Source organism: Bacteroides propionicifaciens DSM 19291 = JCM 14649 (assembly GCF_000375405.1).
In the GTDB taxonomy this organism is placed as follows: domain Bacteria; phylum Bacteroidota; class Bacteroidia; order Bacteroidales; family Bacteroidaceae; genus Bacteroides_E; species Bacteroides_E propionicifaciens.
The window spans coordinates 57,672-115,342 of sequence record NZ_AQWS01000001.1 but is presented as its reverse complement, the minus strand read 5'-3'; the positions used below and the strand labels follow the sequence as shown (position 1 = coordinate 115,342).

At 41.3% G+C, this 57,671-nt stretch carries 31 protein-coding genes (2 of these 31 cut by a window edge); 18 read left to right on the top strand and 13 right to left on the bottom strand.

The genetic code is table 11. From position 1 onward, the window contains the following. Positions 1 to 377 carry the 5' portion of a GNAT family N-acetyltransferase gene (locus B091_RS0100325; protein ID WP_018108005.1) on the bottom strand. 289 nt of this gene lie to the left of the window's left edge, so 377 of the gene's 666 nt are visible here — the first part of the coding sequence; its start codon is at positions 375 to 377; its stop codon lies beyond the left edge, outside the window. Between the two features lie 598 nt (positions 378 to 975). Between B091_RS0100325 and istA the strand changes: the two genes are divergently transcribed. The 16 genes from istA (at position 976) to B091_RS0100240 (ending at position 28,021) form a co-directional block, all read left to right on the top strand. Then, positions 976 to 2,556, top strand: a complete 1,581-nt coding sequence (gene istA, locus B091_RS0100315) for an IS21 family transposase (RefSeq protein WP_018108003.1) — start codon at positions 976 to 978, stop codon at positions 2,554 to 2,556. Positions 2,557 to 2,572: 16 nt separating this feature from the next. Then, positions 2,573 to 3,343 carry an IS21-like element helper ATPase IstB gene (gene istB / locus B091_RS0100310; RefSeq protein ID WP_018108002.1) on the top strand — a complete coding sequence of 257 codons (771 nt, stop codon included), beginning with the start codon at positions 2,573 to 2,575 and terminating at the stop codon, positions 3,341 to 3,343. A gap of 258 nt (positions 3,344 to 3,601) precedes the next feature. Beyond that, the gene (locus B091_RS0100305; RefSeq protein WP_025069311.1) at positions 3,602 to 5,551 is read left to right on the top strand and encodes a glycoside hydrolase family 97 protein; all 1,950 of its coding nucleotides are present in this window, start codon (positions 3,602 to 3,604) and stop codon (positions 5,549 to 5,551) included. Positions 5,552 to 5,557: 6 nt separating this feature from the next. Next, on the top strand, positions 5,558 to 7,942 hold the full coding sequence (locus B091_RS0100300; protein ID WP_025069310.1) for a glycoside hydrolase family 127 protein: 2,385 nt from the start codon (positions 5,558 to 5,560) through the stop codon (positions 7,940 to 7,942). Between the two features lie 43 nt (positions 7,943 to 7,985). Further along, complete coding sequence (locus tag B091_RS0100295) at positions 7,986 to 10,589, top strand: alpha-L-arabinofuranosidase C-terminal domain-containing protein (protein ID WP_018107999.1); 2,604 nt, start codon at positions 7,986 to 7,988, stop codon at positions 10,587 to 10,589. Between the two features lie 15 nt (positions 10,590 to 10,604). Beyond that, positions 10,605 to 12,143 carry an alpha-N-arabinofuranosidase gene (locus tag B091_RS0100290; protein ID WP_018107998.1) on the top strand — a complete coding sequence of 513 codons (1,539 nt, stop codon included), beginning with the start codon at positions 10,605 to 10,607 and terminating at the stop codon, positions 12,141 to 12,143. A gap of 96 nt (positions 12,144 to 12,239) precedes the next feature. Further along, positions 12,240 to 14,153 (top strand): alpha-L-arabinofuranosidase C-terminal domain-containing protein, encoded by a 1,914-nt coding sequence (locus B091_RS0100285; protein ID WP_018107997.1) that lies wholly within the window; start codon positions 12,240 to 12,242, stop codon positions 14,151 to 14,153. Positions 14,154 to 14,368: 215 nt separating this feature from the next. Next, complete coding sequence (locus B091_RS0100280) at positions 14,369 to 15,061, top strand: NUDIX hydrolase (RefSeq protein ID WP_018107996.1); 693 nt, start codon at positions 14,369 to 14,371, stop codon at positions 15,059 to 15,061. Positions 15,062 to 15,249: 188 nt separating this feature from the next. After that, complete coding sequence (locus B091_RS0100275; protein ID WP_018107995.1) at positions 15,250 to 16,383, top strand: aldose epimerase family protein; 1,134 nt, start codon at positions 15,250 to 15,252, stop codon at positions 16,381 to 16,383. Between the two features lie 27 nt (positions 16,384 to 16,410). Further along, positions 16,411 to 17,100, top strand: coding sequence for an L-ribulose-5-phosphate 4-epimerase (locus B091_RS0100270; protein ID WP_018107994.1), 690 nt, complete (start codon positions 16,411 to 16,413; stop codon positions 17,098 to 17,100). Positions 17,101 to 17,143: 43 nt separating this feature from the next. Continuing rightward, positions 17,144 to 18,646 carry an L-arabinose isomerase gene (araA, locus tag B091_RS0100265; protein WP_081605800.1) on the top strand — a complete coding sequence of 501 codons (1,503 nt, stop codon included), beginning with the start codon at positions 17,144 to 17,146 and terminating at the stop codon, positions 18,644 to 18,646. A 28-nt stretch (positions 18,647 to 18,674) separates the two neighbouring features. After that, positions 18,675 to 20,342, top strand: coding sequence for a ribulokinase (locus B091_RS0100260; RefSeq protein ID WP_018107992.1), 1,668 nt, complete (start codon positions 18,675 to 18,677; stop codon positions 20,340 to 20,342). A 21-nt stretch (positions 20,343 to 20,363) separates the two neighbouring features. Then, positions 20,364 to 22,109 (top strand): sodium:solute symporter, encoded by a 1,746-nt coding sequence (locus tag B091_RS0100255; protein WP_018107991.1) that lies wholly within the window; start codon positions 20,364 to 20,366, stop codon positions 22,107 to 22,109. Positions 22,110 to 22,386: 277 nt separating this feature from the next. Beyond that, a complete protein-coding gene (locus B091_RS0100250; protein WP_026166268.1) occupies positions 22,387 to 25,494 on the top strand; it encodes a SusC/RagA family TonB-linked outer membrane protein in 3,108 nt (1,035 codons plus the stop codon). Between the two features lie 11 nt (positions 25,495 to 25,505). Beyond that, positions 25,506 to 27,338, top strand: a complete 1,833-nt coding sequence (locus tag B091_RS0100245; protein WP_018107989.1) for a RagB/SusD family nutrient uptake outer membrane protein — start codon at positions 25,506 to 25,508, stop codon at positions 27,336 to 27,338. Positions 27,339 to 27,343: 5 nt separating this feature from the next. Continuing rightward, the gene (locus B091_RS0100240) at positions 27,344 to 28,021 is read left to right on the top strand and encodes a DUF3823 domain-containing protein (protein WP_018107988.1); all 678 of its coding nucleotides are present in this window, start codon (positions 27,344 to 27,346) and stop codon (positions 28,019 to 28,021) included. Positions 28,022 to 28,112: 91 nt separating this feature from the next. Here B091_RS0100240 and B091_RS0100235 read toward each other — a convergent pair whose 3' ends face one another. The 4 genes from B091_RS0100235 to B091_RS0100220 are packed head-to-tail and all read right to left on the bottom strand — an operon-like array spanning position 28,113 to position 35,020. Continuing rightward, entirely contained in the window at positions 28,113 to 29,411 is a 1,299-nt protein-coding gene (locus tag B091_RS0100235) for an alpha-l-rhamnosidase (RefSeq protein ID WP_025069307.1), read from the bottom strand. Positions 29,412 to 29,433: 22 nt separating this feature from the next. Beyond that, positions 29,434 to 32,544 carry a glycoside hydrolase family 2 TIM barrel-domain containing protein gene (locus B091_RS0100230; protein WP_018107986.1) on the bottom strand — a complete coding sequence of 1,037 codons (3,111 nt, stop codon included), beginning with the start codon at positions 32,542 to 32,544 and terminating at the stop codon, positions 29,434 to 29,436. A 51-nt stretch (positions 32,545 to 32,595) separates the two neighbouring features. Then, a complete protein-coding gene (locus B091_RS0100225) occupies positions 32,596 to 33,846 on the bottom strand; it encodes a DUF2264 domain-containing protein (protein ID WP_018107985.1) in 1,251 nt (416 codons plus the stop codon). A gap of 19 nt (positions 33,847 to 33,865) precedes the next feature. Continuing rightward, a complete protein-coding gene (locus B091_RS0100220; protein WP_018107984.1) occupies positions 33,866 to 35,020 on the bottom strand; it encodes a glycoside hydrolase family 88/105 protein in 1,155 nt (384 codons plus the stop codon). 275 nt (positions 35,021 to 35,295) lie between these two features. On the opposite strand from B091_RS0100220, the gene B091_RS0100215 reads away from it, so the two are divergent. Then, a complete protein-coding gene (locus B091_RS0100215) occupies positions 35,296 to 39,354 on the top strand; it encodes a hybrid sensor histidine kinase/response regulator transcription factor (RefSeq protein ID WP_162137962.1) in 4,059 nt (1,352 codons plus the stop codon). A gap of 98 nt (positions 39,355 to 39,452) precedes the next feature. Here the strand turns inward: B091_RS0100215 and B091_RS0100210 are convergent, their stop codons facing one another. The 8 genes from B091_RS0100210 to B091_RS0100175 all read right to left on the bottom strand — a co-directional run bounded on the left by B091_RS0100210 (position 39,453) and on the right by B091_RS0100175 (position 55,911). Further along, a complete protein-coding gene (locus tag B091_RS0100210; RefSeq protein ID WP_018107982.1) occupies positions 39,453 to 40,502 on the bottom strand; it encodes a glycoside hydrolase family 43 protein in 1,050 nt (349 codons plus the stop codon). 9 nt (positions 40,503 to 40,511) lie between these two features. Next, positions 40,512 to 43,010, bottom strand: coding sequence for a glycoside hydrolase family 2 TIM barrel-domain containing protein (locus B091_RS0100205; protein WP_018107981.1), 2,499 nt, complete (start codon positions 43,008 to 43,010; stop codon positions 40,512 to 40,514). Between the two features lie 70 nt (positions 43,011 to 43,080). Beyond that, positions 43,081 to 45,072 carry a family 43 glycosylhydrolase gene (locus tag B091_RS0100200; RefSeq protein ID WP_025069305.1) on the bottom strand — a complete coding sequence of 664 codons (1,992 nt, stop codon included), beginning with the start codon at positions 45,070 to 45,072 and terminating at the stop codon, positions 43,081 to 43,083. An 82-nt stretch (positions 45,073 to 45,154) separates the two neighbouring features. After that, a complete protein-coding gene (locus B091_RS0100195; RefSeq protein WP_018107979.1) occupies positions 45,155 to 46,036 on the bottom strand; it encodes a discoidin domain-containing protein in 882 nt (293 codons plus the stop codon). A 27-nt stretch (positions 46,037 to 46,063) separates the two neighbouring features. Further along, a complete protein-coding gene (locus B091_RS0100190; protein WP_026166266.1) occupies positions 46,064 to 47,758 on the bottom strand; it encodes a RagB/SusD family nutrient uptake outer membrane protein in 1,695 nt (564 codons plus the stop codon). A gap of 86 nt (positions 47,759 to 47,844) precedes the next feature. Further along, positions 47,845 to 50,841 (bottom strand): SusC/RagA family TonB-linked outer membrane protein, encoded by a 2,997-nt coding sequence (locus B091_RS0100185; RefSeq protein WP_025069304.1) that lies wholly within the window; start codon positions 50,839 to 50,841, stop codon positions 47,845 to 47,847. Positions 50,842 to 50,879: 38 nt separating this feature from the next. After that, a complete protein-coding gene (locus B091_RS0100180; protein ID WP_018107976.1) occupies positions 50,880 to 52,775 on the bottom strand; it encodes a RagB/SusD family nutrient uptake outer membrane protein in 1,896 nt (631 codons plus the stop codon). 16 nt (positions 52,776 to 52,791) lie between these two features. Further along, positions 52,792 to 55,911 carry a SusC/RagA family TonB-linked outer membrane protein gene (locus tag B091_RS0100175; RefSeq protein WP_018107975.1) on the bottom strand — a complete coding sequence of 1,040 codons (3,120 nt, stop codon included), beginning with the start codon at positions 55,909 to 55,911 and terminating at the stop codon, positions 52,792 to 52,794. 561 nt (positions 55,912 to 56,472) lie between these two features. Here B091_RS0100175 and B091_RS0100170 point away from each other — a divergent pair. Beyond that, positions 56,473 to 57,671 carry the 5' portion of a glycoside hydrolase family 43 protein gene (locus B091_RS0100170; protein WP_018107974.1) on the top strand. It continues 703 nt past the right edge of the window, so 1,199 of the gene's 1,902 nt are visible here — the first part of the coding sequence; it begins with the start codon at positions 56,473 to 56,475; the stop codon falls past the right edge of the window.

Here is a 57,671-nt window from a genome sequence, read left to right as displayed (position 1 = left end):
CTATTTTTCATGAGTTTTTTGTATATTTTATTCATTTCGAAAAAACTCTTTAATCCAGAGCGCCCCTCTTTTGTAAGTAATAATTGTAATATAGCTAAAAATAATCGTATCACATATTTAAGGTGAGCTTTCTGCTTTTGTTTATTATTACCGGCAATGATACCCACCGTTTGTTTATTTACGACTACAACTCGATTAAATGTCTGATATATTAGATTATAGCTGAGGTAGGCTTTTGAAAGCAACATCGCCGTTTTATCTCCAAAAGACTCTGTTAAATGCCATGTTTTGCAGATGTCTTTTTCCAGCAATACATAATCATGTCTTTGTATTTTTCTTAAAATGATTAGACCTGTAGTCTTCTGCTGTTTCATCATATCTACTTAAAATTTGAGATAAGACAAAGTTAAAACTATGGGGGGACTGGAATAAGGTTAGAATTTGTTATTATTAGGTACTTTTAGAAACTAAAACTTGAAAATACCGCTTTTTATAAGCACATTTGTGGTAAAAATAGGAATATGCTAAAGATTGATTCAAGTATTATAACTCAGAATAAACCCTATGCAATTGGAGTGTCCGATATGAAAAATCATACCGGAAGACTACTAAATGTTTGTGGAAATACTATTCTTATATGTCAATCAGGACAAGCTATTATCTCTTTATATTGGAAGAGACATATTTTTAAAAAGGGAGATGTTATTGATCTCTATCCTGACATGGTTCCGAAAATATTGAATGTGTCAAATGATTTTTCATGTTTCTATTATATATTGTCTTGCGAATATAGTAATGAAGTGTAAATAATAATCCAAAAGTACTCCACTAATCTACTCGAAAAGTATACCACCTAAGGAGGTAAGATTGACTTGTTTTTCTTTTCACTGTAAGTTAAAACCAGTCATTCTTATTAACAATTACTAACATTATAAACTCCTTTGTGTCTTTGATTATAAACACACAAAGGATAAAATGATTACAATGGTGGATCGACAACAAATAATACACATGTATCGCACTCTGGGCTATAGTAAACGAGCTATAGGCAGAACTTTAGAAATTAATCGTAAGACTGTAGCTAAGGTTATTAGTGAGTATGAAGCATCTCTTTCTTCGGCTGATCCCGAAGCTTCTCTGGAGACACTCTTGACTCGTAAACCTACTTATGATAGCTCCTCGCGTAAGCGTAAAGTGATTACAGGAGCCCTGCAAGAGCTGATTGACAGTTGCCTTAAAGATAATGCTCGTAAACGAGCCAATGGTCTCAGGAAGCAATGTATGGTAGGTATCGATATTTATGAACTTGCTCTTTCCAAGGGTTTTAAGGTAAGTTACTCTGGAGTTTGTAAATATATCAAAGAGGTCAAAAATAAAACTCTTCCATCCTCCAAAGAAGCTTTTATTCGTGGCTATCATCCTCCTGGTGAGAGCTGTGAGTTCGATTGGGGCGAGGTCAAGCTTTACATTAGAGGCAAACAGCAGAGGTTTTATATGGCTGTTTTTACCTTCAGTCATAGCAATGGTCGTTATGCATGGCTTTTTCGTCATCAAAATACGCTAGCTTTTATGGAGTCTCATCGCAACTTTTTTAAAGAGGTTGGTGGTGCTCCTAGCGTGATGGTTTATGACAATATGCGTGTGGCTATCAAGGAGTTTGTAGGTGCAGAAAAGAAGCCTACCGAAGCTCTACTTCGCTTAAGTAACTTCTATCAATGTCATTATCGCTTCTGTAATGCTCGTGCAGGTTGGGAAAAAGGGCATATAGAACGTAGCGTAGAGTATATTCGTCGCAAAGCTTTTAGTGTTCTTCTACGTTTTGACAGTCTAGAAGAAGCTCGAAACCAACTGTCTACAACTTGTAAACGTATTAACACAGAAGAAGGTAGCTCCTCTACTGTGGGCAAGAAATCTAAATTAGAGGCTGAGTTGGCTGCTCTCAGAGCATATCATAATGAGATGGGGTGCTTTGAGCTAGAGACTTACAAGGTAGATAAGTGGTCAACTATTTGCATGAAAGCCTCTCACTACTCCGTTCCTGACACCTTGGTGGGTAAGCTTGTGGATGTGAAAATCTACTCCGAAAAACTCGTTATGCTCTATCAAAATCAAAAGATAGCTGTTCACGAGCGCATCTATTATCCAGCTGGTTGGAGCATAAAGTTAGAACACTATCTAAATACTTTATTGCGCAAGCCTGGAGCTGTACATAGTTCCTTGGCTCTTCAGAAGATGCCTGAAGGTATACAAAAGTTGTTTGACAAACAGTTTAAGGACAAACCAAAGGATTTTGTATTGCTCCTACAATATGCTTTGGATCAGAACTTTACAGGCTTAGATATTATAGCAGCTTATCAGGACTTGGAATTTAGAGGTATAAGCCAAGTATCAGCAGATCAAATAAAAACCATGATGCATGCCCTAAAAGAGCCCAAAGACGAGGTCTTGAACCTGTTACATCCAAAAGCAAACAAAGAGCAATCGATTGATATAGAGGATGGTTCGCCTCAAATATTATCCTCTATATCTCGTATGATGGACAATTACAAACATTAATTTAAAGACTAGAAACATGGAAGAATTATCAGAAAAAGAACGCATAAAAGACTATGCCAAAGAGTTAAAAATCAGTGTGATAAAAGATGAACTCGACGATTTTATTACACTTGGAACAGAGCAGAACTGGACGTACAGAACGCTTCTGTGCCAGCTTCTAAGCAAAGAAGTTGCCCTTAGGACTGAAAATAAGCGCAAGCAACGCATCCGAAGAGCTGGTTTTCCTGAGCTCAAATATCTTCAAGAGTTAGTCAGAGAAGAACTTCCTAAAGAGGGACAACTTGTTCTACCAGAGCTAGAAACCTTAGATTTTATCAAGGAAGGACGCAACATCGTCTTTTGTGGAAATCCTGGAACTGGAAAAACACATTTATCCATCGGGTTAGGAATAAAAGCTTGTTTGGAGGGTTGCACAGTGTTTTTCACCTCTGTTCCACACCTGCTAACTCAAATTAGAGAATGTCGCTCGCAGAAGAGTTTGAGGCAGTTGGAGCTACGTTTTCAACGCTACGATTTAGTAATTTGTGATGAATTTGGGTATGTAAGTTGCGATAAAGAAGGTGGAGAATTACTATTTAACCATCTGTCGCTCAGAGCTGGAAAGAAAGCAACAATCATCACAACAAATCTGGCTTTTGATAGGTGGGGAGAAATCGTAAAAGACAAAGTATTAGTGGCTGCAATGGTAGATAGGTTGACCCACAAAGCACATCTTATTAGTATGAATGGACAATCATATCGTGTTAAAGAAACTGAAAAAATGTTATCAAAAGAGTTAACTAAATAACGCTTTTACGTTCTTTGAAAATCCTTCCTAAATGGTATACTTTTCAAGTAGAAAGTGGACCCTTTTTCAATTATCATATACACCCCCACTCTTTAAGATAGGAGATAACAGCCTCATAACAAACGAGATAAAAACAAATATGTTTTACAACACATTTATAAGTGTACAATATTACACTTAATTAAATATCTTGCAAGTGTAATTGAAACACTTATACTGAGAACACGAAATAATAATCTAATTTAATATAATCTTGAAATGAGAAAAGCACTATCCCTTTTTGCACTATCCCTTTTCTGTTTGCTACACTTGCAAGCAAAAAACACGTTGATAGCAAGTCCAGACAAAAATCTGAAAGTAAATATCAGTTTAAATACCGCTGGCGAAATCAAGTACAATGTCTTTTACAAAGAGAAAGCTATACTAGAAGACTCGCCTCTGGGCATGGTGACTAGTGTGAGCGATTTTAGTAAAAACCTAAAACTAATAGACACCAAAGAATCGGTAATAGATAAACACTATTCTCAAAATCGTATAAAACAAACTGAGGTTCACTATCTAGCAAATGAGGTGATTCTGAATTACGAAACACCAAAAAAAGAAAAGATGAGCCTTGTAATGCGTGTCAGCAACAACGACATTGCATTGAAATATACCTTGGCACAAAATGGAGAAACGGCTCGTTGCATTATCCAAAAAGAGATGACAGGGTTTAAGTTTCCCGATTTCACCACCACTTTCCTCACACCGCAAGCCACACCAATGATAGGCTGGAAACAAACCAAGCCTAGCTACGAGGAAGAGTATATTCCTGATGAGGCACTTGGCACACCATCAAAATATGGCGTGGGCTACACCTTCCCAGGACTATTCCATGTGGGAGACAATGGCTGGGCACTCGTTTCAGAAACGGGCGTAAGCAGCTTATACTGTGCATCTAAACTAAGCGAAGGCACAAAAGACGGATTATACACCGTGGCTTTCCCCGAGGCGGGAGAAAACAATGGCATGGGCATGGCAAACCCTGCAATAGCACTACCTGGCGAAACACCATGGAGAACAATTACGGTAGCAGACAACTTGAAACCAATAGTAGAAACCACTATTCCTTTTGATGTAGTAGAGCCTTTGTACAAACCTTCGACTGATTACAAGTTTGGACGTTCTACATGGAGCTGGATAATGTGGCAAGACCATAGTTTGAACTATGACGACCAAGTGGCATATATCAATCTCGCAGCAGACTTAGGTTATGAATATGTATTGATTGATGGGTTGTGGGATAAGCAAATTGGACGTGAGCGTATGCCCTCGTTATTCAAATATGCACAATCGAAAGGAGTAGATGTGTTTCTATGGTACAACTCTAATGGTTACTGGAATGATGCTCCACAAGGTGCAAAACAATGTATGCACACATCGGTGGCTCGCAAGGCTGAAATGAAATGGCTGAAAGAACATGGCATCAAAGGAATAAAAGTAGACTTCTTTGGAGGAGACAAACAAGAAACCATGAAACTCTACGAAGACATATTGTCCGATGCCAACGACTATGGCATTATGGTTATTTTTCATGGTTGCACCCTACCTCGTGGATGGGAGCGTATGTATCCCAACTTTGTGGGCAGCGAGGCTGTGTTGGCATCTGAGAATCTCATTTTTTCGCAAGATGCAAACGATGCTGAGGCATATAATGCTACGCTGCATCCCTTCATTCGCAACAGCGTTGCCTCTATGGAATTTGGTCCTGTGCTACTCAACAAGCGTCATAACAGAACAAATGATGGAGGGCAAATAAGAAAAACAACAGACATCTTTCAACTAGCTACTGCTGTTCTCTTCCAAAGCCCTGTGCAAATGTTTGCAATAGCACCCAACAACCTCACGGACTGCGACAACTTGGTAATCGACTTTATGAAAAACGTGCCTACAACATGGAACGAGACAGTTTTGATTGATGGCTATCCTGGCAAATATGTAGTGCTGGCTCGTCGTCATCAAGACAAGTGGTATGTGGCAGCCATAAATGCAGAAAAAAATGCTAAAAAAATCACCATCAATTTGCCCATGTTCAACAACACAAGCAAACTGCAAATGTATTCGGACAAAAAAGATCGTTCGCCACAATTGGAAACTAAGAGCCTCAATAAAAAAGGAGAATTGACAATAGAAATACAATCGGAGGGAGCAGTAATTATTACAAATTAATTGGCTATGAATTTAGTTTCACACTTCAAAAATATATTTTCCATTGCAGCAGCATATCTGCTTGTTTCTACGGGAATGTATGCTCAAACAACTAAGCAGATAGAGACCTTTCATCTGAAAGATGTTACCCTACTTGCCAGTCCGTTCAAGCATGCTCAACAACTGAACAAGCAATATTTGCTAGCCCTAGATGCAGACCGCCTTCTTGCCCCATTTGTGCGAGAGGCGGGGCTGGCTCCCAAAGCAAAATCGTATACCAATTGGGAAAATACGGGATTGGATGGACACATTGGTGGGCATTATCTATCGGCATTGTCGTTGATGTACGCATCCACAGCCGATACGCAGATAAAAGAACGATTAGACTATATGCTCCACGAAATGAAGCGTATACAAGACACCAACGGCAACGGATATATTGGTGGTGTGCCCGATAGCAAAACCATGTGGAGCCAGATAGCTCAAGGCAATATCAAGGCTAGTGGCTTTGCGCTCAATGGCAAATGGGTTCCGCTCTATAATATTCACAAAACCTATGCAGGGCTCAGAGATGCTTATTTATATGCAGATAGCGAATTAGCAAAAACGATGCTCCTCGAACTTACAGATTGGATGATTGACCTCACCCAAAATCTAAGCGACGAGCAAATGCAAGATATGCTACGAAGCGAATATGGAGGGCTAAACGAAACCTTTGCAGATGTGGCAGCCATTAGTGGCGACGAAAAATATATCCAACTTGCCAAACGTTTTTCGCATCTCGTAATACTCAATCCATTGTTAGAAGGTGAAGATAAATTGACAGGAATGCACGCAAATACTCAAATACCTAAGGTATTGGGTTATAAACGTATTGCTGATATTTCGGGAGATAATAATTGGGCTAATGCGGCTCAGTTCTTTTGGGAAACGGTGGTAGAACATCGTTCGGTGTGTATTGGGGGCAATAGTGCCAACGAGCATTTTCACCCATCTCACAACTTTGAGCGTATGATAAAAAGTACCGAAGGACCCGAAACTTGCAACACTTACAATATGCTCCGACTGACTAAAATGTTGTACCAAACCTCGCTCAACGAAAAGTACATAGACTACTATGAACGAGGATTATACAATCACATTCTGTCGTCGCAACATCCCGAAACTGGGGGGCTTGTCTATTTTACACAAATGCGACCAGGGCACTACCGTGTCTATTCGCAACCAGAGACAAGTATGTGGTGCTGTGTAGGTTCGGGCATCGAAAATCACTCTAAATATGGCGAAATGATTTATGCACATACAGAAAACGAATTGTATGTCAACCTCTTCATTCCCTCCACCTTGCAATGGAAAGAAAAGGAGGTGAAAGTTATTCAACAAAATAATTTTCCGAATGAGGCTAAAACAGAATTGACCATTGAGCCACAAAAGAATACAGACTTCACCTTAAAACTACGCTATCCATCGTGGGTAGAAAAAGGTGCGTTAAAAATTAGTATCAATGGAAAGCCTCTTGCAGTTTCACAGAATCCAGCAAGTTATGTAAGCATCAATCGCAAGTGGAAAAAAGGCGATAAAGTGACTATGGAAATGCCAATGCGCATCACCACAGAACAATTGCCCGACAATTCTAACTACTTCTCGTTTCGTTATGGACCCATTGTTCTAGCAGCCAAAACAGGTACTGAAGACCTGAAAGGGCTCTTTGCTGACGATAGCCGAGGTGGACATATTGCACATGGCAAACAACTGTCGTTGAACGAAATGCCCATCATTGTATCCGAAGTCAATGAACTTACAAATCAGTTGAAACCTGTTGCTAACAAGCCACTTACTTTTAGTTTAACAAATCTCTTTCCGCAAAAATATGAGGGAGGGCTAGAGCTCATTCCGTTCTATACCTTGCACGATGCTCGTTATATCATTTATTGGGCGCAAGCCACTACGCAAAGTGTAAAGGAAATTCAGACGAAAATAGAACAAGAGGAGAAAGAGCGCGAGGCTCTGAATAATAGAACAATAGACCGCCTAACTTGTGGAGAGCAACAACCCGAATCGGATCATTTTATTCAATTCGACGACTCGTGGACGGGTTCTGTGGATGGCATCAGTTGGAGAGAATGCAAAGGATATTTTAGCTACCAACTGAAAAATGAGAACAAAGATGCGAAACAACTCTACGTCGCTTATTTTGACAAAGACCACCATCGAAATCTACGAATCACCATCAACGACATCGAAGTTTTCAATCAAAATATGAAGGGAGATAAAGGCGATGATTTGCAAACCATGTACATCAATATCCCACAAAGCGAAAAAGGCAAACAGCGTTTAATCATCAAATTTACACCTACCAAACAAGGTGATATGACGAACAAAATAACAGAGGTGCGCCTGCTAAATCAATAGACTAAGTAAAAATATAAATCATTATAGAACAAAACTTTAAATCATGAAAAAGCATAAATTAATCATCCTATTTGCATTACTATGCATCGGAGTAAAATCGTGGAGTACACCACCCCCTCCCACCCCTAATCAGGCATATCTATTTGCCTACAACACAGACAATAAGGAAGGGCACGGAGGCATTCAATTTGCATGGAGTAGCGACCAAAAGGTGTGGCATCCCGTGGGCGATGGATTCATTTTTCTACGAAGCGACTATGGGCGATGGGGCTCTCAAAAAAGAATGTTTCACCCCTTCATTCACCAATCGCAAGACGGCACTTGGCATGCAGTATGGACACTCAACAAACAAGACGGAGCCATTGCCTATGCCTCCTCTAAAAACTTGGTAGATTGGCAACCCCAAGCCTACCCCATTCTATCGGATGGCAAAAATTGTCTATTGACCGAGATTGTTCCACAAAGCAATGGCTACACCATTTCGTGGGCTAGTGCAACGGGCAGCGACACTACTTTTTATGCTAGTACGACCAAAGATTTCAAGACCTTTGGCACAAGTAAAAACCTTGCTAAAAGTGAACGCAAAAATCTGCGCCAAAACATTAAAATTGGTAATACAATACAACAAGGTACTATCCATCAAGTGGCATGGGAAGTGCTAGAAGGCTTGGAGAAAAAAGTAAACCTAACCAACTATCGCAACCAACTATTTGCAGAAACCACAAAGGAGGATGCAAGTCGTTTTGCAGGGCTCAAACCCTTGAATGCAAAGCTGACAATAGACCCGCATCAGACAAAAGAAATTAGCGATATGCTGATGGGTATTTTCTTCGAAGATATCAACTATGCTGCCGATGGAGGAATCTATGCCGAACTGGTGCAAAATAGAGGTTTTGAATATCAACTATCGGATAGAGAAGGCGACCAAAATTGGAATAGCTACAAGGCTTGGGCACTAAAAGGTAACGACGCTACCTTCAACATAGAGACGGCAACCCCTATTCATGCAAACAATCCGCACTATGCACTACTCACCATCAACAAGGTGGGGGCAGCCTTGCAAAACGAAGGCTTTGATGGCATTGCCCTCAAGGCAAACGAAAAATATGATTTCTCACTATTTGCAAAAGTGGTGGACGGAAAATCATCGGCGCTGAAAGTGAGATTGATAGATGAAAATGGAAATGTATGTGGAGAGACTCAAATCAAATCTATTGGGGGCGACTGGAAAAAATATCAAGCAGTCATCACATCTAAGCAAACTGTTGCAAAAGCTCGTCTCGAAGTTGTGCCACAATCGGAAGGCAAACTAGCTTTGGACATGATTTCTCTTTTTCCACAAAAAACATTCAAAGGACATAAAAATGGCTTGCGTGAAGATTTGGCACAAGTGCTTGCCGACATGAAACCTCGTTTCGTACGTTTCCCTGGTGGCTGTGTAGCACATGGCGATGGCATAAACAACATCTATAATTGGAAAAACACGGTGGGAGAATTGGAGGCTCGCAAACCTCAACGCAACTTGTGGGGCTACCATCAATCGGCTGGTTTGGGCTATTACGAATATTTCCAATTCTGTGAAGATATTCAAGCCGAACCTGTGCCTATTGTAGCCGCTGGCGTACCTTGCCAAAACTCGGCGCACCATGGTTGTGCAATTGGAGGACAGCAAGGTGGAATACCAATGGAAGAAATGGGAGCTTATATTCAAGATGTGCTAGACCTCATAGAATGGGCAAATGGGAATCCTAAAACTAGCAAGTGGGCAAAAATGAGAGCCGATGCTGGACACCCCAAACCATTCAACCTAAAATATATTGGGATAGGAAACGAGGACTTGATTTCGGAAGTATTTGAAGAACGTTTCAAAATGATATTTGATGCTGTCAAAGAAAAACATCCTGACGTAACAGTAATAGGAACGGCTGGTCCATTCTCCGAAGGCTCTGACTATGAGCGTGGATGGGCATTTGCAAGCGAACAAGAGATTCCGATACTAGACGAACATTATTATCAGCCGCCAGCATGGTACATCTACAATCAAGATTTTTATGATAGATACGATCGCAACAAGTCTAAAGTCTATTTGGGCGAATATGCTGCGCATCTACCTGGCAGACCAAACAATTTGGAGACAGCTCTGGCAGAGGCTTTGCACCTCATCTCGTGCGAGCGAAATGGCGATGTAGTGCACATGACATCTTATGCTCCACTATTGGCAAAGGAAGGTCACACGCAATGGAATCCCGATTTGATTTACTTCAACAATACGGAAGTGAAGCCAACAGTGGGCTACGAAATTCAAAAGCTTTTTGGAGAACATGCGGGAGATGAATACATTTTTTCGAACATAGAAGTCGATACTAACGATAGTAAGGTGAGCAAACGTATTGCTTGTTCGGTAGTGAAAGACAGTAGGACAAACGATGTGATAGTCAAACTAGTAAATCTGCTACCCACAGAAGTAGCTCTTGCACTAGACACAAAAAAATTGGGCATAGATACTCTACAAGCAAGCAAAATAATATTAACAGGAAAAACTGACGACAAAAAGGCAATGCCTACTCACAGCAAAGTAAATGTGGCAGAGTTGAACAATTTGGAGTTGCCAGCCTATTCATTTACACTCATCAGATTTTCGAAATAACCAATATCTAGTTTTATGAAAAAATATTTTATTAGCAGTTTACTTGCCTTCAGTACGCTTTTTGCATCGGCTCAGGGCGAAGTAACGATTAAGACCTATCCGCAACAAGCGAATCAAAAAATAAGCAAACACATCTACGGACATTTTGCCGAACATCTAGGCACGTGCATCTACGGAGGACTATGGGTGGGCGAAAACTCTAGCATCCCCAACGAAAAAGGATATAGAAAAGATGTATTGGAGGCACTCAAAAAACTTCAAATTCCCAATCTGAGATGGCCTGGTGGATGCTTTGCCGACGAATATCATTGGATGGATGGCATAGGCGCAAAAGAAAGTCGCCCCAAAATGGTGAACAACAATTGGGGTGGAACTATTGAGGACAATAGCTTTGGCACACATGAGTTTCTCAACTTGTGCGAAATTCTAGATTGCGAACCCTACATCAGCGGAAACGTGGGTAGTGGCTCGGTAGAAGAAATGGCAAAATGGGTAGAATACATGACTTCGGATGGAGATAGCCCCATGGCAAACCTGCGCCGAAGCAATGGAAGAGATAAGGCTTGGGATGTAAAATTCTTTGGAGTGGGCAACGAGAGTTGGGGCTGCGGAGGAAATATGCGTCCCGAATACTATGCCGATCTTTATAGACGCTATTCGACCTATTGCAGAGACTATGACGACAATCGTCTGTTCAAGATAGCGAGCGGTGCATCTGACTACGACTACAACTGGACAGAGGTGCTGATGAAAAACATAGGTCATAGAATGAGCGGTTTATCGGTGCATTATTACACCATTACGGAATGGGGTGAAGGCAAAAAAGGCTCGGCAATAGATTTTACGAATGATGAATACTATTGGATTATTGGCAAATGCTTGGAAATAGAAGAGGTGCTGACAAAGCATATGGACATTATGGACAAGTATGACAAGGACAAAAGAATAGGGCTAATGGTGGATGAATGGGGAACTTGGTTCAACGAAGAACCTGGCACTATTCGCGGGCATCTCTATCAGCAAAACTCGATGCGTGATGCTTTTGTGGCGGCACTTTCGCTCAATATTTTCAATAAATATGGCGACCGCATTCAGATGGCAAATATTGCACAATTGGCTAATGTACTGCAATCTATGGTACTGACCAAGGATGATAAAATGACATTGACGCCCACCTATCACGTTTTTGAGATGTACAAAGCACATCAAGATGCTACGCATATTCCAATAGATTTGACATCGGATACTAGAGAAATCAGAGGGCGCAATATCAACACTGTGAGTGCATCTGTTTCGCAAAAGGGAGATGCTGTAAATCTTACGCTCACGAATATAGATTTGGAGACGGATCGCAAAATTGTAATCGACCTACCCAACCCTAAAGCAAAAAATGTGAATGGACGTATTTTGACCTCAAAGAACATTACAGATCACAATACTTTTGAGCAACCCAACTTGGTGAAACCAGAAGTATTTAAGGATGCAAAAATAAGAAATGGGAAATTAGAACTAACCATTCCTGCCAAGTCTATTTTGGCATTGGAGGTACAATAATGAGAAGAGAAGAATTAAGAAAGAATAAAAAATAATATGACAATTATGAGAAAATTTAAAATCTATGGTCTTTTAGCATTCCTCCTCTGTGGTGGGATGCTAAATGCACAACAGACTGCTCAGTTTACGCTAGATGCCAAGAAGATAGGTGCACCTGTGCAATCTACAATGTATGGCTTGTTTTTTGAGGATATAAACTTTGGTGCCGATGGTGGTTTGTATGCCGAATTGGTAAAAAATAGATCGTTCGATTTTCCTCAAAATCTGATGGGCTGGAATACCTTTGGCAATGTGGAGGTGCTGAAAAGCAATCCGCTATTTCCAAACAATCCTACCTATCTGAAACTGTCTACGAGTGGACACAATCATAAACATACGGGAATAGAGAATGAGGGTTTTAGAGGAATGGGCTTCAAAAAAGGAGAGCAATATCGCTTTTCGGTATGGGCAAAAAGTGAGAGCGATGCTCCACAAAAACTTCGCATAAACTTGATAGACTCGCACAATGAAGTGATTGGGAGCAAAGACTTGGAAGTAAAAAGCAAGGAATGGAAAAAATATGAATTAGAAATTTCGCCCAAAACAACTGACAAGAATGGACGACTACGCATTTTCTTAGCCTCGCAAGGAGAAGTATATATAGAGCACGTTTCGCTATTTCCTGTGGATACATGGAAAGGCAGAAACGGTGGTTTGCGCAAAGACTTGGCACAAGCTCTTGCCGACTTGCAGCCTGGTGTATTCCGCTTTCCTGGAGGGTGCATTGTAGAAGGAACTGACCTTGACACACGCTACGATTGGAAAAAAAGTGTGGGAGCTGTAGAAAATCGTCCACTCAACGAAAACCGTTGGCACTATACGTTTACACATCGTTTTTTCCCTGACTATTATCAAACCTATGGACTAGGATTTTACGAGTATTTTCTACTTTCGGAAGATATAGGTGCCGAGCCATTGCCAGTAGTCAATGTAGGTTTGGCTTGTCAATATCAAAACGAGTGCTGTGTGGCGCATCAACCTGTGGGAGAGCTGGATGACTATATTCAAGATGCACTAGATCTCATAGAATTTGCCAATGGCAGCACAGATACAAAATGGGGAAAACTACGTGCCGAAATGGGGCATCCTGCATCCTTCGAAATGAAATTCTTGGGCATCGGAAACGAGCAATGGGGCGAAGAATATGTAGAGCGTCTTGCGGCATTCTCTAAAGCAATACGCGCCAAACATCCTGAAATAAAACTAATTGGAAGCTCGGGACCATCGGCAGATGGCAAAGAATTTGACTACTTGTGGCCTGAGATGAAACGCCTGAAAGTGGATTTGGTAGACGAACATTATTATCAAACTCCAGAGTGGTTCTTGAAGAGTGCAACTCGCTACGACAATTACGATCGCAAAGGACCTGCCGTATTTGCTGGAGAATATGCTTGTCACGATCATGCATCGGGCAAAGACAACAACTTTTTGTCGGCATTGTGCGAAGCTGCTTTCATGACGGGGTTAGAGCGAAATGCTGATATTGTGCATATGTGCACCTATGCACCTCTATTTGCGCACGTGGATGCTTGGCAATGGAAACCCGATATGATTTGGTTCGACAATCTATCGGTGGTAAAAACGCCTAACTACTATGTGCAACAGCTATATGCTAAAAATACGGGAACAAATGTGCTGAATCTGACTTGGAACAAACAAGCCATCACAGGGCAAGAGGGACTATACGCATCGGCAGTATATGACAAAAACGAAAAGTGCTATATCGTAAAAGTAGTGAATACGACAAAGGAAAGCAAAGCTATCAACCTCACCATTACAGGTTTGCGCAAAAACCAAACACTAACTATTGGCGAATGCACCCTGATGCAAAACATGAATGCGGGGGCTGTTAATACACTTGAAAACAAGAATGCGGTTGTTCCTCAAAAAACGACTGCTACATTGAACGGAAATGTGGTTGCCATTGCAGCTCAAGCAAATTCTTTTGGTGTATATAAAATTACTGAATAAGATAGATGAAGTATGGAGGCAGTAAAAAACCTCCATACTTAAATTTCTTACACAAGTACGCTGAATGATGCAATATATAGACAGACATGGATGCAACAAGAAATTTCTCTTTGTCGCTTTAAATGTTAAATTATACGATATATTTGTATTCAGTAAAATAAATGTAGAATGTGCACTTATAGGGTGCAAATTAGAATTAATATAAATTTTACCAAATGACTCCTTCATTTTATAAAGAACAGTCGAAGTTTTATGTAGCAGTAGACTGTATAATCCTTGGATTTAAAGATGCTAAAATATATCTCCTGATTTCGAAACGAAAGTTTGAACCACTCAAAGGAAAAGATTCGCTAATGGGTGGATTCCTACAACCCAACGAAAGCCTATCGGAAACAGTATCGCGCGTGGTCTATGAATATACCGACATCGAAGACGTGTATCTGGAGCAAGTGGGCATCTACGGAGATGTGAGCAGGGATGAGGGTGAACGAGTTATTTCAGTGGCATACTATGCCTTGATAGACCTAGAGCTGTTTAACGACGAACTATGCAAAAAGCACAACGCCTATTGGATAGAATTGGACAAGGTAGAAAATCTTGTTTTCGACCACAACAGAATGCTAGTAGACACCATTACCATTCTACGCAAAAAGGCTGCATCGCAACCCTTAGGGTTTAACTTGCTGCCCGAAAAATTCACATTGCCGCAATTGCAAATGCTCTACGAAGCCATTTACGATACGACATTGGATAAACGCAACTTTAGAAAAAAAATTCTAGAAATGGATATTCTAGAAAAACAAGAAGACAAAGATATGTCGAGCTCCAGAAAAGGAGCTTTTTACTACAAGTTCAACAAAGAGAAGTATGATAGTCTACTAAACAAGGGCTATTATTTCTCACTATAAAACATTAAGAACCAAGCATCAACGAGGGGTAGGCAACAGTCTATCTCTCGTTTTTTTATACAATAATTCAAAACATGTTTTACAACACACATTAATAAGTGTAAATATTGACACTTATTGCTAATATTGCATAAGTGTAACATCGACACTTATATGAAACCATATTCAAAAAATCTAAATCAAGCATTATGAAAATCAGTCTATATTCTATCCTTCTGTGTTTTCTTTTTTCATGCACCACCTCGGTAAAAGAAGAACTGCCATTGTTCAAAGCAGAAGCCTTTGAAACTAATATTGCGGGCAAGCAAGTTTCGCTCTACACGCTGCACTCGGGCAATGGACTCACCATGCAAGTTACCAATTATGGCGGACGCATAGTTTCGTTATGGGTTCCCGACAAGGATGGCAAATACGAAGACGTGGTGTTTGGTTTCGAAAGCATCGACAACTACATCAATCATCAAGGCGAAAGGTATCTAGGGCCTGTAATTGGACGTTATGGAAATCGTATTGCAAATGCAAAATTTGAACTAGATGGTGTAGAATATCAACTTCCTGCCAATGATAACGGGAACACCTTGCACGGAGGACCACAAGGCTTTGACGATCAGGTATGGACTGTGGACAAGGTATCGGACAATAGTATCCAAATGTCGTACACCTCGCCCGATGGCGAAGAGGGTTTTCCTGGAACTGTGAAAACTGTGATGACCTACGAATTGAATATGAACAACGAGTTCGTTATCAACTATAAATCTACGACCGACAAGCCAACACATATCAATCTGACTAATCACTCGCAATTTAACTTGAAGGGGGCTGGCAATGGCGACATATTGGATCATATGCTCACCATCAATGCAAGCCATATCACACCTGTGGACAGCGTGTTGATTCCTACGGGCGAAATAGCATCAGTAGAGGGCACTCCTTTCGATTTCAGAATGGCAACTCTCATTGGCAAACGCATTGATGAGGATAACGTTCAACTAAACAAAGGTAAAGGATACGACCACAACTGGGTAGTAGACAAAACAGAAGAAAACAAAGTGGAACTCATAGCCACTGTATATGAGCCACAAAGCGGACGTGTGATGGAAGTATTGACAGACCAACCAGGGGTGCAAATATATACGGGCAACTTTTTCACGGGCGAGGTAATGGGCAAATACAACAAACCATTGCACCATCGTGGAGCCATAGCTTTGGAGGTACAGAAATTTCCTGATACACCCAATCAGCCCAACTTCCCGACCACTCGTGTCAACCCTGGAGAGGTATATACTCAAACATGTATTTACAAATTTTCGGTAGCGAAATAAATTCAACACATACTTAAAATAAAAGACATGTTACAAGAATTGAAAGAAGATGTATTCAGGGCAAATATAGAGTTAGTAAAACACGGACTTGTCATCTTTACTTGGGGGAATGTGAGCGCCATCTGCCGCTCGCAAGGATTAGTTGTCATAAAACCCTCAGGAGTATCATACGACACCATGACTGCCAACGATATGGTTATCATAGACCTAGACGGCAAAATTGTGGATGGCAAACTAAAGCCATCATCAGATACTCCAACTCACCTTGCTCTTTACAAGGCATTTCCAAATATTGGCGGTGTAGTGCACACCCACTCCACCTATGCCACAGCATGGGCACAAGCAGGACGAGACATTCCGAATATTGGAACCACACATTCCGACTATTTCAAAGAGGCAATACCCTGCACACGCGCTATGACTCAAGACGAAATAATGGGCAATGCCTACGAATTGGAAACGGGCAATGTGATTATAGAAACTTTTAGAGAAATGAATCCTGACTATACACCAGGAGTGATAGTCAACAATCATGGCCCTTTTACGTGGGGAAAAGACGCTTTCGATGCCATCCACAACTCGGTAGTATTGGAGCAAATAGCCAAAATGGCGGCTATCTCCATGAGTGTGAATCCGAAGAGTGGAATGAACAAACACTTGATAGAGAAACACTTTTCGCGCAAGCACGGGCCTAATAGCTATTATGGACAAAAATAATTTATTTATTAAAATATAACTAACAACTTAAATAATGAATATCATGACTTATAAAGACTTAGAAATTTGGTTTGTAACTGGCGCTCAACTTCTATATGGTGGCGACGCAGTGGTAGCAGTAGACGCTCATTCTACTGAAATGGTAAAAGGATTGAACGACTCGGGCATTCTCCCTATCAAGGTGGTATATAAAGGAACAGCAAACTCATCGAAAGAAATTTCGGAGATAATGCGTGCTGCCAATGGCGACACCAAATGCGCAGGTATGATTACTTGGATGCACACTTTCTCGCCTGCCAAAATGTGGATTCATGGTTTGATGGATTACAAAAAACCATTGCTACATCTACACACACAATTCAACAAAGAAATTCCGTGGAGCGAAATCGACATGGACTTCATGAACCTCAACCAATCGGCGCATGGCGACCGTGAGTTTGGTCACATCACTAGCCGTTTGCGCAAACCTCGCAAGGTGGTAGTAGGATATTGGAAAGATGAAAATACGCAAAACAAAATAGCTGCTTGGATGCGTGTATGCGCAGGATGGGCAGATTCGCAAGATATGCTTATCATCCGTTTTGGTGATAATATGAACAATGTGGCGGTAACAGACGGAGACAAAGTGGAGGCAGAAATCCGCCTTGGCTATCACGTTGACAATGCACCTATTGCCGACCTTGTGCCATTTGTAGAGGCAGTAACAGAGGCAGAAATAGATGCTAAAATTGCTAAATACGAGAAAGTATATGAATTTGCAGACGACTGCAAAAAAGGAGCAGAAAAACACCAATCGGTACGTGAGGCAGCAGCTCAAGAAATAGGGCTACGCCGTTTCTTAGAAGACAAAGGAGCTAAAGCATTTACTACCAGTTTCAACGAGCTTGAGGGCATGAAACAATTGATGGGCTTTGCCTCGCAACGCTTGATGGCTGAGGGTTATGGCTTTGGAGCAGAGGGAGATTGGAAAACAGCGGCACTTGTGCGCACCATGTGGGTAATGGGACAAGGACTACCAGGTGGACAATCGTTCCTAGAGGATTATACACTCAACTTTGACGGAGAGAATAGCACGATTCTGCAATCGCATATGCTAGAAATCAATCCAGATATTACAGGAAATAAACCTCGTATCGAAGTACATTTCCTAGGCATTGGCGATGCTGGAGTTTGCGCTCGTCTTGTATTCCAAGCGCATAAGGGAGAAGGTGTGGCAGCTACCATTGTGGATATGGGCAACCGCTTCCGTATGATAGTGAACGAGGTGAAAGTGGAAGAAACTAAAGCTCTACCAAAACTACCTGTGGCTTGCGCCCTTTGGAAACCTATGCCAAACCTAGAAATTGGGGCAGGTGCATGGATTCTGGCAGGTGGTACGCACCACTCTAGCTTTTCTTTTTCTATCACTACCGAAATGCTAGAGGACTATGCAGAAATAGCAGATATAGAAATGCTAATAATAGACAAAGACACTACTATTCGCCAATTCCGTCAAGACTTGCGAAACAATGAAGTGTACTATATGCTAAACAAAGCATTCCGCTAAGTTTTATAATAAAAAACAAGAGTAAACTATGAAATACACAATAGGACTCGACTATGGCTCTGACTCGTGCAGAGCCTTGGTAGTCGAGGTAGAAACAGGAAAAGAAGTAGCATCTTCGGTAAAATATTATAAGAGATGGGCGAAACAAGAATATTGCATTCCCCACAAAAATCAATATAGACAACACCCTCTCGACTATGTGGAAGCACTAGAAGAATCGGTGAAAGAAGCATTGAGTCTATCGCCAAAAGGCACTGCCGAAAATGTAGTAGGCATTTCTTTCGATACCACAGGCTCTACACCTGTGCTCATCGACAAGGATGGATTGCCATTAGCACTTCGCCCCGAATTTACCGAAAACCCCAATGCTATGTTTGTGTTGTGGAAAGACCACACCTCTATTGCCGAGGCGGCTCGCATCAACGAGTTGGCAGCAAAATCGGAAATAGATTATACAAGTCATGTTGGAGGAATATATTCGAGTGAGTGGGTATGGGCAAAGATGGCTCACGTGCTCAATGTGGATGAGTCTATCCGCGATGCAGCCTACAGTTGGGTAGAGCATTGCGATTGGATGCCTGCATTGCTGACCGATATTACCAAACCCGAAGAAATGATTCGTAGTAGATGTTCGGCAGGACACAAGGCTATGTGGCTAGAGGAATGGGGAGGACTACCTCCTGATAGTTTCCTAGAGGCTATTAGTCCACACCTCAAAGGCTTTAGAAGTCATTTGTTCGAAAAAACATATACGAGCGATGCCAAAGTGGGCAACCTAACTGCCGAGTGGGCGCAGAGATTAGGCTTGTCTACCAATGTGGCAGTAGGCGTAGGTGCTTTCGATTGTCATATGGGAGCGGTGGGTGTAGAGATAGGTGCAAAAACTTTTGTGCGTGTTATCGGCACTTCTACTTGCGACATCATGGTGGCATCGTACGAAAAAATGAAGAACAAACTTGTACCAGGCATTTGCGGACAAGTAGACGGTTCGGTACTTCCTGGGATGGTAGGCTTGGAGGCTGGTCAATCAGGTTTTGGAGATATTTACGCATGGTTCAAGTCGGTGGTGGCATGGCCAATAGAAAATATTGTTGCCAAATCTACATTGATAGATGATGCCACAAAAGCAAAATTGGTGGAAGAGGCATTAGACCAAATTATTCCAGCACTTTCTGAAGAGGCTTCTAAAATAAAAGTAGAGGATAGCACCGTTCTAGCAATAGATTGGATGAACGGACGACGAACTCCTGATGCAAGTCAATTGGTAAAAGGAACTATCACAGGATTGAATCTGGCGAGCGATGCTCCGCTTATTTTCAAGGCATTGGTAGAGGCTACGGCATTTGGCTCTAAGGCTATTGTAGACCGCTTTTTGGAAAATGGGATAGAGATAGAAACGGTGATTGGTATTGGAGGCATTCCGCTGAAATCGCCATTGGTAATGCAAACTTTGGCTGATGTGCTGAATATGCCTATCAAGGTGGCAAAATCGGAGCAAGCTTGCGCACTTGGTGCAGCTATGTTTGCAGCGGTGGCAGCGGGTGCGCATCAAGATATTGCAACTGCGCAAACCAAAATGGGGCAAGGCTTTGCAATGGAGTACTACCCTATCAAAGAAAATCACGAGGCATACATGAAAGTATATCAAGACTATAAAACACTTGGAGGTTTTACGGAAGAAACTTTCTTCTCTTGATAAACCCTTAAATAAAATACTATGAATTGGAATTCACACGAATTTTTGTGGATCGACTGGGTCATTATTGTAGTAGGAATATTGGCAATAAGTTGGGCTGTATGGCGATCGATACAAAAGGACAAACGTTTGCAACAAGGAGCAAGTAGCGAAGACTACCTCTTTGGCAAGGGCGAACCATGGTACATTATTGGGGCGGCAATATTTGCTGCCAACATTGGCTCGGAGCACTTGGTAGGGCTAGCTGGCACAGGTGCCAAAGCTGGTGTGGGCATGGCGCACTGGGAAATGCAAGGTTGGATGATATTGATATTGGGATGGCTATTTGTACCCTTCTATCAATTGATGAACAACAAGATGGGCAAAATTATCACGATGCCCGATTTCCTAAAATATCGCTATACACCCGCAACGGGTTCTTGGCTTTCTATTATCACGCTGATAGCTTATGTGCTTACTAAGGTGAGTGTTACGGCATTTACAGGAGGTATATTTATGGAGAGTCTTTTGGGGCTACCATTTTGGTACGGAGCTATTGGACTGATTGTTCTGACGGGAGTATTTACTGTTTTGGGCGGAATGAAAGGAGTGATGACTTTGTCGGCCATACAAACACCTATCTTGATAGCTGGCTCGTTCCTCGTATTATTCTTAGGATTGAATGTACTTGGGAATGGAAGCATTGGCGAAGGATGGACTGCTATGATGGACTATGCCCGAACGCTGAATGTGGGCGAAGATGGTGTAGCATACGGAACAAATCATATGTTCCACTTCGAGACGGGCGACCCTCTTTACGATGATTATCCTGGTTTTTGGGTATTTATAGGAGCTGCCATTATTGGCTTTTGGTATTGGTGTACAGATCAGCACATTGTGCAACGTGTACTTGGGCAGCAAAGAGGAGAGTCTAATGAGGTGGTAATGAAACGTGCTAGACGAGGCAGTATTGCAGCAGGGTATTTCAAGCTGTTGCCTGTGTTCATGTTTCTCATTCCTGGCATGGTGGCTGCCGCATTGGCTGCTCGTCCCGATAGTGGTTTTTCGTTAGAGAATCCTGATACAGCTTTTGGGGCAATGGTGAAATTTGTGTTGCCAGCTGGTATAAAAGGAATTGTTACTATTGGTTTCATCTCGGCATTGGTGGCATCGTTGGCGGCTTTCTTCAACTCGTGCGCTACCCTATTTACAGAAGATTTTTATAAACCTAAATTCAAGGATAAGAGCGAAAGCACTTATGTATTGGTAGGGCGTTTGGCTACTGTGGTAGTGGTGGTATTGGGTATTGTGTGGATTCCGATAATGATGAGCTTGGGTAGTTTGTACGACTACTTGCAAGGCATTCAATCGTTGCTTGCACCTGCTATGGTTGCAGTTTTTGCACTAGGTATTTTTTCCAAAAGAATTACGCCTAAGGCTGGAGAAGCGGGTATGATTGTAGGTTTCATCATTGGGATGTTGCGCCTGTTGACAAACATTTTTACCAATACGGGCAAAGATGTGATGACGGGTTGGTATTGGGAGTATAGCTCTTGGTTTTGGCAAACCAACTGGCTGATATTCGAAATATGGCTACTGGTATTCATCATGTTGTTGATGGTTGTGGTATCCTTATTTACGGCAAAACCAACTGCTCAACAAGTTGAAGCTATCACCTTTACGGCAGATTATAAAGAACAAATCAGAAAGAGCTGGACCAAATGGGATGTTATTGCATCGCTAGGTGTAGTACTCTTTTGCGCACTATTCTATTTCTACTTCTGGTAATATTTCTCTAGATATAAGATTCATCAAAAACTTAATTGACAGGTTGTAGTTGACTACCTGATTCTAATGTCAGTTAATCGGCTACAAACTTGTCGATAGGCTCATCCTATGTCTAAATATACTATTAGAATTCAGTCTTTTGGCAAAGGCTAGAAAGACAAAACTTAATAAACTAAACACTTTTGTTTAACCTAACTATTTGATCATGAAAATTAAATCACAATTAAATGAAAAGGAAGGACTTAGAAAAAAGATTCCCTATAAAATCTTTTTACTGATGGCTTTTCTTGTGATGTCTAACTTGGGCATATATGCTCAAACCAAATCTATTACGGGTAGAGTGATTGACAACTCGTTACAGACCCTAGTGGGAGTGACTGTGAAAGAGCAAAACTCAACCACCAATGGCACTATTACTGATGTGGACGGAAACTATGCAATCAAGGTTCCCGAAGATGCTGTCTTAGAGTTCTCATACCTTGGCTACATTCCTCAACGAGTGGCTGTGAAAGGCAAATCGGAGATACTAATATCGCTCAAAGAAGACTCTAAAGTATTGGACGAAATAGTAGTAGTGGGATACGGAACACAATCGAGACGAAATGTGACTGGTGCAGTCAGCGACATCAAGTCAGACGATATTACCCGTACTGCGTCTACTACCATGGCAGGAGCATTGGCAGGTAAACTACCAGGTATTTCGGTACGCTCCAAGAATGCACGCCCAGGTTTTGGGGCACAATTGGAAGTCAGAAATATGGGTAATCCACTCATCATCATCGACGGCATTCCGTATGGTGGTACAGATGGACGCAACTGGCTAGGCTCTGCCGAAGTGGGTGGACTAGACGCCTTCAATACGTTGAACCCCGAAGATATTGAAAGCATCTCTATCCTAAAAGATGCCTCAGCAGCTATCTACGGATTGAGAGCATCTAACGGAGTAGTACTAGTGACTACTAAAAAAGGGGAGGAAGGAAAACCAACCATCAACATCAATGGATATATAGGATGGCAAAATCTAACCAGATTTCCTAAACTTGCCAATGCAGCACAATACACTAGAGGCTTGGTAGAAGCAGCACAAAACGAGGGACAAGACCCTTCGTCTGTATACACCAAAGAGGAACTAGCCAAATGGCAAGCAGGCACAGAGCCTGGATACCAAAGCTATGACTACTACGACATAGTGATGCGAAAAAATATTCCTCAACATCACCTCAATGCCAATGTAAGTGGAGGGTCTAAGAACTCTAACTACTATCTTTCGGTATCCAACACTCGTCAAGAGGCTTTGATGAAAGACTTTAACTACGACAGAACCAATGTTCAATTGAACCTAGAGGCTACTATTCTCAACGGCTTAACAGTGGGAGCACAACTAAGCGGACGACACGAAAAAACAGAGGATGTGGGTCTACCTGGAGGTGATGGCTATTTTTCGGCAATTCTGGGAATGTTCAAAATGATACCAACTGTAGGACCTTATGCAAACGACAATCCTGACTATGTAAATCATACGAGAGAGATTGCATACAACCCTGCATTATTTCGTAGAAACATTGCTGGATACAAAGATAACTTGAACAGAAATGCAAACATCAATATGTATGCCGAATACAAGTTTAAATTTGGCTTGCGTATGAAAGGAACGGTTTCGTACAACTACACCAATGGCAAGTTTGATGGCTTCCAGTACACTTACGATGCCTACACGTATGACAAAAACTCGGACACATACAACAAAACTGGAGGGCTGACTTCTCGTTGGAGACAACAAGAAGAGCGTGAGGTGGTTTCAAAATATGGACAATTCCAAATGGATTATTCCAAACAATTGGGCGACCACTATTTTTCAGTGCTAGGTGCTCTAGAACGTTCTAAGTATAACAAAGACCATCTATGGCTAGGTACAATTCCTACAAATGATTATTTGCCACTCCTAGAATACAACGATATCAGTGGTATGGGAGATGGATGGAACTATGAGGCTCGTGTGGGATATATTGGAAAAATAAACTACAACTACAAGGGCAAATATCTATTAGAATTATTGGGCAGGCATGATGGCTCGTACCTCTATGCTAGAGGGAAACGATTTGGGTTTTTCCCAGGAGGGTCGTTGGCTTGGCGTATATCTGACGAAAGTTTCTTTGAACCACTCAAAACCGTTGTTAGCGACATGAAGCTTAGAGCCTCCATTGGCGAAACAGGACTAGAGCAAGGTGTGGGAATGTTTGACTACCTAGGTGGCTACACTTGGAATCAGGGTGGAGCTGTGCTAGATGGAGAATACGTAACGGGCATAAGACCTCGTGGACTACCTGTTACCAATCTATCGTGGGTAACCAATAGAAATACAAACTTTGGTATTGATGCCTCTTTCTTCGACGAAAAACTAAAACTGACAGCAGATGCCTTCCGCATCACTCGTTCAGGGGTACCTGCACGACGCTACGACGTGCTACTACCTAGCGAAGTGGGATACTCGCTTCCTAACGAAAACTTGAACAAAAATGGCTATCGTGGAGTAGAGGGAATGCTCTCATACACCGACAAGGCTGGAGATTTCAACTACACGGTGAGTGGTAACTTTACGTATTCGCGCTACAAAAATATTGAGTCCTACAAGCCACGTTTTGGAAACTCGTGGGACGAATATAGAAGTTCGTCCGAAAATCGTTGGGGTGGAATATCTTGGGGATACCAAGTTGTAGGACGTTTTGAATCGGAAGATCAAATACACAACCACACCATCAACAATGACGGACAAAATAACAAAACACAACTACCTGGCGACTTCATCTACAAGGACGTAAGTGGAGATGGCATCATCAACGAACTCGACGAAGTGCCTATTGGATATAGCGAAGGTTGGGCACCAGCTCTATCCTTTGGAGGACATATCGGACTAGGCTGGAAAGGCATCGACTTGGCAATTGACTTTGCTGGTGGAGCTATGCAATCGTGGGTGCAAGACTATGAACTCCGAAATGCTTTCCATGCTGGCGGCAACTCACCTGCCTATCTGCTTGAAGATAGATGGCATCGTGCCGACCCATACGACCCAGATAGTGAGTGGATTCCTGGACGCTATCCAGCCATTCGCAATGGTAACTCGGGACCTAATGCACGTCATAGCGATTTTTGGTTGACCAATGTGCGCTATCTGAGAGTCAAGAACTTGGAGGTAGGATATACCTTCCCTAGTCTACTCAAAAATGCTATCCATGCACAAAACGTTCGTGTGTATATGAATGTGTCTAACCTTCTATCGTTCGACAATGTGAGAAAATATGAGATAGACCCCGAAATAGAAGCTAGAGCAGCAGTAGTGTATCCACAACAACGTACAGTATTGCTAGGTTTTAACATTACTTTTTAAGAGCTAAACATATGAAAAATAAAATATTACTTTTTATCCTCATCGCTTGCTCACTTGCAGCCTGCAACGACAACAAGTGGTTGAAAGAAGATCCGAAAAACATTATTACGGATGAACAAACTTGGAACGATCCCAAACTGATAACTTCGTTATTGGCAAACTACTACGACAGACTACCTCATCTACATGGCGTATTCTATACAGGTGGAATGACCGAAATAGACGATGCCATGTGGTCGGGACATAGAGACCAAAACTGGAGAAACGAAATTGAATACGGAAATGACTATGGTAGATATTGGGACTATGGGCTTGTGCGAGACATCAATCTTGCCCTCGAAAACATTGATACTTATAGTGTAAGCTTATCCGAGCAACAAAAAAATCGTTTCAAAGGAGAGTTGAGATTCATCAGAGCATTTGTCTATTTCGAAATGGTGAAACGCATGGGAGGAGTACCAATCGTAACCACGCAGTTGATTTACTCGGGCAATGGCGACCCTAGTCCTCTGCAAGTAGCACGTTCTAAGGAGCATGAGGTCTACGATTTTATCTACGAAGAACTAGAAGCTGTGAAAGAACATTTGAAGGATAATAACACTAGCCAAACCCGTGCAAACTATTACACAGCACTAGCCCTAGAAAGCCGTGCTATGCTCTACGCTGCATCTACAGCCAAATACAACAGTTTGCTCCCCACTCCCATTGCGCTTGAGGGGCAAGAGGTGGGCATACCTGTAGAAAAAGCTACGGATTATTATAAAAAATCGTTAGAGGCTTCTAAAGAAATTATAGCAAGCAGCAGATTCGATTTATATAGCAAGAATGCTGACAAGGGCGAGAACTTTTATGAAATGCTGAACAAAAAAACAGATGAAGTTATTTTTGCCAAAGACTTTAAATCGGGTATCAAGACTCACCACTTTTCGTACGAAAACATTGTGAAGAGTTTGACCGATGACAATGAGTCGTCTTCTACCATTAGCCCATCGCTTAGCTTGGTGGAATCGTTCGATTACTTGAATGGTGAAAAAGGTGCATTGAAATATAAAGATGCAGACAACAAATACATCGTTTATAATTCTATCTCAGGTATTTTTGACAACAAGGACGCTCGCCTCTATGGAACTGTAATCTATGCAGGAACAACATTTAGAGGATCAGCCGTAAATATTCAAGCTGGAGTAGCAGAATGGGATGGCTCTAAATATGTGTTGACAACAGGTGCAAACTTGGGCGACAGATACACCGATGGCGGTCTGTGGACTGGCTTTGACGGACCTAGAGACAATGCGCAAGATGTGAGCAATACGGGTTTCTACCTACGCAAAATGGTGAGCGATGCTGTGGCAGCTAGTTCGAGAGGAACGGCGGCAGACAACTGGTGGCCATGGTTCCGACTAGGCGAAATATATCTGAATGCTACCGAAGCTGCCTTTGAATTGAATGATGCAAGTGCAATAGGTTACATCAACAAGTTGCGCGAAGTACATGGAGGTTTTGCAGCTAATAGCCTAACAACATTGAGCTTGGAGAAAATCCAAAACGAGCGCAGAGTGGAGCTAGCATTCGAAGACCACCGCTACTTTGACCTCAAACGTTGGAGAATAGCGCACTTGGTATGGGATGGTACAGAAACCAATGCCGATGCAGTGGTGCATGGTATCTATCCGTACAGAATAGTGAGAGCTGGACATGCTGATGATGGCAAATTTTTGTACAACAAAATTCGTCCTACACGCTTCAAGAAACCACGTTTCTTCCGAATGGCCAATTACTATTCATCCATTGCTGATGATGTATTGAACAACAATCCGAAATTAGTTAAAAACCCATTCCATTAAATATTATGATAAACAAAAAAATATTATTAGCTCTATCTATTTGCATCGCCCTACTATCGGCTTGCCAATACGATAACTTTGACGAACCCGATTCTACCCTCAAAGGTAGTGTGGTATATGACGGACAAGCTGTGGGAGTGCGCACCAATGGGCCTCGCCTAGAATTGTGGCAAGATGGATATGCCCTCAAAAAAGCTATCCCTGTTTATATTGCGCAAGATGGCACTTTCTCGGCACGACTATTCAAAGGGCAATATAAGCTTGTGCGCAAGGCAGATGCGCCGTGGCTGGCTCAACTGAGCGACACCATTATAGTGGATGTAAAAGGCACTACCAACTATGATGTGGAGGTAACGCCCTACTTCTCGATAAAGAATGAGAAGTATGAAAAAAGCGGTGACAACATCAAGGCTACATTTACGATTGACAAGGTGGTCAATAGTGCCAATCTGACGGCAGTAAACATCTATTTTGGAAAAGGCTTCTTGACCGATCACAACAGAAATGATGCGAAAATAGGTGTCAACCTTTCCGAAATTACGGATGGCAAGGAGGTAACTATTACGGCTACTATTCCAGAACATTTGAAGAATGAAAATTACTTGTATCTGAGAATTGGAGCTCAATCGAATGCCTCGTCCGAATATTGCTATTCACCTAGTCATAAAATTAGTTTGAAATAAGAAATAGTATGAAAATAAAAGCGCCACAATCTTAATTGATTGTGGCGCTTTTATTTTCATACTCCTATTTTGTTATCTAGACATTCTATTTTCAAAACTTATCTACTTCCAAAACATAGACCATACTAGGCTCTACATCTGCTTGTCCCTCTCCATCTACTTGCGTAGTGCTTTGTATAAAGAGGTGAAGAAGGCGTTTTTCTTTCCACAATTCTGTATCGAAACTAGGCTCCCACGAGCCAAGCTCAAAATCGGTGAGATCTTTTATTTCCCATCTCGGTTTCTTTATATTTTTGCAAATAGCCATAGATGCTTTCGTGTTTCTTTCTTCGTCTCTGAAAAGAAGGTAAAGACTTTTGCCATTGTTGGCAGATACAAGTTGGGGACGAGAAATAGGAATCTTTTTTGTGCCTCCCCCTTTGAGCGAAAAGCTAGTTTGGCGAAAGTTGAGTGCCAATGTATTCCACTCTTTTCCATCGTTGTACACAATATGATACTGAGGAATACCCGTTTCTTTATTGCTCCAATAAGTTGCAATATATGGATTTCCCTTAGCATCGGTTGTCATAGACGTTTGGTTGATGAGTTCGCTATCTTGCTCTATACGAGCTGCATATTCGGCAGATACAAGGGTGATTGGTGTTTCGTAGAGTTCATCCTTAGAGTTTGTCCAAGTCGCTCCCCCATCCCTCGACCTAGCATAGCACATATCGTGATTAGTTTCTACCAGCCACGACTCTCGCCATACCCACGATAGGTGTATTGTACCCTGTTTGTCTACATAGCATTGCCAATAAGCATTGCGTGCATTTTCTCCGTCTATCAAGTTATTTTGAACTTGTGTCCACTCCCTTGTTTGCAAATCGTAGGCATTGAGAACTAAATTTCCCCTACCCGACGAACCATCTCTATAAATGAAAATCAGATTGCCATTGGGCATTTTATAAAATTCGGGATAGGTAACATTGCCTTCCGAAATAGTGGTCATCATCTCCTTGTCGCCCATTGTTAGCGAATAGGGTTCAATACTTTTTGCATAATTGAGCGCCTGCCCATGATGATCCCACGATAGATGCAGATAGCCATCACCATCTAGCATAATGCTGATGGAATTATGTGCATCTTTTACATTTCCAGTATATTGTGTGCGTTCTTTTTGCCACTCCTTGTCTTTTACATTTCGCTTGGCAAGCACCACATAACCGTCAGTATCATAGTAGGCTGCAAATTGAATAGAGTTATGAGAAACAAGAGAGTTCTTTCTAAATATAGTTGTATTCACCGAATTGTTTGCCCATCCTAAACCCAATGGAACCATCCGCTGACTATATGTAGAAAGCGAAACAAATACACTACTAAGCACAATAAATAACTTTATCCTGTTTCTCATATTATCTCTATTCGTCATCTAATTAATCAATTACACTTATCGTATAACTATATTTATATTCTTTGCCGTGGAATCTATACTCGTCCAATGGTTTAGCTCCCCACGAATTGAGCCCTGCCATACCTGCCTGAAACAAATCGACAGATAGAATTACCTCATTGCGTGGACTCACATCCGACCAATGCTGTTGCTTTTTAATCATTCCTGGGTCAAGGTCTTCGGGCAAATAATTGATAGCACTCACCGAAAGTTCTTGAGCTCCTTCCACTTTCACACCCGCTCCATCCACATCGGTGAGGGTGAGCCAGCGCACATCGGTTTTGTTACCCGTTTCTTGTGGACGATAATAGGCAAATACCTGATCTTCTACGAGTCCGTTCCATACTCCCATAAAGGTGTCTTTGTTTCGATCTATATAGTTTTCCCACGGACCACGTCCATACCAACTAAAGTTGTTCTTGGTTTTTGGCAAAGACATCATCATCCCAAATCTCAACAGTTCGGGCAAATCGTCTGACAATGCTTGGTAATGTGCATCAATAGTCAGGCTGCCATCTTTGTTGACTGTATAAACTAAATCTACTTTAGCCTCTATACCTCTCAACTTGGCTTCGTATTTTACACTTGCCATCCCATTTTTTTCGTCCAATCCTTTGAAAGAATAAATCACATTGTGTCCTGCCGACTCCCACAATCTCAAGCTATATTGTGCCCATGCTCCAAAGTCATTATCGGTGAGCGCTCTCCAAAAGTTGAGGCGAGGAAGGCTGTTGAATACATTGCGATTGTCATTTTTCATGCTCAAGAGACTTCTGCCATCTTTCAGCGAAAACTCATAGCTTAGTTTGTTATGAGACACTGTCAATTTATCTTCTTCCTTATTTACTTTAAGGCTTCCTTTACGTTCTTTTTCTACAAAGAAATTATTGCCATCGAATGCAAATTCTTCTTTAGCTACTTCGAAGTTTGCTTCCAAGATTGCCCCATTTTCGTTGGTGTAGGCAAACACTTGCAAGTAATATTCTGTACCTGCTTCGTGCGTCAATGTTGGCAAGCTCAATTGTATATCCTTGCTGCTATCAGCATCTACCTCGGCATCGAAAGTGCCTTGTGCAATGGACTCACCATTTTTCAACAAGTTCCATTTGTAGGTATAATTTTGATGCGTAAGGTTTGTAAATTTGTAATCGTTGATTATTGTTATCCAACCATTTGCTAAATCTTTGGCTTCGAAAAGAATGTTTTGATACACTTTTTTCACAATATGCGTATGTGGCACATAATTTTGGTCGGGACTAATAATTCCATCCATACAAAAGTTACCTTGATTCATGTGGTCATACCCTTTCAGGTCGCCACCGTATGCCCAATAGAAACGCCCTTGCTCATCGGCAGTTGGATAGCCGTGATTGTACCACTCCCAAATAAAACCACCTTGCATATTTTTGCTACTACGCATCAAGTCCCAATATTCTTGAAAGTTACCCATGCTATTTCCCATAGCGTGAGCATATTCGCACATGATGTAGGGTCTACCCAAATCCTTGGCTGCATCACGTTTCATGTGTTCCCAACCTGGATACATATGACAAATAATATCCGAGTTGCGGTGCTGCTGATAGGCTTGCTCATATTGCGTAGGGCGACTAGGGTCTCTGTCTTTTGCCCAATCATACATATCGAAAAATGCCTTGCCATTGCTAGCCTCGTTGCCCAACGACCAAGTAACTACCGACGCATGATTTTTGTCTCTTTCTATCAACCTATAAATTCTATCCATGTGTTGACCATGCCACTCTGGGAAATTGGACACGTTGTCGGGTCCATAGCCCAAGCCATGCGATTCTAAGTTTGCCTCATCTACTAAATAGAAACCGTACTCGTCGCACAATTTGTACCAAAGGGGTGGTTGAGGATAGTGCGAAGTGCGTACAGCATTGATGTTCAGCTCTTTCATCAGTCTGATATTGCGCATCATAATATCACGATTCACAACTTGCCCCGTATTGGTATTGAACTCATGGAGATTAACCCCTTTTATCATCACCTTTTTGCCATTCACCAAGAATTGTCCGTCCTTAATTTCCACTTTTCTGAAACCAATTTTAGACGATGTAGATTCAATAAGTTTGCCATTGCCATCCTTTAGGTTGAGAATAAGCGTGTAGAGATTTGGGGTTTCGGCAGTCCATTTTTTAGGGTTGTTTACATTGCCTTTTAGTACAATATCGGTCGTTTTTTTTGCTGCCAAATTAGTAGTTTCTGTTTTCGAGAATACCGATTTTCCATCTTCGTCCAAGATTGTAACCTCCACTTGTTGTCTTTCGTTTGCAGCTGTATAATTGTTGAGTTTAACATCTATGCTGAATACTCCATTGCGATAATTTGCATCCAAATCGGGGTGTGCAAAAAAGTCTTGAATACGAGTTTGAGCCGTACTGTATAAATACACATTGCGATTGATGCCCCCTAGTCGCCACATATCTTGGTCTTCGAGATACGAACCATCACTAAACTTGTGCACCTCGCAAGCCAATAAGTTTTGCCCCTTGCGAATGTAAGGCGTGATATCAAATTCGGCTGGACTTTTGGCATTTTGCGTATAGCCTACTTTTTCGCCATTTATCCACACATACATAGAGTTAGTGGCTCCTTCAAAATGCAGATAAACTCTTCTTCCATCCCAGTTTTCGGGTAGTTGAAAATGCTGACGATACAAGCCCGTTGGCGAATCTTCTTTGTCGATATAGGGTGGCTTTGCTCTAAAGCCAAAACCATTGTTAACGTACATAGGAATGCCATAGCCATTGAATTCCCAATTGCCAGGAACAGGCATTTTGTCCCAATTGGATACATTAAATTTTTCTTGATAGAAGTTTTGTGGAATATCAAATACTCGTGCATACCACTTAAAATCCCATACACCATTCAATGATTGATAGTAGGGCGATTTTTCATAATCGTCGAACTGTGCCAAATGTTGGCTAGGATATGGGATAGAGGTGGCTCTTGTTTTCTCCTTATTGATTTCAAAAACCTCAGGATTTTCCCAATCATTTTTCTTTTCCTTCTGCGCCCATAGGGACGAAATTCCTAAAGAAAAGCACAAACACGTTGTTAGAATGTTTTTCATAAGTTATTATTTTAGAATTGGTTAATTAGATAAGTTCTAAGTTTCCTTATTTCAATAATGTATTGCTCCATCTTTCGGAAAATCTTGTCCCGACCATGCTTTCTTTTGCGTCCAATCTTCGGCTGGTACTTGCCAAAAAGAATGATCGGCAGGAAGACCCAAAGCGAGAAACACAAGAGAGGTAAGGTACAGGCTACCATTGTTGGTATACCAATCTGCTAGATGTGGCTGGTCGCCTACAAAGCCTAGTTTGAGGTAATTTTTTTCATTAAAGTTTCCTTCGTTGGCAAACATACGAGTCATGGTAGCTGTGAGTGCACTACGCACTTGCCCTTCGGACAAACCTTTGGGCAATTGTTCGTTCAATACCAAAAGACTTAGTGGCTGAAAAACTCCCATGCGATAGGTCATAGAACGACCAAATGCAGGAAAAGTACCTTCGGGAGAAATCAATCTTTCGAGGATTTGCCCATAGCGTTGCATTCTTTTTTTTGCTACCGAAAGATTATCCTCTACTATTTTCAAGTTTTTGTCTCGCAATCTTATTTTTCTGTCCACCAATACTTCAAGCACCTCTACGTACATAGATTGAATGACGTAACTGTTGTAATAGTCGAACGTAAAATGAGGTCCATCCGAATACCAGCCATCGCCCACATACCAGTCTTCGATGGTGCGGAGGGCGCTATGTATACGATAGAAATCGCAATCGGCATCTACCGAAAGTAGGAAGGTTTCTACCATTGCCGAAAAAAGCAGCCAGTTGCTATGCGGAGGATCTATTCGCCTCAATTGTTTGAACTCCTCGATGTAACGCTGTTTTGTTTTCTCATCCAAAGGTTTCCAAAGGGCATCGGGTGCTCGCAAAAAGCTATTGGCTATGTAGGCAGCATCTACCAAGGGTTGCCCCTCGTTTCGCCACAAAAGGTAGTCGGGACTATCGGGGTCTACTGCATTGGCATAACTCTTGAGCGCCCAGTCTCGCAACTGTTTGCGTTGTTTTCCTTCAGCCGTATTATCGTCAGGGAGAGCCAACCAAGGTGCAATGCCCGCCATCAGTCGCCCAAAGCACTCCATGTAGGTTACACGCTCGTCTCGCCCATCCCATGTGGGGCTGAACTCTATTTTCATATTTTTAGACAATTCGCCTTTGCTCATGTGTTTGAGAACGGGCTCTGTCATTTTGTAGGCTAGGTCTGTCCAATACTTTCTATCGGCTTCACCTTCATTCTTCTTGCCTTGTGCCGAGATAGTAAGCAAGCAGAAAAGAGAAAGTAGCAGTGTTGTTATTCTTTTTTTCATAATAATTATCTTCTATTTTTCAATCTACATATTTCCACATTTCCGAAGCTGCCAATAGGAATGCTCCTACACCAAAGTCGGCAGTAGAATTGGCATCCACGATTTGCCCAGGAATAGCTTTTTCGCCAATAGGTTGCACATAGCCTACTCTACCATCTTCTTGCAAAGCTGTTTGGGTGAGGTATGTCCAGCTTTTGTCTATCACCTCTTGATAGTCAGCTTTGTCGAAAATATTATTATTTACTCCCCACAAAAATCCGTAGGCAAAAAATGCTGTTCCACTTGTTTCGGGGCCTGGTGCTTGCTCAATATCGAACATACTTCTCGACCACGAACCATCGGCCTGTTGACTATTTTTGATAGCTTCAGCCATATCTTTATAAATTTGGATATACTCTGCTCGGTGTGCATTGTTTTGGGGCAAATCTTCTAGCACTTTGGCAAATGCTGCAAATGCCCATCCGTTGCCACGTGCCCAAAAATCTTTGGCACCGCTTTTTGTTGTATGTTCGGGATAAATATATTTGGCATCTCTAAAGAAGAGGTGGCTCTCGCTATCGTACATCAAGTCTCTTGCAAATGCAAAATACTCATACAGCTTGTCCAAGTACTGCTCGTTACCCGAAACCTTATACAATTTTGTCATCACAGGCATAGCCATATACAAGCCATCTGCCCACCACCAATAATCGTTTTGAGGAGTTGACATCTGATAGAGCATTACTTCTTGCGCTCTTGCTATTTTCTTTTCGTCTTTCTCCAAGTTGTAGAGGTCGATATATACTTGAAAACAAGTTTGAAAATCGCCAAATAGGACAAATTCGTCACTCTCGCCATAGCTATATTTCCATTTAGCTTTGTCCAATTCTTGCGCTCCCATCCACTTGTTATGTTCTGCCCAAGCTTTCGAGTAGTTTAGATACTCCTCGTTCTTGGTTACTTCGTAGGCAGCCATGTTTCCTGTGTGATAGGCGGCTCTGTGCCAAAAGGAATTTTCGTGTTGGGGATGTGTGTTTTGCCAATGGTTGTTGACCTTGCTAATAAGTGCTGCTACTTCTTGCTTTTCTGCCGATGAATTGGCTGAATTGGCTGTTTTTTTCGATGAGGAGGTACAAGCTCCACAGATACTAGCCAGCAACAAAAGACCAGCAACTAAATGTTTGTAATACTTCATGGTGTTTATAAAAAATTGTATAAATCGAAATTCTTGGATTATAACAAATGTGGATATTTCATTAGCACAAGATGTCTACTATTCGTTCAGATATGTATAAAAAAGCATCACTGCAATATTTATAAACAAGAGAAGCGGAATATAAGTATATCAGAACGAAGACTCTAGGGCATTGGCTAGAGAAATTATAGTTTGCAAAGGAGAATAAAGGAATAGTCTATTTCTCGTTTTTTTGCTAAATTGCCAACACCTAAGGTAATACGATGAAAATAATTATGAGACAACTAATCACAGGCTTCCTTCTACTTTTAGCATCTATGAGTATGGGGGCATCTACTATCCATCAAAATATTTCGGTCAGCAAATTTTCGGCACTCGACCAATTTCCATCTAGTTCTGTGCAACGCATTTTGCAAGATAGAGAAGGCTATCTTTGGTTTGGAACATTGGATGGCTTATGTAGATATGATGCCTATCGGGTTCTTGTTTTTCGGTCGGATACTAAAAACCCTAATCTACTGACCAGTAACGAAATTACTTGTATTGCCGAAGATATGGACAGCAATATATGGATAGGAACAAGAAATGGCATAAATATTCTGGACAAAAAAACATATCAGATAAAGCAGCTAGATATGCCAGACTTCAAGAATCTGCATATCAAAAGTATGCTTGTAGCCTCCGACAGCACTGTGTGGATAGCTGCCGACAACCGCCTATACCGATACAATACCAAACTGCAAGAAGCTGAGCCAATATCTACAAGAGATAGCAAGCTCCCTATTACGGGTATCAACTCGCTCTACGAAGATAAATTTGGAGATATCTGGATTACATTTTGGGGAGGTGGGTTGCATAAATACACCAAAAAAGGAGAGGTGATTCACTATCCCAAAATAGGGAACAACAACAATCCCTTTACTATTTATCAAGACAATCAGCACCAATATTGGGTGGGTACATGGGGCGAAGGCGTTTATCAATTCTATCCGCACCAAACGCCATCGGCTATGTATGTTCCACAGAAGGTGATGAACTGGGATGGGAGCGAAAGTGAGGATACTTTTTATAGTATTTTGCAAGATGATACCAATGGATACATTTGGCTAATGACTTTTTCGGGCGTATATGCCTTGCGCAGAACAGAGAACAATGAAATAAAACAGGTAGATATATCGCACCTCTTCAAAGGGACGAACAATATATTTAGCGAATTGGTAAAAGACCAAAGTGGAGACTTGTGGATAGCCGCATTTGGAGAGGGTGCATTCACTATCAATTTCGATAAGTCGCAAATCTCGGACATCAAGCTGCAACAAATAAACAATAGACTGGGCTTGATTCCTAATATTACAAGCATCTATCAAGATGGTGAGGGCACATTATGGTTCAATCAAAATAGATACGGATTGTGTTTATATCATCCCGAATCGAAGGAGTTTTTGACCTATAAAGAAATCAGCACATTGCGAGACAGAGATGGCTTGAAGTACGTATCTAGTATCTGTGGCATCAGAAATAGCAAAGATGTGTGGCTTGGACATTACAATCAGCCCGAAATATATGTAGTGAATAAGCAGGGGAAACAAATAGTAATAAAAGAAAGGTACGACCTCCGCCACAACTATCCCAATGCAGGAAATATTAGAGAAATATTTGAAGATTCGAAAAATAATGTTTGGATAGTTACCACAAATAATGTTTACATAAAACCGCAAAACAGAACGCAGATAGAACTAGTAGATATCAACATGTATGCCATCAGTTCTATTACCGAAGATGTGCAAGGCAAAATATGGTTGGGCACAGAAAACTCGGGCATCTATAAGGTGGAAATGGAGGTTCTTGCCAACGGAAAAATAAAGTACGACATCAAAAACTACAACAAAGAAAAGACACAACTATCGAGCAACAAGGTGACTACAATCTATGCTGACACCAAGTCTCAAGTATGGTTTGGCACTAGCGAAGGCGCGGTGTATGTTTTTGACCAAGAGACTCAAAAACTAGAGAATTATACCCAACGCATTAGGCTGGCTAATGAGGCTGTACAAAACATTGTGGAGGACAACAGCAACAACATTTGGGTGACCACCAACAAGAGGGTTATAGAATATAATCCGCAGAATGGAGCATCGAGAGACTATTCTCAGGCAGATGGATTGTGTGTGAGTTCTTTCTCCAAAAACTCATTGTATTACAATAGAAAAACTGATGTTCTCTTTTTAGGAGGGAATAAAGGTATCAATATGTTTGCGGCTTCGTTGGAGGCAAGCAAGCCACACAAAGCAAAAAATGTAGTGATTGCTGATATCAAGATTTCGGGAAAATCTATTATCAATAATTCACTAAATACCGAGTCTAAAGACTTGGGGGCAACACTTCAGGTGGAGGCAAATGACAAAAACATAGAGATTGACTTTTCGTCGCTCGATTATAGATATCCAAGCAAGATATTGTATGCCTACAAAATGGAGGGCATAGATGACGACTGGGTATATACTGACCGACAATTTGCAACCTACAACCAACTGAACAAGGGGCTCAACACCTTTATGGTGAAGGCAACAGACGAAAACAAGCTGTGGACAAGCGACATTACGAATTATGCCATCTACAAAAAACCTGCTTTCTACGAAACGTGGTGGGCATACCTCATCTACACACTCTTGATTTTGCTTGCTATTTACACCGCTTTGGTGATTACAAAAAACAGGCTTACGCTGAAAAACAGATTGAAAATAGCGCAAATAGAAAAAGAGAAGTCGGAAGAACTGACTCAGGTAAAACTAAAATACTTTACCAATATTTCGCACGATTTTCTGACTCCGTTAACCATCATTTCGTGCCTAATAGATGATTTGGAAATGGGACTAAAAAACAGATCGCCCCAGTTTGGGATAATGAGAATAAATGTGGATCGCTTGAAACGACTTCTTCAACAAGTACTCGATTTTAGGAAGGTGGAAAGTGGAAACATGAAACTAAAAATAGCGCAAGGAGACTTGAGCTCATTTATAGAAGATATTTGCTTGAACAACTTTACACCTTTGGCACAAAAGAAAAAGATAAAATTTACATTCAAGTCTATCCCTCAACAGATTGAGGCTTACTTTGATGCCGATAAAATAGACAAAGCACTCTACAATATTATTTCCAATGCCTTCAAGTTTACACCCAATGAGGGCACCATAGAAGTGGTGGCTAAAACTCACACCAAGTTCGAGACAGACTATGTAAGCATCAGTGTATCAGACACGGGGATGGGTATTTCGGTGGATGAGCAACAGAGCGTTTTTGAGAGATTCTATACTAACAAAAATAGTAAGATAGATAATACGAATGGTATTGGACTTTCCATTTCGTACGATTTAATAAAACTACATCATGGGCAAGTTTTGGTGAGTAGCGAGTTGGGCAAAGGCTCTACATTTACTATCGAAATTCCGATTGATAAGGCTGCATATTCAGCTCAAGAAATAACGAATACGTTGCCAACAATATTGGATAGCGACGAATTAGAAACTATCTACGAGGATGAAATAATGGAGGAACAAGAGCATTATTCGCCCGACAATAGCGTCAATGTGTTGATTGTGGAAGACAATGAGGACATCCTATTCACCATACGAAACATACTGCAAAAACAATACAATGTGTACACAGCCAGCAATGGCGCAATGGCACTAGAGATAGTGAAAGACAACAACATAGACATTATTGTAAGCGATGTGATGATGCCCGAAATGGATGGACTGGAACTATGCAGAACCATCAAAGGAGACTTGGAGACGAGTCACATATCTATCCTCTTATTGACAGCCAAAAACAGAGTAGAAGATCGTATAGAATGTTATGAGGCAGGGACGGATGGATATATTTCTAAGCCATTTGATATGAAAGTCTTGGTTGCCCGAATTAGTAATCTACTGAATAAGAAGAAACAAAAGCAACAAGAGTTTAAGGCAAATAGAGAAATAAAGATAGAGACGTTGGGATATCCTTCGCTGGATGAGCAGTTTTTGACCGATGCTGTAAAGATTATAGAGAACAATCTGTCTGATTCCGATTTCAACATAGATACTTACTCTACGCTTCTCAATCTTTCTAAGTCATCGCTGTATAGAAAGTTGAAAACAATGACGAGTTTGTCTCCCAACGAGTTCATCCGAAACATTAGGCTGAAGCATGCTTGCCAAATGCTGAAAGACCCAAGTATCTCTATTTCGGAGGTGGCATACTCGGTAGGTTTTACAGACCCTCGCTATTTTTCTACCTGCTTCAGAAACGAGTTTGAAATGACTCCAACGGAATATCAAAAGGCACAGAACTAAGACGAATAATAAATAAATATCATAAAAAAAGTAGAGGCAGTTTAATACTGCCTCTACTTCGTCATCTGAAAAAATTATTGAATTCCGCGACCTCTAAATCAAAAGACTTGACTCACTTGCCATTTATCTTGCCAAGCGATATCTATCTTGTTATCAGCCTTAAATTCAATTGGTAACCAAATATATCTTGAGTCTATCAAGTCCGTTTTATTCCACTTGTCAAACATAGCCATGTATGCTCCATCTTTGCCCGCAATAGGCAGTACATGAGTGCTTTGTCCATAGAATGTAATGTGAGCATCTTTGCCACTGCAAGGGTCGCCCATCACCGTCCATTCGCCAAGCATAGAGTCTGCCACAGCATATTCTGCTTGATTAGGATCCCAAGCAGTACAGCCCGATGAAAGGATATAATACTTGCCATCTTTTTTGAATACCGCTGGTGCCTCTCTCGATTTGTCAACAAAGTTGCGAGTAAAAGTTCCTGTTGGTTTCAAATAATCATCCGTTAACAGGCTTATATATAGCGTTCTATTCTCTTCGGATGAATACACATGATACGCTTTTCCATCATCATCTTTGAAGAGTGTCATATCTCTACTCATTGCCTCATTAGGGCGCATAGAGCCTAGGTATTCAAAGTTTCCATTAGGCGTATCGCATACTGCAACACCTGCCGCAGCCTTGCCATAGTTATGACTATCTACATGTAGCCAAAGCACAAACTTCTTGGTTTGGTCGTTGTAGATTACTTTAGGGCGCTCTAGCACATTGGATGGATGCAGCTCCGAATCTTCGTTCTCCAAATCGGGTTTCAAAACCACTCCTTCAAACTTCCAATTGGTAAGGTCGGTAGAAGAATAGCACGACACTCCTCCAGCCTCTGTACGATAGCATTCCCAGTTGGGAACTTTGGGATTCCAATACGTAGAATCGCCTTTATATTCGCCATACCAATAGTACGTGCCCTCGTGATACATGATTCCACCGCCATGCGCATTTATCTGATTGCCATCTGTATCGAGCCATATCGCACCCGATTCTATAAATGGCTCTGTTGAAGATGCTTGCGAGCTTGTTTTTTTCTCTCCACAGCTAAACAATACTAGCACTAAAGCAATAATGCTAAACGTAAAACTTTTTTTCATAGTTATAAATTATTTGATTTCAATAGTTGTTTCCACCGATTTGAGCCATGGCGATGTAAAACGAACTTTCAATTCTCCTTCTTCACCTTTTGTTTGCACATAAGCCAAAATACGCCCATGATAAACTCGGTGCACATTGTCAGTATAGTCTGTCATATCTTCGTTGTTGCCCGCCTCTAGTCCCAAGAACTTAGCAGGACCAATCAATTCGCAAGTAACCTCATTGTCCGACAACATAACAGGCACACCCTTCTCGTCCACTACTTGCACAACAATCTGAGCCACACCACTATTTTTGCAAACAGTAACCTCTTTTGACTCTATTCTTAAAGCATATGGTTGCCCCGAAGATTGAATAGAATTGCGTGTTATTTCATTTCCTTTGGCATCAAATCCTACGACTTCCAATGTACCATTTTCATACGGAATATCCCAATGAATGATTCCACTATTTGTATTGTAATCGGTCATTTGTCCTACAACTTTGCCATTGAGCTGCAATTGTGCTTTCTCTGCATTGGTATAGCACACCACACGAATAGATTGTCCAGCCGCATAGTTCCAGATAGGCCATGCGTCCATAGATGGAGTTTTTTCTTCATAGTTGCTACCATCTTCTTTGGCATTCAACTGCGACCACACATCTTTCATTTGCGATTTGCTACCCTTGCCAGGAGTAGGGTAAGTGCCCAAGTAAGCCATTGGTTTGCTGCTCCAAAGCGATTGGCGGAAATATCCACGAGGTTTTATAAAGCCTCCAAAATCTAACAATCCAGAGTAGAATCCTCTTGATGGCCAACTACCTGACTCACCCAAATAGTCGATTCCTGTCCAAAGAAATTGTCCGAAAATAAAATCTCTATCGGTTACGGCTTGCCACTCTTTGCGCTCGTGTCTGTTTTCGCTTCCGTAGATTATTCTGTTTGGATATTTTTTGTGGTCTTCATCGTATCGACCTTCTGTGTAGTTGTACCCAGCAATATCTAGCGCCCCAGGATATTCGGTTTCGTTAGACATGGCTACACCTGCTAGACCAGCTGTTACGGGTCTGTACTTGTCATTAGCTCTCACCACCTTTGCCAAACGCTTAGCAATATCGCCCAAACGCATAGCATCGGGAGCATCTTTTTTGTACCCTCCAAATATGGGTTGAGTAAATCCACCCTCGCCCGTTCCGTCCAAAACAGGGTGAGAATATGGATCATTTGGATAATCAACTTCATTACCAATACTCCATGCAAATATCGAAACATGGTTTCTGTCTCTCAACACCATATCCTTCAGGTCTTTTTCGCCCCAATCTTTGAAAATATCGTACGTACCTTGGAAACCTGGAGTACCCACATTCCAACCTTCCAGCCATTTTCTTTTGGCAAATTCCCATTCGTCGTAAGCTTCATTCAAGACCAAAAGCCCGATTTCATCGCACAATTCATACAAATGTGGAGCTTGCGGATTGTGGCTTGTGCGGATTGCATTCACACCCAATTCTTTGAGTGTGAGCAAACGTCTTTTCCAAACATCTTTTGGCACTGCCGAACCTAGTACTCCTGCATCGTGGTGCAAGCATACTCCCTTCATTTTCATAGATTCGCCATTCAATGAAAAACCTTTGTTGGCATCGAAAACAAAGTTGCGGAAACCTGTTTGAGTAGTTGTTTTGTCTATTACTTTTCCTCCCTTCAACACTGTTGTTTGCAAGGTGTATAAAGCAGGATTATCTAAGCTCCAAAGCTCTGGTTTGTTTACATTGATAGCTGTATTCAGTTTCTCAGAAGTTTTGGACTTGATAGTTATATTTTGAGATTTCTTAGCCACCACTTTTCCATCTGCTGCAAGCAATTCGTTGACGATGCTTAGTTGCTCATTGTTGGCTGCATCGTTCTCTACCTCAACTTCGATGTGTAATGTGCCCTTGTTTCCTTTTACCTCTGGATAGGCGAATACGCCCCATTGTGCAATATGCGTAGGATTGGCAAATACCATCCACACATCGCGATAGATTCCCGAACCTGTGTACCATCTAGAATCGCTAGATTGTGTGTGATCTACTTTTACGGCTATCACGTTTTCTTCACCATATTTCACATAGGGTGTGGCATCATACATGAACGAAATGTAGCCGTTGGGACGTTTGCCCAATGACTGTCCGTTGATGAATACTTCGCTGCGATTGTACACTCCTTCGAAATATAGATACACTTTTTCGCCTGTCTTGTCAGCTGGTATTTCAATATTCTTCCTATACCAACCCATCCCTCCTGGGAGGTATCCTGTACAACTAGCAAGCGATGGGCTAAGCTGTCCTTTTACGCTCCAGTCGTGTGGTAGATCTACTTTTTGCCAACGCTTATCGTTCAGGTCTGTTTTTTGTCCGTTCTCTACATCTCGAAGAACAAACTTCCAATCTGTGTTGATATTTACTGGCTCGCCAAACGATACTTGCGCCATAGCTGGCAACAAAATCAGGGAGACAATAAATAGCATTAATCCTCTTAATTTTTTCATACTTCAATTGCTTAGTTTAACCTCAATATTAGTAAATAATAGACTAACATTGAGGTTTTTATTTATATTCTTATTTTACGTCCTTGCTATACACTCGCACATAATCTACTTGGTATTGGAGTGGGAATGCTGCATCATCGGGGATGCCACCATTTTGTCCGCCAATAGCTAAATTGAGTAGAATATAATGGGGTTGATGAAATGGATTTTCATAGTTTCCGAGCGAACCATTCTTTGTATTAGCCAAAAGAGTTTCGTTCACCAAATTATCATCTATATAAATTCTAACAGCCTCCTCGTCCCAATCCATTCTCCACACATGAAATTTATTTGCCCACAAAGGATCTTTTTCAAGAAACTCTGCAAATGGAATAGTTTTGGTGTTCCATGCTGCATTGTATCTGCGATCGGTACCCCATGCCAGATTGGCAAGGATGTGAGGCTTTCCTCCTATCTGATAATATTCCATGATGTCTATTTCGCCATTCGAAGGCCATTCTTTATCTACACCCAATGTCCAGATAGCTGGCCAAGAACCTGTAGCAGTTGGAATTTTGGCTCTGATTTCGAATCGTCCATATTTGAATTCTTTTTTACCCATTGTTCGCATAGATGACGAGGTATATTTGGCTTCTACTCGATTTCGTCTCCAGTCTTTGCTATCTGCTACAAAGTTGGGGTTGATAACGTGTTCTCTACGCCCTGTGATTGTTAGTACTCCATTTTCGCAAAGTGCATTATCAGATTGATACCATTGAAATTCTTCGTTTCGGGCAAAGCCTTCTTCAAAACCCCATACTGCGGGATTGGGTCTACCAGTATTATTGAATTCATCGCTCCAAATTAGTGTCCAACCTCTCTTATCTTTAGGCTCTTCTGTTGTAGGTGATAGGTCGTCAAAAATGGACAAATCCCATTCGTCCACCCACTTCAAAACAGGTAATCCTTTTTCGAACAAAATAGGTAGCCATACATATCGCCCATCTATCGGATGCTTTGGTCTCCATCTATCACCCATATAAATATAAGCATCTTTTTTGCCTTGTATGCCAATGATGAATGTACTTTGAGAGTGGAAAGTTAGTTCTGCATCTGCACCCACGCACGGATTAGGATATTCTTTCCAATTGCCCATCATATTATCCGACACAAAGAGGCGAGCCGCATTAGGATCCCATCCTGTGCAACCCGAAGTTATCATATAATAGAGTCCTTCTTTTTTGAATATTGCTGGAGCTTCGTTATGCCCTCCTGGTGCAATTCTTATGTATTTACCTGTGTGCGACAAATAGTCGTCGGTGAGTTCGGCAATATGCAAAGTCAAGTTTTCTTCGGACGAATAGATGTGGTATGCTTTTCCATCCTCATCTACATAGAGCGTCATATCGCGAGACATTTGTCCTTGCGCAAAGTCTTTGCGCACCAAACGCCCATTTCTCAACTCTTTATACCATTCGGGAGTCCACCATTTTAGTTCTCCAATGGTTTCATCTTTGGCATCATATTTTTGATTTTCGTCCATATTCAAAGGCCATTTAGCGGCATTCACTCTTGATGAACTTATTAGCTTGTAGGGCCCATCCACCTTGTCGCTAACGGCAATGCCAACATGGGCTGCACCATATCCACGACCTTTTATTTCGTTATGAAAATACATTACAAATTTCTTTGTCTTTTCATTGTAAATAACCTTTGGCCGTTCTATTATGGAGCCTTTGGCTATGGCGCTACTATCATCATCTATTACAGCGAGTGCCACTCCACGATTTGTCCAATTGTAGAGGTCTTGCGACGAATAGCACATTACGCCCACCATAGCAGAATTGGTGTCTTCTCCCTTGTGTTCGCCAAACCAATAGTAAGTGCCATTGTGATAAAGCATACCTCCACCATGTGCATTGATGTGATTGCCTTCGTTATCAAGCCACAATTCGCCTGGACTGATTGAGCTATATTTATTATAGCCTACCTGATGCGCCGTTTGCTCGTTGCCTTTGCTAGAGCACATGGTAGTCAACAAGATGAGACTAAACAAGGCTATTGAGTTTTTTATATTCTTCATGAAAAATAATATTTGAATAGCCTATAACTTTTACATTATAGGCTATTGGGTTTTCAAATTATTTAGTTGGACTATTTCTCTCTTAATCTTGCTCGGGATCTATGATTTCTATTTGAATATCATACAAAGCAAATTCTGCCATATTCCAATATCCCTTCATACCATAAACCTGTGTTACAGACCAGCGCAGATAGCTAAAAGGAGTTTCGGATTGCAAAATTGCAGAGGTGTATTCGCCTCTCGACCCCGATGGCAGTCCTCCAGTTATTTTCGTCAATTCTGTCCATTCCTTGCCATCCTTGCTCACCAAGATATCTACGTGCTCGGGAGCTGCTTCGGAGCCATTTCTATTCAGATAATAGAATCTAAAATTTGATAGAGGTTCGTCCAATTTTATGTCCATATAATGTGGCAAAGCGGGTCTACTATCTCCCCCACTCCATTGCGTATGAAAGAAGGTGTTGCCGTTGCCATCCAACAGGTTGGAGATGTGCCCCTCGCTAGGCTCTTGAGCATTGGAGCTCAAATTTTCAGCTTTCAGATCTATCTTGGTCGCTTGAATGTTTTCTTGCACAGGCGCTTTGCCTGACAAGGCTTCGATATGCTGAATTTCGCTACCCACTTTTCTATCATTGAAGGTCTGGAAAGTGAATTTATACTCCCCAAATTTTGCCAATGTATTTGGTATCACCAGCTCATTTGTTTTGGCAGTTGCTATTGCTGCCTTATCTTCGCCTGTCCAATGATCGTAATATTTTATTTGCACAAAATAATAGTTAGAATCGGAAGGCACATCCCATTTTAGTTTGATAGCTCCAGGTAACGACTCGGCAGTAATATTACTCACTTGACTAGGTGTTCCTTCATATTTATATTCTTCTAGGAAAGAGTCATAATCTCCTCCACAACTGCTCAATACAGCAAGAGTGAGAAATAAGAGGAGATATTTATATATATGTTTCATGATTTCAATTCTTTTATATTTATAAAATTACCATCCCGTATTTTGAGTCAAATTTGTATTTTTTCTACGTTCACCATCAGGTATAGGAAAGAAATACATTTTGTCATCCCACAATCTCAATTTCTTTTCACGTTCATAGGTTATTGCTCCCGAATTGTCTTTGGTAATTTTCATTCTTGTTATTTCTTTCAATAATTCACCTCTTTTCCAACGTCTTACATCCCAAAAGCGGTGTCCTTCAAATGCTAGTTCTACCATTCTTTCGTTGATGTATGCTTTCTCAAAATCGGTATTAGACATACCCGCTACCAAGTTTGGCATCTCCACACCTGTTCGATTGCGAATTATATTCACTGCCTCACGAGCCGACATTGTCAAGTCTCCATTTGTAGCATCTGCACCACCAAGGTATTGGTAAGTAGCCTCAGCATAGTTGAGATAAAACTCGCCCAAACGATATGTTACCCATGAGTGGCGTTTGCTATTTGAACTAGCTGGACGCAAATCTACGGTGCCGTCTAAGTGTTTTTTGAGGTAATAACCTGTTGGAGTTGCTCCCGAAAGCGGTGCTGCATTTCTGCCGCCAACAAAGGTTTCGAGTGCATTGGTATTGTAGGCTGGCCAACCAATATCTCCATTCTTTGCAATAGTCATTGCCATACGAGGGTCTCTGTTGGCATACGGATTGTTGGCATCGTAGCCACTACCTGCGGCATCCCATGCCAAACCTGTAGATTTCATTCCATAAGCATCCACCAAGGTCTGAGTAGGGCAATTCCCTGATCTTCCGCCCTCTACACCAATAGGAAAGTTTCTGCCTTCAAGGTCATTGAGGTCGCCAATGCGTCTCATAAAAATTCCTTCGGCAGTCTTGTAACTATCCGTTCCCCAGATATCAGTATATTTTCCTAAAGCTATACCGTTTTCCAAACTGAGGTCAATAACCTCTTTGTTTGCTAAAGCGGCTCTTTGCCAAAGTGCTGCATCATTATTTGAGTTGTAGAGTGGGCTTGCATAATAGAGCAATACTCTTGCTTTCAGCGCTTTTACAGCCATACCACTTATACGCCCAGTTTCGTTGAAGGGGTCTTTGAATGGCGACTTTCTGATAATAGGCAGCTCTTTGAAAATGGCATCACATTCTGCTATTACAAAGTCGAGCACTGCGGCATGAGACTCACGCGCAACTGCATTTGCTTCTTCTTCCGAAACCACTTGGAGTACAAGAGGCACATCTTTGAAATGCTTTACAAGGTTGAAGTAAAGGTAGGCTCTTAGGAAACGCACCTCGTACTGATAACGATTGAAGCGTGTCATTTCGTCCTCATATTCTTTGTTGTTTTTGAAATCGTCGAAAGTTCTTCCTGCACATTCCTCTAAGAAGAAATTGGCAGCTCTGATTCCTGCATAATGGTTGTTCCATACATCTGCCTTAGCATTGGTAGGGCTCCATGTGCCATTATAAAAGTCGTGCACATTGGAAGAAGTCCAGGCATATTCTGCTTCATCAGATGCAGATGCCAACATTCCTCCACCAAAGTTTCCGTAGTCGTAGTCGAGGTACGAATATATATTATTTACATAATCTTTTGTTCTACCAAAACTCGAAAATATCTGTTCTTTGTCATAAGTTACAAACTCATTGTAGTCCAAGTCATCTTGGCACGAAACCAAGGATGCAAGGCATAGACAAAGGATTATTATTTTATTTTTTATTCTCATAATATCTTTATTTGAGTTCCAAAAAACTATTTACTTCTATTGAAAATCAATAGATTTTGAAACCGATTTATAGCAAAATCTTTTGTTTAGAAACCAATCGCAAAACCAACATGCACCGATTTGGTTAGTGGATAACCCACTCCTGTATTTTCAGGATCTCCTACATCCAACTTGTCAAACGTCAATAGGTCTACCCCTCTCACATACAGTTTTGCATTACTCATGTTCAACTTAGAAATCATTTCTACTGGAAATTTATAATACACCTCGCAGTTTCTTAATTTGAGGTACGAAGCATTTGCCAACCAAACAGTATTGTTACGATAGTTGTTTTCATTACTCTCAGTAGTCAGACGTGGATACTTGGCAAACGGAGTTTCAGGTGTCCATCTGTTTTCGAGATAGTGATTAGACACTGTTGTGTTGTCTACCAATGGTTTGTACACACTTTTGGTATTCAACATGGTGCTATAATTGCCCACTCCTTGCAATGTTGCAGATAGCCCAAAGCCTTTCCACTCCACTCCAAAATCGAAAGAGAAATACAACTCTGGCACTTGCGTATTGTAGCCAATAGCCACCTCATCGTCGCTGTTGATTACACCGTCTCCATTTTGATCTTTATACTTCACATCACCAGGTTTCACTTCCGAGAATTGTTGTGTAGGACTGTTAGCAATATCGTGCTGATCTACAAAGTATCCGATAGCCTGCAATCCAAATATCTGCCCCACCGAATGCCCTGTGCGACGTAGATAATCGTGCGCTCTGGCTTCTTCGAGTTGCTCTTTGATCTCATTTTTGGCAAGAGTAAACTTACCTCCAAGATGAACATCTACTTGCCCTACTTTTTTATCCACAGTTAAACCTGTTTCAAAACCATAACTATCTACAATACCAGCATTCACATAAGCTCTTTTGCCACCTATTACGGCTGAAGTAGCACCATCAGAAGACACAAAAATATTGTCTCGTCTTTCATAAAAAGCATCTGCCGTAAACACAATTCCTTTTAGAGCTGATACATCTACCCCAAAGTTTAGCTTCTTTGCACGCTCTTTTCGCGGATTCAATACTGGAAGTCGTCCTTCTTCGAGACCACCGCCACCGCCAAAGTTATCGTCAATTGGATAGCCTCCGCCACCGCCAAAATCTTGATTCCAATAGTTTTGATAAGGAATATTGTCGGCATGAATAATACCTGCAGATGCTCTCACTTTAAGGAAATCGATGAATGATGCTTTGAAGAAATCTTCGTTGCTAAGTACCCATGCAGCCGATAGCGTTGGAGAAAATGCGTATTTGCCTCCTTTTGCCAATCTGTTGGATCCTGATGCCACAAGGCTAAGTTCGGCAATGTATCTTCTGTCGAAATCGTAGTGGAAATATCCAGCAAAATTTTGTCTAAAGAGTGTATTATGCTGTCCATTGGCCACTGCTCTATCGTAAGAATAGATGAATGAACTGTTGAGCCCGTGCACTCCAAAACGATTTTGATAATCGATGCTTCCCACCATATTGAAGTGGCGCAACTCGCTATCCAACTTTCTGTCGAAACTTGCGTCGTCTCCCGATTTACCTCCTGAGAATCTATCAATATTGGTAGGCACACCTGTTGACATATCTGCCACGTCGCTTGCAAATAAATAATCTCTGATAGAACCTTCCCAATATTTTGCCAAGTTGTCGTACCCTACTCTAGCAGTAGCGCTCAGTCCATCTGTCAAAAAATCGAGTTTTTGAGTCAATGCAATATCTGCATACAAGGCTCTGTTGTGCCCTTTAGAAAAACCTCTAGCATGAGCCAAAGCAACAGGATTCATATTAGCTCCCCATGTTGCGTTTCCACCCCAGATGCCATCTTCTGTTTTCACAGGATAGGCAGCCGAAGGCACAGTGTAGAGTTTATCCATTAGGTTGTCAGAATTCAAACCTGGACGTCGAAACTCTTCCAAAATACCAAGCAAACCTACCTTCATAATTGTTGTTTGAGTGATATCGACGTCCAAGTTGATTCGCAAATTGGCTTTTGAATAAGCCTCTTGCGTTTTATAACTAGTTTTGGGGCTAGGCTCTTTCATAAAACCGCTATTGTTTTCGAGATTGAGCATAGTGTAGTATCTCATTTTAGAACCTCCCCCTCTGAAGTTGATATTGTAGATATCCGAAACTCCATGATTGCGGAATGTTTCGCCAAACCAATCTACATTAGGATAAAGGTATGGATGAGTTTGATCTCTGAAAGCAGCCAATTCGTTTTGATTGTATCGTGGAGATTTTCCATCATTTAGTAACGCCTCATTCAATGCTTTGGCATAGGTATATGAATCTGCAAAATTGGGTGTAGAACGCTGTCTTGTAAAACCATGGTCGAAGTTGACATTAATTTCACGAGAGTTGTATTTCCCTCTTTTTGTTTCCACAGCTATCACACCATTTACTCCTCTAAAACCATACAATGCTACTGCCGCAGCATCTCTAAGAATAGATACCGACTCTACTTCCTCTATCGTAATATTGTCGATAGGGCGTTCAAAACCGTCAACTAGAATAAGCACATCGTTGCTCGCCAAGGTTTTGATACCTCTGATAGAGAATGCAGGATATTCTTCCCACTTTGCTCCCGATTTCTGTAGCGAGGTTAGACCTAGCGCATTGCCGAACAAGGAGTTTGCTAGGTTAAATGCCGAACGCTTATTAATATCTTTTGCCTCTGCTTTGGAAATTGCGGCTGTAGATTCGGCAACAGTTTGCTTGATACCAAAGCCCCTATTTACAGACTCAGACTCGTAGGCCATCACGATTTCTAGTTCCTGAAGATTAGAATTTGTGATATCTACTACTTGCTGTCCTCTTTCGGGTATGTCAACTATTATTTTAGTTGCTCCCACATTATCAATATCAAAAGCTCCGTCTCGTGCAGTTGTTGTTTTCACCAAAGGATTGTCAACAACAGACACCTGAGCTCCAGATATGGGTTGATTCCATCTGTCTAGCACCTTACCTTTTATTTTGTCTTGTGCGTGCACAAAGCCCGAAAAGGAGGTTGCTAAAACAATGAATGCTACTATTTTATTTCTCATCTTGAATTTTCTAAGGTTAAAATTTATTCTCTTTCTCATCACCAACCAGGATTTTGCGTTAGACCATAATCTTTGTGGATTTCATTAGGTGCAAAGGCTGTCAAATACCATTTGGTACTGAAGTTTGTCCACCATATTCTTTTAGAGTTACTTAGCTCAAACACTTCATATTTGAACTCCGTAGGACGTGGCCCTCTGTCGGCAGCAGGTTTATCCGACCACGAGTCGTTGATACCATCTGCTCTGTAGATGCGTAGTCCGTGCAATACTTTTTTAAAATCTTGGGCACGTTTATGTCTTATGAGGTCAAAGAATCTTACGTCCTCAAATCCTAGTTCGCAGGCTCTTTCTCTCAATATTTCTTCTAACAAAACTTTAGAGTCATTCATGTTCAAATTTGGGTTAGACTCTTTCAATCCCTTCATTCCCACTCGTGCACGCACAAGATCTACCTGAGCTATTGCCTCTTGCGTTCGCCCAGCCACCATCAAGGCTTCGGCATAGTTGAGATGCACTTCTGCCATTCTCAAATAGGGCCATAGTGTAGGTTTATTGATATTCTTACTTTTGTCTAGAATAAATTTGTAGAGACCATATCCTGTTGCATACTCCGACACTTCTTTTGCCGAGTTGTCTCGTGCCTCTCTACCTCCTACCCAAAGCTCTGCTTGACGTCCTTGGAAATCAGCATTATTAACTAAAATATTTTCGAACAAACGAGGGTCTCTTTCCGAAAACATATTTTTTACATGTTCTGGATTATCCCAACTAAAAGGAGTTCCGTCGCTCATCGGAAACATTTCTACAAACTCTTGTGTAGGCGTGAATGCTCCTTGTGTAGTTGACTGCGGAAAATAGTAGTCCCATTGCCCATTGCTTCCATAGGTGTAGCGCTTGCGAGTAGAGATTAGCAATTCTGGATTGTCGCCTCCACTACCACGTTTGAAGTAGGCATTTTGATAAGCCTCTCGGTAGTTGTTTACCGATGTGCCACTTGCTTGATTTAGTTCGTAGATACCATTGGATTGTACTTTTTTGAAAAAATCTTCACACGCTTTCAATGCCTCTGTCCACATCTCCGACTTGTAGCCACCTGTCCATACATGATGATTGGTAACCGCATCTTGCGGAGATTCTGTACTGTAAGGTACATCGTCGTTGAACAACGGACTAGCAGCAAAAAGAAGAATAGAGGTTTTGAGTCCCAATGCCGATGCCTCAGTAAAACGTCCGTCCCAGTTAGCAATTTCGTCTTCGGGTAGCGACCATGGCAAATCTTTTGCAGCCTCATCTAACAACTTTATCATAAAATTGGTAGTTGCCTCTACTGTTGCACGCTCGGTATAGTAATCGGCGGGATTGGTAGTGATAGGGAAAGCATGATCTACAATTGGCAAACCTCCAAAATGACGAAACATATCGAAGTAGCGAGATGCAACAATCACTTTTGCCTCTGCCTTCAGTCTTGCTTTTTCTTCATCGTCCATATTGGGAACTCTATCTACGTTTTCGATAAATACCCAACTAGCTCTCACGGCTTCCCATGTGTTTTCTCGTGTAAACGAAAAACGTCCATGTCCACCCGAGTTTTCGTGTCCTGCATTGTATGCCCCCGAATAGTATAAGCGGTTTACACCATCCCACTCTAGGTGGCTATGGAATGCATCTGATAGGGCTTCAAACATTCCCATATTCATTTTGTCGTCCAAGGCATTCCAGTAGGTAGGCAAGGCGTAGTACATTCTGCTGTAATTATCCCACAAAAAACGTCTTGCACTTTCGGCATCGCTAAATATTACATCTATGGTAACATCCACGCCAGGCTCTTTTTCCAAAAAGCTATCGCCAAAATTCACATCGTCTACGCATGAATAAAAAGACGAGATGCCTATAAGGAATGAGGCTATATATATTTTTATCTTTTTCATTTTCATATTGTATTAGTTGTTCTTAAAAACCGATTTTCAATCCAAAATTTATAACCCTTGTCAACGGATAGTTTGGTCTATCGCTTGTACGTGACTCAGGATCTCCAAATTTGAATGAATCGAAGGTCAACAAGTTGTATCCACTAATATAGAGGCGAAGTGACGATATTTTTGCTTTTTCCATAAATGGCATATCAAATGAATATCCTAGTTCTACGCTCTTGAGGCGGAGGTAACTAGCATCTACTAAGTAGAGGTCTGAGTTGGCTGTATTATTTTTTCGTCCCTCCATGGATGCTCTTGGCCATCGTGCCGAAGATGCTGTTTCGGGAGTCCATCTATCCTCATAGTGTGTGAGTACTAGCCCTCTATCAGCTGTTTCGCCCATAGGGTCTCTAAATGTTTCTTGCAAAATTCTAGAACTATTCCATGCTCCAGTCCATTGCATACTGATGTCGAAACCTTTGTATTGAAATCCTAAATTCAAGCCAGCTGTATATCGTGGAAGATTGGTGTAGCCTAATGCCATTTCATCTTTTTCGTCTATCACTCCATCGTTGTTCAAGTCCACATACACAGCGTCTCCAGGTTTCAGTACTGCTCCCGAGTGTTCTGCAATATCGTGTCCGTATTGTGCCTTGTATCTTTCGTTAGCCGTTTCATCATAGAAGCCCCAGAATTTTCGGAGAAATGGTTGCCCTACGGTATGCCCTGTGCGTTGCAAATAAGATTCGCTTTGTCTCACTTCATTCATCTCAATGATTTCGTTACGAGCAAAAGACATATTAGTACTCACCCAATAACGCATATCATCCGTAATTTTGTCGGCCCAGCCCACTTGCAATTCATAACCACGGCTATCTACAATCCCATTATTCATTACAGGAAGTCCAATGCCGATGATGCCAGGAATGGTTTGTGGTTGCACTAAAATATCTTTACGGTGCTCCCAAAACATATCTGCATTCAGTTTCAGGCGGTCGGCTAAGAAATAAAGATCTATTCCATAGTTTTGTTTAAAGGCAGTTTCCCAAGTCACATTCGGGTCGTTTTTCTTCATTTCATAAGCACCTGGTTTGTTGCTACCTACATTGGTTCCGAAGTTATATCCTCCACCAAATGCGTAAGAATCTGACAGATACATAAATCGTTCGTCTCCATATCTATCATTACCTACCAATCCCCATGATGCTCTTACCTTGAGATGCGAAACAACATCGAGACTCTTCATAAAGTCCTCGCCTGTTACTACCCATCCCACAGATCCTGCTGGAAAAAATCCATAGCGCTTGCCCGATCTAAAGTTCTCAGAACCATTGTATCCTGCATTGAACTCTGCCATATATTTTTGTTTATAGTCATACGACACACGTCCCACTAAACCAACATAACCTGTAGGAATATCTGTATATTTGGCTGGATAATATCTCTTAGATTGATTGTAAAGTAAGAGAGCCCCTAAGGTATGCTCTTCAAAGCTTCTGTTGTAGCCCATACTAGTTTCGAAATACCAGTTACGAGAATTGCCATGCCACTCTCCATAGCCCAAACGTCCTTCTTCTTGCTTCAATTCTAAAACATAACCATCCGAAGGATTCGCCAAATTATTGAGGCGTGGACTATAAACTGCTTTAGAACTTGCACGCTCTTTTGTTTGGTCATAATAAGTATTGTAGGAGCCTTTTACTCTAAATACCAATCCCTTAGTCAAGAAGTCTAGTTTCTGATTTAGCGACAAGTCGATATCTAAATTATTTCCTAACCTCTTTCTATATCCTCTTCCATAAAATGGCTCTAGACCATCTATACCTGTTTTGTCTCCAAAAATATCTTTGGATGCAACTATACGATCGCCATTTACAATTCCAGCCCCACCAAATGGAGTTGCCCAATATAAGTGGCGGAACAATTGTCCTTGGTCTTCTTTAGAGATAGGTGTATGTTTATCTTCTACTCTTCCACCCACATTGAGCGATAGTGTTGTAGATTTTGTGATATCGAAGTCGATATTAGAACGATAGTTATATCTCCTATAACTATATTTAGAGTTTTCGTCTCCTGCAAATGTTTTGAACAAACCATCTTGATCAAACATTCCTACCGAGATAAAATATTTAATTCTATCTGTTCCTCCCGAAATATTGAGGTTGTGTTGAGATTGAAAAGACGAACTCTTGAGAATGTAGTCCATCCAATCCATATCAGGATAAAGTATAGGGTCGGTATGATCTCTGAATGCTGCCAAAGCTTCGGGTGAGAATCGCAATTGACTTTCCGCAATACCATCATTGCGCTGTGCCTCATTATAATAAGTAGCGTATTGGTAGCTATTGGCAAAATCTACCAAGCGAGTAGGAATATTGACACCAAAAGAAGTTGACGCAGTTATTTTAGCTCTTCCCTCCGACCCTCTTTTAGTAGTTACCAAGATTACACCATTGGCACCTCTCACCCCAAATACTGCGGTTGCCGAGGCATCCTTCAATATGGTGATGTTTTCTATTTCGTTGGGGTCTATTTGCGAAAAATCTCTTTCCACACCATCCACTTGTATTAGTGGTGTGCCGTTGTTGGTAGTGGTAACTCCTCTAATAAATATTTCTGCCATATCGGCTCCTGGCTCTCCCGAATACTGAATAGAACTTACTCCTGTCATTTTACCAGCCAAGGCATTGGTTATAGAACCCGTAGGTGTTTTCAGAAGGTCGTCGCCCGACATAGAAGACAAGGCTCCCGTAACGGTAACTTTCTTTTGCACCCCATATGCAACTACTTGCACTTCGCCCAATTGAATAGCATTTTCGCTCATCTCAATATCTATTACAGAACGTCCTGCAATGGCTACAACTTGTTCGTCGAAACCAATATATGAAAACACTAAGCTTGCTTTAGGATTTACTCCCTTCAGGTTAAATCTACCATCCATATCGGTCATTGTGCCCACATTTGGACTATCCTTTACCGATACAGTGACACCAATCAATGGCTCATTACTGCCAGCCTCTTTCACAACTCCTGTTACAGAGTGGTTTTGAGCAAAAGCGGCATTAGAACCAAATACTAAAAAGAGTAACAAGTATAGAGCTATCCATTTGGATGAGCTCCCTCTTGACTCTTTTATCAAATAGTTGTGTTTTTCCATAGATACATGATTTTTTTAATTTCTAAAAATGGGTTAACTTTTATTTAGAGAATATACCCTCATTCACTAAATAGTGTTACAAACCTACTGAAAGCAATATTCAGGGATGTTCAAAAATCATTCACTTGAATCGAAATAAAGGTCAAGCTCTTATTTCGACGATAGAAACGGAGAAACTGCCTAAGATATGACTTTCGCCCCAGTCATTTAACACCATCTATCAATGGCTTTGAGAGGAGGAGAATGGCACTCAGATCCAGTATAAGGAGGTCTACACACCCCTTTCTTGCATACAAAAATTAACACATCTATCTTTTCAGATTATAAATTCCTCAAACTTGAAGAATATGAGCTACAATAGCCTCACGAGGGGCAATGGATGTAATTCTGACAAGTTTATAAACCTTTCTGCACGATTTTTACCCCCTCTGTGAATTGTTTTTGAACTAATTTTGCTGATTGTAGTAAACATCACACCAATGTATTTTTTGTTTTTTAGAAAAAAAATGATTGTTAAACTCTAAATACTTTATGAGAAAAATGAAAAGAATTAAATTGACAATGGCACTACTACTTTGCATCGCATTATCGGTGCAAAGCCAGTATAAAAATGGCCCTGCCGAAAAAGATTTTGTGGGCTATTTATTTACCTATTTCAAAGGCAACGACGTAAAAGACGAGGCTATCTGCTATGCCATCAGCCGCGATGGATATAATTATAGAGCGCTCAACAACAACCAACCCATCATAGACTCCAAAGAGATTAGTGCGACGGGTGGTGTACGCGACCCACATATTTTGCGCTGCGAGGATGGCAAAACTTTCTACATGGTGGTTACAGACATGACCTCATCCAAAGGCTGGGACTCCAATCGTGCAATGACCCTCCTCAAATCTACCGACCTTGTAAACTGGACAGCATCGAATATCAACATTCAACAAAAATATAAGGGACAAGAAAACCTGAAAAGAGTGTGGGCACCACAAACTATCTACGATGCAGAAGTGGGCAAATACATGGTTTACTGGTCTATGCAACATGGCGCAGGCAGAGACATTATTTACTATGCCTATGCCAACGATGACTTTACGGACTTGGTGGGAGAGCCCAAACAGCTTTTCTTTCCCAAGAATGGTGGCTCGTGTATAGATGGCGATATTGTGAACAAAAATGGACTATACCATATGTTCTACAAAACCGAAGGAGATGGCAATGGCATCAAACTAGCCATTACAGATAACCTAGCATCGGGCAAATGGATAGAACAACCTGGATATAAACAACAAACGAGAGATGCAGTAGAAGGTTCGAGCCTTTTTAGGTTGACCAATAGCGACACCTACATTTTGATGTACGACGTGTATATGAAAGGAAAATATCAGTTTTGCGAAAGCAAGGACTTAGATGTATTTAAAGTGGTGGATCAGGAAATCAGCATGGATTTTCATCCTCGTCATGGTTCGGTTATTCCTATCACCCGTTGGGAAATGAAAGCCATAACTGACAAATGGGGAGTGCCAAGTGGTTTTGAAATGCCAACAAGCAAAAACCCAATTATTGCTGGATTCTATGCCGACCCCGAAATTCTATATGCCGAAAAAACAGGCAAATATTACCTCTATCCCACTAGCGATGGCTTTGATGGATGGGGAGGATGGTATTTCAAAACATTTTCGTCTGACAACCTCAAAGATTGGAAAGATGAAGGTGTGATTCTTGATCACAAAAAAGACCTATCGTGGGCAGATGGAAACGCATG

Excerpts from the sequence above, each read along its gene's own strand:
- istA (WP_018108003.1), top strand. The coding sequence starts at position 976 with ATGATTACAATGGTGGATCGACAACAAATAATACACATGTATCGCACT.
- istB (WP_018108002.1), top strand. The coding sequence starts at position 2,573 with ATGGAAGAATTATCAGAAAAAGAACGCATAAAAGACTATGCCAAAGAG.
- B091_RS0100305 (WP_025069311.1), top strand. The coding sequence starts at position 3,602 with ATGAGAAAAGCACTATCCCTTTTTGCACTATCCCTTTTCTGTTTGCTA.
- B091_RS0100300 (WP_025069310.1), top strand. The coding sequence starts at position 5,558 with ATGAATTTAGTTTCACACTTCAAAAATATATTTTCCATTGCAGCAGCA.
- B091_RS0100295 (WP_018107999.1), top strand. The coding sequence starts at position 7,986 with ATGAAAAAGCATAAATTAATCATCCTATTTGCATTACTATGCATCGGA.
- B091_RS0100290 (WP_018107998.1), top strand. The coding sequence starts at position 10,605 with ATGAAAAAATATTTTATTAGCAGTTTACTTGCCTTCAGTACGCTTTTT.
- B091_RS0100285 (WP_018107997.1), top strand. The coding sequence starts at position 12,240 with ATGCTAAATGCACAACAGACTGCTCAGTTTACGCTAGATGCCAAGAAG.
- B091_RS0100280 (WP_018107996.1), top strand. The coding sequence starts at position 14,369 with ATGACTCCTTCATTTTATAAAGAACAGTCGAAGTTTTATGTAGCAGTA.
- B091_RS0100275 (WP_018107995.1), top strand. The coding sequence starts at position 15,250 with ATGAAAATCAGTCTATATTCTATCCTTCTGTGTTTTCTTTTTTCATGC.
- B091_RS0100270 (WP_018107994.1), top strand. The coding sequence starts at position 16,411 with ATGTTACAAGAATTGAAAGAAGATGTATTCAGGGCAAATATAGAGTTA.
- araA (WP_081605800.1), top strand. The coding sequence starts at position 17,144 with ATGACTTATAAAGACTTAGAAATTTGGTTTGTAACTGGCGCTCAACTT.
- B091_RS0100260 (WP_018107992.1), top strand. The coding sequence starts at position 18,675 with ATGAAATACACAATAGGACTCGACTATGGCTCTGACTCGTGCAGAGCC.
- B091_RS0100255 (WP_018107991.1), top strand. The coding sequence starts at position 20,364 with ATGAATTGGAATTCACACGAATTTTTGTGGATCGACTGGGTCATTATT.
- B091_RS0100250 (WP_026166268.1), top strand. The coding sequence starts at position 22,387 with ATGGCTTTTCTTGTGATGTCTAACTTGGGCATATATGCTCAAACCAAA.
- B091_RS0100245 (WP_018107989.1), top strand. The coding sequence starts at position 25,506 with ATGAAAAATAAAATATTACTTTTTATCCTCATCGCTTGCTCACTTGCA.
- B091_RS0100240 (WP_018107988.1), top strand. The coding sequence starts at position 27,344 with ATGATAAACAAAAAAATATTATTAGCTCTATCTATTTGCATCGCCCTA.
- B091_RS0100235 (WP_025069307.1), bottom strand. The coding sequence starts at position 29,411 with ATGAGAAACAGGATAAAGTTATTTATTGTGCTTAGTAGTGTATTTGTT.
- B091_RS0100230 (WP_018107986.1), bottom strand. The coding sequence starts at position 32,544 with ATGAAAAACATTCTAACAACGTGTTTGTGCTTTTCTTTAGGAATTTCG.
- B091_RS0100225 (WP_018107985.1), bottom strand. The coding sequence starts at position 33,846 with ATGAAAAAAAGAATAACAACACTGCTACTTTCTCTTTTCTGCTTGCTT.
- B091_RS0100220 (WP_018107984.1), bottom strand. The coding sequence starts at position 35,020 with ATGAAGTATTACAAACATTTAGTTGCTGGTCTTTTGTTGCTGGCTAGT.
- B091_RS0100215 (WP_162137962.1), top strand. The coding sequence starts at position 35,296 with ATGAGACAACTAATCACAGGCTTCCTTCTACTTTTAGCATCTATGAGT.
- B091_RS0100210 (WP_018107982.1), bottom strand. The coding sequence starts at position 40,502 with ATGAAAAAAAGTTTTACGTTTAGCATTATTGCTTTAGTGCTAGTATTG.
- B091_RS0100205 (WP_018107981.1), bottom strand. The coding sequence starts at position 43,010 with ATGAAAAAATTAAGAGGATTAATGCTATTTATTGTCTCCCTGATTTTG.
- B091_RS0100200 (WP_025069305.1), bottom strand. The coding sequence starts at position 45,072 with ATGAAGAATATAAAAAACTCAATAGCCTTGTTTAGTCTCATCTTGTTG.
- B091_RS0100195 (WP_018107979.1), bottom strand. The coding sequence starts at position 46,036 with ATGAAACATATATATAAATATCTCCTCTTATTTCTCACTCTTGCTGTA.
- B091_RS0100190 (WP_026166266.1), bottom strand. The coding sequence starts at position 47,758 with ATGAGAATAAAAAATAAAATAATAATCCTTTGTCTATGCCTTGCATCC.
- B091_RS0100185 (WP_025069304.1), bottom strand. The coding sequence starts at position 50,841 with ATGAGAAATAAAATAGTAGCATTCATTGTTTTAGCAACCTCCTTTTCG.
- B091_RS0100180 (WP_018107976.1), bottom strand. The coding sequence starts at position 52,775 with ATGAAAATGAAAAAGATAAAAATATATATAGCCTCATTCCTTATAGGC.
- B091_RS0100175 (WP_018107975.1), bottom strand. The coding sequence starts at position 55,911 with ATGGAAAAACACAACTATTTGATAAAAGAGTCAAGAGGGAGCTCATCC.